At 41.5% G+C, this 57,671-nt stretch carries 50 protein-coding genes, 2 pseudogenes and 1 riboswitch (1 of these 53 cut by a window edge); of the genes and pseudogenes, 13 read left to right on the forward strand and 39 right to left on the reverse strand.

Annotated elements, in window-relative coordinates:
* The 8 genes and pseudogenes from ACGTNH_RS18005 to ACGTNH_RS18040 form a co-directional block, all read right to left on the reverse strand.
* On the reverse strand, positions 1-147 hold the start of the coding sequence (locus ACGTNH_RS18005) for a carbon-nitrogen hydrolase family protein (protein ID WP_394588536.1). Its footprint begins 738 nt before the window's first position; only the first 147 of its 885 coding nucleotides appear in the window; the start codon lies at positions 145-147; its stop codon lies off the left edge, out of view.
* 132 nt (positions 148-279) lie between these two features.
* Positions 280-1,137: pseudogene (locus tag ACGTNH_RS18010) on the reverse strand (nitrilase-related carbon-nitrogen hydrolase); the annotation flags it as partial.
* Positions 1,138-1,170: 33 nt separating this feature from the next.
* Positions 1,171-2,469, reverse strand: coding sequence for a (Fe-S)-binding protein (locus ACGTNH_RS18015; protein ID WP_394588317.1), 1,299 nt, complete (start codon positions 2,467-2,469; stop codon positions 1,171-1,173).
* Positions 2,462-3,853: an FAD-binding oxidoreductase gene (locus tag ACGTNH_RS18020; RefSeq protein ID WP_394588538.1), complete on the reverse strand. Its 1,392-nt coding sequence runs from the start codon at positions 3,851-3,853 to the stop codon at positions 2,462-2,464. The genes ACGTNH_RS18015 and ACGTNH_RS18020 overlap by 8 nt, the downstream gene beginning before the upstream one ends.
* Before the next feature lie 35 nt (positions 3,854-3,888).
* On the reverse strand, positions 3,889-4,788 hold the full coding sequence (locus ACGTNH_RS18025) for a DUF6282 family protein (protein WP_394588318.1): 900 nt from the start codon (positions 4,786-4,788) through the stop codon (positions 3,889-3,891).
* Positions 4,772-5,671 (reverse strand): alpha/beta hydrolase, encoded by a 900-nt coding sequence (locus tag ACGTNH_RS18030; protein ID WP_394588319.1) that lies wholly within the window; start codon positions 5,669-5,671, stop codon positions 4,772-4,774. The genes ACGTNH_RS18025 and ACGTNH_RS18030 overlap by 17 nt, the downstream gene beginning before the upstream one ends.
* Before the next feature lie 21 nt (positions 5,672-5,692).
* The gene (locus ACGTNH_RS18035) at positions 5,693-6,403 is read right to left on the reverse strand and encodes a FadR/GntR family transcriptional regulator (RefSeq protein ID WP_101845325.1); all 711 of its coding nucleotides are present in this window, start codon (positions 6,401-6,403) and stop codon (positions 5,693-5,695) included.
* A gap of 20 nt (positions 6,404-6,423) precedes the next feature.
* Positions 6,424-7,785, reverse strand: a complete 1,362-nt coding sequence (locus ACGTNH_RS18040; RefSeq protein ID WP_394588320.1) for a sodium/glutamate symporter — start codon at positions 7,783-7,785, stop codon at positions 6,424-6,426.
* A 245-nt stretch (positions 7,786-8,030) separates the two neighbouring features.
* Positions 8,031-8,233, forward strand: a riboswitch (cobalamin riboswitch).
* A 162-nt stretch (positions 8,234-8,395) separates the two neighbouring features.
* Here ACGTNH_RS18040 and ACGTNH_RS18045 point away from each other — a divergent pair.
* The 4 genes from ACGTNH_RS18045 to prpB all read left to right on the forward strand — a co-directional run bounded on the left by ACGTNH_RS18045 (position 8,396) and on the right by prpB (position 12,243).
* Positions 8,396-8,614 (forward strand): hypothetical protein, encoded by a 219-nt coding sequence (locus ACGTNH_RS18045; RefSeq protein ID WP_394588321.1) that lies wholly within the window; start codon positions 8,396-8,398, stop codon positions 8,612-8,614.
* 51 nt (positions 8,615-8,665) lie between these two features.
* On the forward strand, positions 8,666-9,781 hold the full coding sequence (mmgD, locus tag ACGTNH_RS18050) for a citrate synthase (RefSeq protein WP_394588322.1): 1,116 nt from the start codon (positions 8,666-8,668) through the stop codon (positions 9,779-9,781).
* 73 nt (positions 9,782-9,854) lie between these two features.
* Positions 9,855-11,297: a bifunctional 2-methylcitrate dehydratase/aconitate hydratase gene (locus tag ACGTNH_RS18055; protein ID WP_394588324.1), complete on the forward strand. Its 1,443-nt coding sequence runs from the start codon at positions 9,855-9,857 to the stop codon at positions 11,295-11,297.
* Between the two features lie 25 nt (positions 11,298-11,322).
* Entirely contained in the window at positions 11,323-12,243 is a 921-nt protein-coding gene (gene prpB / locus ACGTNH_RS18060; protein ID WP_394588325.1) for a methylisocitrate lyase, read from the forward strand.
* A 144-nt stretch (positions 12,244-12,387) separates the two neighbouring features.
* Here prpB and betB (ACGTNH_RS18065) read toward each other — a convergent pair whose 3' ends face one another.
* The 6 genes and pseudogenes from betB (ACGTNH_RS18065) to ACGTNH_RS18090 form a co-directional block, all read right to left on the reverse strand.
* A complete protein-coding gene (gene betB / locus ACGTNH_RS18065; protein ID WP_394588539.1) occupies positions 12,388-13,857 on the reverse strand; it encodes a betaine-aldehyde dehydrogenase in 1,470 nt (489 codons plus the stop codon).
* 18 nt (positions 13,858-13,875) lie between these two features.
* On the reverse strand, positions 13,876-14,409 hold the full coding sequence (locus tag ACGTNH_RS18070) for a chromate transporter (RefSeq protein WP_394588326.1): 534 nt from the start codon (positions 14,407-14,409) through the stop codon (positions 13,876-13,878).
* A pseudogene (locus tag ACGTNH_RS18075) lies at positions 14,409-15,004 on the reverse strand (chromate transporter). Before ACGTNH_RS18075 ends, ACGTNH_RS18070 begins: the two are co-directional and overlap by 1 nt.
* Complete coding sequence (locus ACGTNH_RS18080; RefSeq protein ID WP_394588327.1) at positions 14,994-16,001, reverse strand: NAD(P)/FAD-dependent oxidoreductase; 1,008 nt, start codon at positions 15,999-16,001, stop codon at positions 14,994-14,996. Before ACGTNH_RS18080 ends, ACGTNH_RS18075 begins: the two are co-directional and overlap by 11 nt.
* Positions 16,002-16,032: 31 nt before the next feature.
* On the reverse strand, positions 16,033-16,392 hold the full coding sequence (locus ACGTNH_RS18085; protein WP_394588328.1) for a Rieske (2Fe-2S) protein: 360 nt from the start codon (positions 16,390-16,392) through the stop codon (positions 16,033-16,035).
* A complete protein-coding gene (locus ACGTNH_RS18090) occupies positions 16,346-17,461 on the reverse strand; it encodes an amidohydrolase family protein (RefSeq protein ID WP_394588329.1) in 1,116 nt (371 codons plus the stop codon). The genes ACGTNH_RS18085 and ACGTNH_RS18090 overlap by 47 nt, the downstream gene beginning before the upstream one ends.
* A gap of 443 nt (positions 17,462-17,904) precedes the next feature.
* Between ACGTNH_RS18090 and ACGTNH_RS18095 the strand changes: the two genes are divergently transcribed.
* The 6 genes from ACGTNH_RS18095 to ACGTNH_RS18120 all read left to right on the forward strand — a co-directional run bounded on the left by ACGTNH_RS18095 (position 17,905) and on the right by ACGTNH_RS18120 (position 25,210).
* The gene (locus ACGTNH_RS18095) at positions 17,905-19,419 is read left to right on the forward strand and encodes a BCCT family transporter (RefSeq protein ID WP_394588330.1); all 1,515 of its coding nucleotides are present in this window, start codon (positions 17,905-17,907) and stop codon (positions 19,417-19,419) included.
* Positions 19,420-19,657: 238 nt separating this feature from the next.
* Positions 19,658-20,818 (forward strand): sensor histidine kinase, encoded by a 1,161-nt coding sequence (locus ACGTNH_RS18100; protein WP_394588331.1) that lies wholly within the window; start codon positions 19,658-19,660, stop codon positions 20,816-20,818.
* Complete coding sequence (locus ACGTNH_RS18105; protein ID WP_394588332.1) at positions 20,796-21,431, forward strand: response regulator; 636 nt, start codon at positions 20,796-20,798, stop codon at positions 21,429-21,431. The genes ACGTNH_RS18100 and ACGTNH_RS18105 overlap by 23 nt, the downstream gene beginning before the upstream one ends.
* A 451-nt stretch (positions 21,432-21,882) precedes the next feature.
* On the forward strand, positions 21,883-22,815 hold the full coding sequence (locus ACGTNH_RS18110) for an ABC transporter ATP-binding protein (RefSeq protein ID WP_394588333.1): 933 nt from the start codon (positions 21,883-21,885) through the stop codon (positions 22,813-22,815).
* Positions 22,816-22,826: 11 nt separating this feature from the next.
* Entirely contained in the window at positions 22,827-24,104 is a 1,278-nt protein-coding gene (locus tag ACGTNH_RS18115) for an ABC transporter permease (protein ID WP_394588334.1), read from the forward strand.
* A complete protein-coding gene (locus ACGTNH_RS18120) occupies positions 24,101-25,210 on the forward strand; it encodes an ABC transporter permease (protein ID WP_394588335.1) in 1,110 nt (369 codons plus the stop codon). Before ACGTNH_RS18115 ends, ACGTNH_RS18120 begins: the two co-directional genes overlap by 4 nt.
* Positions 25,211-25,365: 155 nt before the next feature.
* Here ACGTNH_RS18120 and ACGTNH_RS18125 read toward each other — a convergent pair whose 3' ends face one another.
* From ACGTNH_RS18125 to ACGTNH_RS18135, 3 genes are all read right to left on the reverse strand, one after another.
* Complete coding sequence (locus tag ACGTNH_RS18125; protein ID WP_394588336.1) at positions 25,366-26,970, reverse strand: C40 family peptidase; 1,605 nt, start codon at positions 26,968-26,970, stop codon at positions 25,366-25,368.
* 251 nt (positions 26,971-27,221) lie between these two features.
* Positions 27,222-28,841 (reverse strand): metal ABC transporter solute-binding protein, Zn/Mn family, encoded by a 1,620-nt coding sequence (locus tag ACGTNH_RS18130; protein ID WP_394588337.1) that lies wholly within the window; start codon positions 28,839-28,841, stop codon positions 27,222-27,224.
* Between the two features lie 211 nt (positions 28,842-29,052).
* Positions 29,053-29,574 (reverse strand): YehS family protein, encoded by a 522-nt coding sequence (locus tag ACGTNH_RS18135; protein WP_394588338.1) that lies wholly within the window; start codon positions 29,572-29,574, stop codon positions 29,053-29,055.
* Positions 29,575-29,763: 189 nt separating this feature from the next.
* On the opposite strand from ACGTNH_RS18135, the gene ACGTNH_RS18140 reads away from it, so the two are divergent.
* Positions 29,764-29,961 carry a hypothetical protein gene (locus tag ACGTNH_RS18140; protein ID WP_394588340.1) on the forward strand — a complete coding sequence of 66 codons (198 nt, stop codon included), beginning with the start codon at positions 29,764-29,766 and terminating at the stop codon, positions 29,959-29,961.
* A gap of 205 nt (positions 29,962-30,166) precedes the next feature.
* Here ACGTNH_RS18140 and ACGTNH_RS18145 read toward each other — a convergent pair whose 3' ends face one another.
* The 14 genes from ACGTNH_RS18145 to ACGTNH_RS18210 all read right to left on the reverse strand — a co-directional run bounded on the left by ACGTNH_RS18145 (position 30,167) and on the right by ACGTNH_RS18210 (position 44,528).
* Complete coding sequence (locus tag ACGTNH_RS18145) at positions 30,167-30,397, reverse strand: DHHA1 domain-containing protein (RefSeq protein ID WP_394588341.1); 231 nt, start codon at positions 30,395-30,397, stop codon at positions 30,167-30,169.
* 103 nt (positions 30,398-30,500) lie between these two features.
* On the reverse strand, positions 30,501-31,346 hold the full coding sequence (locus tag ACGTNH_RS18150; RefSeq protein WP_394588342.1) for an alanyl-tRNA editing protein: 846 nt from the start codon (positions 31,344-31,346) through the stop codon (positions 30,501-30,503).
* Between the two features lie 93 nt (positions 31,347-31,439).
* Positions 31,440-33,566 carry a type IA DNA topoisomerase gene (locus tag ACGTNH_RS18155; protein ID WP_394588541.1) on the reverse strand — a complete coding sequence of 709 codons (2,127 nt, stop codon included), beginning with the start codon at positions 33,564-33,566 and terminating at the stop codon, positions 31,440-31,442.
* A 179-nt stretch (positions 33,567-33,745) separates the two neighbouring features.
* On the reverse strand, positions 33,746-34,375 hold the full coding sequence (locus tag ACGTNH_RS18160; RefSeq protein ID WP_394588543.1) for a 2OG-Fe(II) oxygenase: 630 nt from the start codon (positions 34,373-34,375) through the stop codon (positions 33,746-33,748).
* 206 nt (positions 34,376-34,581) lie between these two features.
* Entirely contained in the window at positions 34,582-35,688 is a 1,107-nt protein-coding gene (gene proB / locus ACGTNH_RS18165) for a glutamate 5-kinase (protein WP_394588343.1), read from the reverse strand.
* Positions 35,689-36,234: 546 nt separating this feature from the next.
* Complete coding sequence (dmpG, locus tag ACGTNH_RS18170; protein ID WP_394588344.1) at positions 36,235-37,254, reverse strand: 4-hydroxy-2-oxovalerate aldolase; 1,020 nt, start codon at positions 37,252-37,254, stop codon at positions 36,235-36,237.
* Positions 37,251-38,153 carry an acetaldehyde dehydrogenase (acetylating) gene (locus tag ACGTNH_RS18175; RefSeq protein WP_394588345.1) on the reverse strand — a complete coding sequence of 301 codons (903 nt, stop codon included), beginning with the start codon at positions 38,151-38,153 and terminating at the stop codon, positions 37,251-37,253. The genes dmpG and ACGTNH_RS18175 overlap by 4 nt, the downstream gene beginning before the upstream one ends.
* Positions 38,154-38,421: 268 nt before the next feature.
* Positions 38,422-38,655 (reverse strand): DUF362 domain-containing protein, encoded by a 234-nt coding sequence (locus ACGTNH_RS18180; RefSeq protein WP_394588346.1) that lies wholly within the window; start codon positions 38,653-38,655, stop codon positions 38,422-38,424.
* Positions 38,656-38,709: 54 nt separating this feature from the next.
* On the reverse strand, positions 38,710-39,765 hold the full coding sequence (locus ACGTNH_RS18185; protein ID WP_394588347.1) for an amidohydrolase family protein: 1,056 nt from the start codon (positions 39,763-39,765) through the stop codon (positions 38,710-38,712).
* Between the two features lie 64 nt (positions 39,766-39,829).
* The gene (locus tag ACGTNH_RS18190; protein WP_394588348.1) at positions 39,830-40,840 is read right to left on the reverse strand and encodes a VOC family protein; all 1,011 of its coding nucleotides are present in this window, start codon (positions 40,838-40,840) and stop codon (positions 39,830-39,832) included.
* A gap of 65 nt (positions 40,841-40,905) precedes the next feature.
* Positions 40,906-41,931: an NAD(P)/FAD-dependent oxidoreductase gene (locus tag ACGTNH_RS18195; RefSeq protein ID WP_394588349.1), complete on the reverse strand. Its 1,026-nt coding sequence runs from the start codon at positions 41,929-41,931 to the stop codon at positions 40,906-40,908.
* A 30-nt stretch (positions 41,932-41,961) separates the two neighbouring features.
* Complete coding sequence (locus ACGTNH_RS18200) at positions 41,962-42,450, reverse strand: aromatic-ring-hydroxylating dioxygenase subunit beta (protein ID WP_394588350.1); 489 nt, start codon at positions 42,448-42,450, stop codon at positions 41,962-41,964.
* Positions 42,447-43,724, reverse strand: coding sequence for an aromatic ring-hydroxylating oxygenase subunit alpha (locus tag ACGTNH_RS18205; RefSeq protein ID WP_394588351.1), 1,278 nt, complete (start codon positions 43,722-43,724; stop codon positions 42,447-42,449). Before ACGTNH_RS18205 ends, ACGTNH_RS18200 begins: the two co-directional genes overlap by 4 nt.
* 27 nt (positions 43,725-43,751) lie before the next feature.
* On the reverse strand, positions 43,752-44,528 hold the full coding sequence (locus ACGTNH_RS18210) for an SDR family NAD(P)-dependent oxidoreductase (protein ID WP_394588352.1): 777 nt from the start codon (positions 44,526-44,528) through the stop codon (positions 43,752-43,754).
* Between the two features lie 415 nt (positions 44,529-44,943).
* On the opposite strand from ACGTNH_RS18210, the gene ACGTNH_RS18215 reads away from it, so the two are divergent.
* Complete coding sequence (locus tag ACGTNH_RS18215; RefSeq protein ID WP_394588353.1) at positions 44,944-45,828, forward strand: LysR family transcriptional regulator; 885 nt, start codon at positions 44,944-44,946, stop codon at positions 45,826-45,828.
* A gap of 366 nt (positions 45,829-46,194) precedes the next feature.
* On the opposite strand, the gene ACGTNH_RS18220 is transcribed toward ACGTNH_RS18215, so the two are convergent.
* Genes ACGTNH_RS18220 through ACGTNH_RS18235 form a run of 4 tightly spaced genes read right to left on the reverse strand, consistent with a single transcriptional unit; the run spans position 46,195 to position 49,475 of the window.
* Positions 46,195-46,386: a 4-oxalocrotonate tautomerase gene (locus ACGTNH_RS18220; protein ID WP_394588354.1), complete on the reverse strand. Its 192-nt coding sequence runs from the start codon at positions 46,384-46,386 to the stop codon at positions 46,195-46,197.
* 27 nt (positions 46,387-46,413) lie between these two features.
* Positions 46,414-47,202 (reverse strand): 2-keto-4-pentenoate hydratase, encoded by a 789-nt coding sequence (locus ACGTNH_RS18225; protein ID WP_394588355.1) that lies wholly within the window; start codon positions 47,200-47,202, stop codon positions 46,414-46,416.
* 13 nt (positions 47,203-47,215) lie between these two features.
* The gene (locus ACGTNH_RS18230) at positions 47,216-48,010 is read right to left on the reverse strand and encodes a 2-keto-4-pentenoate hydratase (protein ID WP_394588356.1); all 795 of its coding nucleotides are present in this window, start codon (positions 48,008-48,010) and stop codon (positions 47,216-47,218) included.
* A 10-nt stretch (positions 48,011-48,020) separates the two neighbouring features.
* Positions 48,021-49,475: an aldehyde dehydrogenase gene (locus ACGTNH_RS18235; protein WP_394588357.1), complete on the reverse strand. Its 1,455-nt coding sequence runs from the start codon at positions 49,473-49,475 to the stop codon at positions 48,021-48,023.
* A 291-nt stretch (positions 49,476-49,766) separates the two neighbouring features.
* Between ACGTNH_RS18235 and ACGTNH_RS18240 the strand changes: the two genes are divergently transcribed.
* Positions 49,767-50,561 carry an IclR family transcriptional regulator gene (locus ACGTNH_RS18240; RefSeq protein ID WP_394588358.1) on the forward strand — a complete coding sequence of 265 codons (795 nt, stop codon included), beginning with the start codon at positions 49,767-49,769 and terminating at the stop codon, positions 50,559-50,561.
* 97 nt (positions 50,562-50,658) lie between these two features.
* Here ACGTNH_RS18240 and betA read toward each other — a convergent pair whose 3' ends face one another.
* The 4 genes from betA to ACGTNH_RS18260 all read right to left on the reverse strand — a co-directional run bounded on the left by betA (position 50,659) and on the right by ACGTNH_RS18260 (position 57,088).
* The gene (betA, locus tag ACGTNH_RS18245) at positions 50,659-52,341 is read right to left on the reverse strand and encodes a choline dehydrogenase (RefSeq protein ID WP_394588359.1); all 1,683 of its coding nucleotides are present in this window, start codon (positions 52,339-52,341) and stop codon (positions 50,659-50,661) included.
* Between the two features lie 102 nt (positions 52,342-52,443).
* Complete coding sequence (betB, locus tag ACGTNH_RS18250; protein ID WP_394588361.1) at positions 52,444-53,922, reverse strand: betaine-aldehyde dehydrogenase; 1,479 nt, start codon at positions 53,920-53,922, stop codon at positions 52,444-52,446.
* A 266-nt stretch (positions 53,923-54,188) separates the two neighbouring features.
* Positions 54,189-55,592, reverse strand: coding sequence for a CDP-glycerol glycerophosphotransferase family protein (locus tag ACGTNH_RS18255; RefSeq protein ID WP_394588362.1), 1,404 nt, complete (start codon positions 55,590-55,592; stop codon positions 54,189-54,191).
* A gap of 47 nt (positions 55,593-55,639) precedes the next feature.
* Positions 55,640-57,088 (reverse strand): CDP-glycerol glycerophosphotransferase family protein, encoded by a 1,449-nt coding sequence (locus tag ACGTNH_RS18260; RefSeq protein WP_394588363.1) that lies wholly within the window; start codon positions 57,086-57,088, stop codon positions 55,640-55,642.
* Between the last annotated feature and the right edge of the window lie 583 nt (positions 57,089-57,671).

Raw genomic sequence — 57,671 nt, forward strand, 5'->3', positions numbered from 1 at the left:
ATCTGTGACTGGTCCGGTGAAAGAAAGCTCTGGGAGTACGATCAAATCCGTTTCCTTAGAAGTTGAAACCTCTTCTTCTATAAGCTTAGAAACTTTCTTTTGGTTTGTTTTTTTATCACTCAGCTTTGGAGAGTACTGCAAAGCCATAGCCTTCACTTTTTTAGATTCAGTAGTTGCTCTACTGTCCCATGGTTGAATATATTGGCTTAGCTCTTTATATAACTCAGGACGTCTTTCCTTTAGCAGTTCTTTATTTTCATTTTGATAGTGTTCAGGGTCTACCTCGTCATAAATAACTTTTGTTTCGTCAATGTCGTTATCCTCATCAGGCGAATAAGGGGCCTCAGCTAACTTTTCCCCGTGGGGCGACCAAATGGCACTTCCCCCTGCCATATGAAATCCTTCTTCAGTATTTGAACGATTCGAGCTCACAACGTATAAACCATTTTGCTGAGCTCTTGCAGGCAAAGCGGAAATGGTCTGGGCGGACGAGTTCGTTGGAAAGGCTAATATATCCGCTCCTTTAACGGCCGATATCCTGGCTGTTTCATAGTATGCGGAATCCATGCATATATTCATAGCCACTTTTCCCAATTCTGTATCGTAGACGGGCACCTCTGAATCACCGCGAGCAGCCCAGTAAGCGTCGGTTTCCCACAAATGCATTTTTCGATACTTCCCTATTAAACCTTCAGGTCCGATCAGAACAGATGAATTATAATAGAGATCGGTACCTGGATCTACTTCAGGCATCCCAAAAACGATGTAACTGTTATATTCAGAGGCTCACTCACTGAATATTTCTGTAGTTGGACCGGGGATCTGTTCAACAAAAGGAGCAATGTCTTCACGACTTTCGAACATATACCCGGTCGTTGCCATTTCTGGAGCTACCACTAACTTTGCCCCATTCTTAAAAGCTTTTTCGGTTTCTTTGTATAATTCTTTTATGTTCTTCTCAGGCTTTTTTAATTCAGGATTAAATTGGATCGAAGCCGCTTTAAACGGTTCGCTCAACTTTTTCTCTTGCTTATGGGCCCTTTTATCTGAAGGTTTATCAGTGACGGCTTCTGTCTGAAAGGGAGCCAAAACGAATGAAAAAAGAAATAAAACGACAAATAGGGCTTTATAGTTCAACCTACCACCTCAAAATATGATTTTCAAAAAGCCTTACTTTTGCTGAGGGTCTGCTTCCAATAATAGATCCACAAGATGCTCAGCACCCATCGTGTGATTTACTCCTTCTCGCTCTATCCCGAGCTTCATTTGCAATAGACATCCGGGGTTAGTCGTTACCACCGTTTCTGAACCTGCATTACACACGTCTCTCATTTTTACATCTAATATATCCATAGAATCCTCATAATTGATAATATTGTAGATTCCAGCTGAACCGCAGCAGAAATCCGGACGGTCTAATTCTTTCAGCGTAAGTCCGGGAACTTTCTTCATTAATTCAAGCGGCGGGGATACTACCTTTTGGACATTAGTCATATGACATGAGGGTTGATAGGTTACCGTTTTATCAATTGACTTTTTAAAAAAGACATGATCAACCTCTACAAGAACCTCCGATATATCTTTCATTTTGGAAACAAACTGTTCAGCCCGCTGATGCCAGGATGTCCCTTTTTCAAATAAGTGGTGATACTCAACCATACGAGCACCACAGCCCCCGGCGTTGTTGATAATGTAATCTACTTCTTCTTCCTCAAAAGCCTCAATGTTTCGTTTGGCAAGGTGTATTGAGTCATGGACCTTCCCCGAATGCGCGTGCAGTGCCCCACAACAAGTTTGTTCTTCCGGGAGGACAACTTCAAACCCCCAGCGTAAAAGTAACTCGATGGTATTCTGATTCGTTTGAAAGAATACACTGTCCATTACGCAACCTGTAAAGAAAGCTACTTTCGCTCGTGCAGGTCTTGTCCGTATATATCGCTTCGTTCGTTTGGCACGCTCTTTAGGGGAAGGCTGCTTTGGGATTACTTGTTCAAATTTATCTAAATGAAGCGGAGCGGCCATTGTTAAACGCAGCAGATTGGCAAAGGTTTGAAGGCCGGATTTTTGATAAAACCAGGTTAAGTTCCCCAGTGCGTCCATCCATTTTGCAGAAGGAAAAAAGGAACCGAACAGAAAGTCTTCCATTTTCTTTCGGGAGGCCGATTTTACCTGGTGGTCTTCAATCACTTCCTTAGCACCTTCTAATATTTGTCCATACTGAACATTAGTAGGACAAACAGTAGTGCACGCCATGCACCCCAGACACTTTTCAATTGGTTTTTGCAAATCATCAATAGATGCCTTTCCTTCCGCCACCATCTTGACTAGATTAATGCGTCCCCTTGGAGAATGAGTTTCCTTCTCCATCGTTTCATAGGTGGGGCAGGCAGGCAGACAATAACCACATTGCACACAATCAAAGGTCTTGTCATAGTTGATTTTCTGTTGCAGCGCTTGAAGCTTACTCATTTCGCAACACCAGCTTTTGCCCTTTTTCCGGAAATATTTTGCCTGGGTTCATTATTCGTTTCGGATCCCAGCTATCCTTGATTCGTTTCATCATCTCTAAACCGACAGCCCCTAGTTCTTGTTCCATAAAAGGAGCTTTCATCGTGCCGATCCCATGCTCGCCTGATAGCGTGCCCCCTAGGTCGATAGCCGCCCGAAATATTTCTTCCACTGCTTTTTCGACGCGGATCATTTCTTCTTGATCCCGCTTATCACACAAAATGTTAGGGTGTAAATTACCATCCCCGGCGTGACCGAACACAACTACTTCCACCTGATATTTTTCTTTAATTTCATTCAAACGGTCCACCATATCAGGAATTTTACTTCTCGGTACGGTTGCATCCTCCGATACCTTTGTCGGCTTGATTTTAGCGATGGCAGGAGATACCTGTTTCCTCGCATGCCATATCTTGGCAGCTTCTTCGCTTGTTGCAGGAACACTGACATTTGAGGCACCAATTTCATCCATAATGTTTTCGACCAGCACTGTTTCCAGCTTGAGCGTTTCTGGGTGTCCATCTAACTCAATGATTACAATGGCTTCTGCATCAACAGGCAGGCCAGATGGTTGAAAATTTTCAACAGCTTGTATACATGCTTTATCCATAAACTCCATTTTTGAAGGTAGTATCCCGGAAGTTAACGTACGTGATATCGCTTCTCCAGCCGTTCTGACATTTTCAAACTCGACCATAACGGTTTGTACTGCAGGAGGCTTAGGGATAAGCTTCAGTGTAGCTTCGGTGATCACGCCAAGCGTTCCCTCTGAGCCTACGATCAGCTTAGTAAGGTCAAACCCTGTCACATTTTTAATGGTTTGTCCGCCTGTCCGTATCACTTCTCCTTCAGGGGTCACAAGCTCCAGTCCTAATACGAAGTCTTTCGTCACGCCATATTTCAGACCCCGAGGCCCCCCTGAATTTTCAGCAAGATTTCCCCCTATGGTAGCTACATGGGCACTGCTTGGATCAGGCGCATACATGAGGCCGTGCTTTTCTGCTTCTTCATTTATACGAGCAGTTAGCACACCAGGGGATACTTTAACGGTCAAATCGTCAGCATTCAGTTCGATTTCTTCAGGCCATTGTGAAAGGTCCAGTACAATTCCGCCATGAACTGGGAGAGGCCCCCCGCTTAAACACGTTCCTTGCCCTCGAGGATAAATAGGGATATTGAATTGGTTGGCAACTTTCACGATATGGACGACTTCCTGCTTATTTTTAGCTTGAACAGCTGCGTCAGGAAGATATTCACCAAAAGAAGCATCAAAACTATAACTATATCGATCTGCTATTTCAGTCATTATTTGACGGCCTGGTATTACTTCTCTGAGATCTTCCATCCAATTACTCACACTTTACGCTCCTTTTCAGCACACTAAAATAATAGCGATTCAGGATTGGCTGCTATCATTTCTTTTACCATGTCTTCACTTATTCCTTCTTTCAATAACTCAGTAACAAATTCACTCAGCCCCTGGACAGGCGGGAGATTATGAGGCTGTCCGTAGTCTGTGACGAGAATACAAGACTTTGAGTCCAGTGTTTGAATAGATTCAGCCATTTGACGAATTGTAATATTATTAAAATCTTCCCCGCAAGCTAAATAACATTTTTCAATATAGCATCCTTGAGACGACAGTTTCTTCTGTAAATCCATCGGAATTTGGGCAATGCCTAAGTCAGCATGCTGAATCAATATCCGCCTCACCCCGATGTCTAAAGCTTCTTCTACTAAAAGATCAACTTCATGGGGAGAAAGGTGTCCTGTTGCAAGAACGGCATCGTAAGAAGCAATTAAATACAGAATTCTCTTGACTTCATCCTTCACTTCATTACTTTCATTTAGAATCGTTAAGCAAGAATCAGAATCGCCAAGAGGATTTTCACTATTGAAAAATCGTTCCTGACGATATTCTGCAAAATACTTGGCATGCTGTTCCGCTGATATGGTTGGCATCCAGATGATTTTTGCCCCCATACGCAATGCCATATCTACTGCATGAGAAGACAATCCGCCTGTAAAAAGATTACAAACTAAACCTCCATAGACTTTCATGTCTGGCATTTGGGAGCGAATAAGGGTGGCTCGATCATAACTGACTCCTTCATGCGCTTTTATTACCAATCCCTTCATGCCTGCTTTCCTTGCTTCTTCTACGAGTTCCCAATCGGTCTGGATCCTTGGAAAAGCACTAGGAGAGCTATGAACATGAAGTTCATAAGCTCCCTTTAATAATGGATGATATGTGTTTTGAGCCTTACTTGGAATATTCATAGCTTAACGCCTCTTCAAAAAACAGATGAAGTTCTTCGACTAATGCAGTAAACTCAGGATGATCACTGTACATAAAATCGTTATGCATCCCATTTATTTCATAATATTTCTTCGGACAAGAAGCCCTATTGTACAGGGATAAAGATTCTTCGACCGGATGGAGCACATTATCTTTACCGTGGGCTACAAACAGCGAAGTATCTTCCATGTTTTCAGCCGCTGCCTCCGCATCCAACTCAAGAATCGAATCTGTGAATTGAATACGAGTCTCTCCCCCGAACCCTTTCTTAGAAGCCAGCTCTTTTTGCACGTATTCGCGCGTAGGAGGGTCTAAAGGATAGTGTAAAAATGGATCTGCAGGTTGTGATTCTCCAGTCGTTACACGTCTTATTCGATCTTCATATACGACTTCCAAAACTTTAAGCCAATTTTCATAAGAATGGATAGTTTTCAGCCAGCGCTCTCCATTATAAAAACCATTCAGAGCGGCAACTGCTGCCACATCTTCTTTCTCTGCTGCACGAACAACATTCGATCCCCCCATGCCCCATCCAATCAAGCCTATTCGTTCATGATCAACTTCACTTTGAGCGCGCAAAAAGGTCAAGGCATTCCGAATATCAGCCACCTGTTCCTCAAGGATGACACGAGCAGGGTCCCCCTCGCTGTCAGCGAATCCTCGATAATCAAAGCCGAAACAAATATATCCTTTTTCCGTCAAAGCCTGGGCAAACATTTTTGGATAGAATTCATTTACTCCTTGATATCCTGAATTAGCAATAATCCCCGGATGGTTTCCTTTACTCTCATAATTGTCGGGCAAGTAAATGGTCCCCTGTAACTTGTAGCCTTCACTGTAAAATTGTACGGATTTTTCGATCATCATTCTCTCTCCCTTTATAAATTAAGAATTCAATGCCTGGTCAAATGAATGCTTGAATTTTTGACATGCATTACTTAAGTGTTGGTACATTTCCTCCCTGGCTTGTTCTCCATTGCCCAATCGAATGGCTGTATAAATGCGTTCATGCTCACTGAGTACTTGAGCCCGCTTTTCGGAAATTCCCATATTTTTCTTAAGGGAAAAACGAATTGCTTTGTCATAGAGAGTAGTAAGGTTCTCGACACTGTGAACAAGAATCGGGTTATGGGAAGCTTGTGCAATAGCATTATGAAAGGCAATATCCTCTTTATCTCCCACACGATTATCATGCTGTGAACTGCGAAGCTCCTCCAGTTTTTTCTTAATGATTAACTTATCATCAGCCGTGCCACGTTCAGCGGCCAGGCGAGCAGCTTCGGTTTCTAGAATGATCCTTGTTTCCAGTAAGTTTAATATTTCCTCCGAATCTACGAATTCAAATTGTATTTCTTCTATTAAATTAGTTAAAGAAGCTGCCTGTATAATACTGCCTCCACCTTGCTTCGAAACGGTTAATCCGCTTGCTTCGAGTACGCTTAACGCTTCTCTGACTGGAGTACGGCTGACCCCAAACATCTCGGAAAGCTGCTTTTCGGTAGGTAACCGATCACCAGGCTGCATATTCTCCTTATGGATGTATTCTTTGATACGATCAAAAACCTGCATCGACACTTTTTTTCGTTCTATTTTCATAAAAGAGGATCATCCTTTCTTTATGAAACATTAGAATCTCTGCTAATATTTCTTGTCTCCTGAATTGAAGTCAGCCAGCCTGACTTAGCGGCAATGATAATAAGCACCGCACTCGCTCCCAATAAAATGAGAGAGAATAAACCACCAGTCCCGGCCATCATCATGATAGGACCAAAAGTAATAATTAAAATCTCGACTGGTACCATGCCGATATATCCTAAAGCGTAGTCGTCCAGGGTACTGCTTTTAGTTTTGGGATCTACGATTCTCAATAAGGCAATTCCCATGGCGACGGTTCCTGTACTCCATCCCCATCCAAAAATGGCATTTTCAAACCAGTGACGGTGGAAGACACGAGGTGCAATAAACCTGAAAATACAGTAGGCCCATATCACTCCAAAAATAAAGAGAGCTATAAGAGGCCAGGCATAAGCTGCTACCACAGCTAGATTAATAGATGTAATCCCAAACGCAACAATCAAGTCTGTTGCCGTTCCACTTATGCGGTCAATTACACGTTTGTCCACATATTCATTAGCTTTGGTTGTATTTAAGAACAATTGAATCAGTAAGCCGACCACGAATGAAAGGCTTAGTAACGGGATGCTGACTTGCGGGAATATCGCTTGTATTCCTTCCTGTAAGAAGTAACTAAACATTACAACAACAGCAAGTAAGGCAATGTGGAAAAATAATGGGTCCACCGAATTGCTGGAAACAGTATCACTACCCGATGATTGACGAAGATTAGCAGGAACTAACCCCGTTCGTAATTCATTTGGTAAATCCTCAAAGTCTGAAATGAAGTTGGTTTGATTATTCCGTGCGTTCATTTTAATTAGCAGCAGACCACCGAGAATAGCACAAATCAAACCAATGGTAGCTGAAGTATAACCAAGAGCTGTGGCTTCTTCCCATCCAAGCCCGCTAAAAGCTTCACCTACGGCTGCGGCCGTTCCGTGGCCACCGAGAAAACCAGCACCAAGAATCAACCCAAACCCGCTCGGAATATCCCAAAGGTTAGCTAAAAGTATGTAAGCAATCATCGCTCCCCCGCCCCACATAAGCATGGTCAGGAGCATCGAGTATATCCACATATTTCTTACTCGTCCAAACGTTTGCTTCCAATTTACTTTAGCCGCTCCTATTGGAATCGCACCAAAAATAACAGCAATCAATACGGTTGGATAATTACTCACGAGACTTGAAAAAGGGAGCAGATCAAATCCATTAGGTCCCAAAGTCAACCCCGCCACTCCCGCTATGATACTAGCTGGAATAAATAACTTTTGTACAATTTTAAGCTTTGCCCGTAATATAACCCCAACTAACAATAAAACTGAAATCAATCCTACATCAATGGCTAAATCCCATATGGACAATTTCTTACCTCCTTAACGCTCAAAAAAAGAAAGCGCTATCATAATTTGTATGATAAATATACAACATGATAATCGACCGTGTAAATATAAAATATTAATAAATTTCAAAAAATTTTAATGCAACCCATTTGTAACCTCTCATATACACTTGCTAAAAGGAACGATGAGATTTGCACCAATTTTAACGCTCTTTAGAAATATTTGTTTATTTTCAAAATTTTTGTTATATTGAAAAAGTCAAAACTAAATAAGATTTTGATTAAGGTGCGGCTAAGCGCTATTCGTGTTTAACTGCTTAAAAGGGAAATCGGTGATAATCCGATGCTGTCCCGCAACTGTATTTGGGAGCGAACTGGAAGGCCACTGTTCTCGTTATAAAACGAGGATGGGAAGGATCCAGGGAGTGTTGATCATAAGCCAGGAGACCTGCCTGTTTCAACGAACATCAATACCTACGAGGATAGGGGGTGTTAAGTGCGAGTGGAAAGAGTATGGCAAGGTATGTCTCCTTATGATACTTTCTCCGGATAACTGTGATCTCAACTTAACAACTTCTCTTGGAAGTTGTTTTTTTAATGGCTTTATTTCTATTTGACTAGAGGTGTATATTTTGAGCGCTTCCATTGAGTTTTACGTAAATGAGTTCAAATCACGTATTATGAACTACATGGTTTCTTCTGTTCCCCGTACCTTAGAGACGGTTTATGAACAAATTAAAGAAGAGCTTATTCAACAGGACGACGGTCATCAAGAACTTAAATATCTCGAGCAAGCCTATGTGTTTGTCCATAAAGAAATAGTAGGTAAGCAGTTGGTATTAAAAGATTGATATTTCCCTTTTTGAAAGCGTTTACTATTTTGAGCAATTAGGAGGATTCTAATGCCAGAGCAAACAGCCTATAAACCCGGCTTAGACGGGGTAATTGCAACAGAAACAAAGCTTTCTTATTTAGATGTTGATGCTGAAGAAATTGTCCTTCGAGGATATGATCTGATTGAGCTTACTCAAAACAAACAATACCTTGATATCGTTCATCTATTATTAGACGGTGAATTGCCGGAGAAATCAGAGCGTTCCTCTCTTGAGCAGGAATTAAGAGCAGAATATAAACTCCCGGATCGTTTTTTCTCTTTGTTCAGCAAGCTTCCAAAAGAAACTCACCCGATGGATGCCCTGCGAACAGGAATTTCCGCGCTTTCAGGATATGAGAAGAATTTAGATGAACGCAGAGAATATGAAATCAATCGAACCGCTCTCCGCCTTCTGGCAAAAATCCCTAACATTACAGCTAACAGCTACCACATTCTTCACGACGAAGCAATTGTAGAACCAAAACTGGAACTTCCTTACAGTGCTAACTTCTTATATATGATTACTGGAAAAGAACCAACCCCGGATGAAGCTAAATATTTTGATCAATCTTTAATGGTGTACAGTGAGCATGAAATGCCAAATTCAACATTCACAGCCCGCGTGATTGCTTCCACAAATGCTGACATTTATGGAGCTCTAACCGGGGCAGTAGCTTCTTTGAAAGGAAACCTTCACGGTGGTGCAAATGAGGCCGTCATGCACATGCTCTTAGAAGGAAGAACGACAGATGGATTCCGCAGTCTTCTCTACGAAAAAATAAAAAACAAAGAAAAAGTGATGGGTTTTGGTCATCGTGTTTATATGAAGAAAATGGATCCAAGAGCGGCGCTGATGAAGGAAGCACTACGTGAACTTGCCGCCGAGCGAAAACGCGATGATCTTTTTGGGATGTGTGAAGCAGGAGAACAGCTGATGAAAGAAGAAAAAGGTCTGTATCCGAATTTAGATTATTATGCGGCGCCTGTTTACTATTTGTTAGGCATCCCGATAGATTTGTACACCCCGATCTTCTTTGCGGCACGAACCCTGGGGATCTGCGCCCACGTGGCTGAACAGTATTCCAACAACAAATTGTTTAGACCAAGGGTTATCTATACCGGTCCGCGCGGCCTGCATCCTTAATAGTAAAACGTCCGGGCTTGCCCGGCCGTTTTCATCAATATTCATTACATAGATTTGAAAGGTGGAGATGAAGATGTCAGAAGTAAAAGCAGCTGCACCCCAAACAGCAGACCAGGTGTTGGAGCGTATCGCCGAATATGCTGTTTATGGAGAAATAAACAGCGAGGAAGCTTTAGAAACGGCACAATATGTATTAATGGATACGTTAGGTTGTGGTTTTTTAGCCCTGCGCTATCCCGAATGCACGAAGCACTTAGGACCAATTGTACCGGGAACAGTCGTACCGAATGGCGTACGCGTTCCAGGAACGTCTTACGAACTTGATCCCGTCCACGCAGCCTTTAACATAGGCTGTATGATCCGCTGGCTGGATTACAATGATACATGGCTGGCTGCAGAATGGGGTCACCCTTCTGACAACTTAGGCGGAATTTTAGCGATTTCTGATTATATCAGCCGCAGACGTATAGCTGAAGGAAAGAAACCACTGAAAATGGATTCGGTTCTTGAAAATATCGTTAAAGCCCATGAAATTCAAGGGATTCTGGCCCTGGAAAACAGCCTCAACCGTGAGGGACTGGACCATGTGCTCTACGTAAAAGTTGCAACCACGGCTGTTGTAACTGCTATGTTAGGGGGAAGCAAAGAAGACGTGACCAATGCCGTTTCACAAGCGTGGATCGATAACTCCAGTCTGCGGACTTACCGTCATGCACCGAACACCGGATCTCGGAAATCGTGGGCAGCCGGAGATGCCACAAGCCGCGGGGTACGACTGGCCTTGATGACGATGAAGGGAGAAATGGGATATAAGACAGCTTTATCTGCTCCTGAATGGGGATTCCAGGATGTTCTTTTCGGCGGCAAAGAGTTGAACCTTGCCCGCCCTTTTGGCTCGTACGTGATGGAGAACATACTTTTCAAAATATCATACCCCGCTGAATTCCATGCACAGACTGCAGCTGAAGCAGCGATCGAATTGCATGAGCAAATTAAAGGTAGAATCCAGGACATTGAACAAGTAACGATTACGACCCATGAATCGGCGATTAGAATCATTGATAAAGAAGGACCGCTTTATAATCCGGCAGACCGTGACCATTGTTTACAATACATTACTGCCATCGGCCTGCTTTATGGAACGTTAAATGCGGATCATTATGAAGATGAAGTAGCCCGCAACCCTGAAATCGACCGTTTGAGAAACGTAATGAAAACCATAGAAAACGAACAATTCAGCAAAGATTATCTAGATCCTGATAAACGGTCGATAGCCAACGCTGTTCAAGTATTCTTTAATGACGGGTCCCACACTGAACAAGTAAGTATAGAATATCCAATTGGTCACCGACGACGCCGTGACGAAGGCCTGCCGCTGCTTTTAAATAAATTCCGGGAAAACCTGAAGACACGCTTCCCCTTCCGTCAAGTCAATCGCATTCTAAATGTATGTGAGGATTATGAAGAATTAAGAAACACACCTGTTGATCAATTTATGGAGCAGTTCCGAATATAACTCAACTATGTAAGGAGGACTAAAGATGTCATGGATTGTTGAAGAAAAATCAACTCAGCCAGAACGAGCAGAAGCCTTTAAACGATTAATCGAACAAGAAGAATTATTAAAAATCCCCGGCGCCCACGATGGAATGTCTGCTAAAATCGCAAAAGATGTCGGTTTTAAAGCTATCTATTTATCTGGAGCCGCCTATACAGCCAGCCGGGCGCTCCCTGATCTCGGTCTCATTTATTCCAACGAAATGGCTGAAAGAGCACAAGAATTGATCCGAGCTTCAGACCTCCCTCTCCTCGTCGATATTGATACGGGATATGGCGGAGTCATTAATGTAGCACGTGCTGCGAAAGAAATGGTGGAAGCAGGAGTGGCTGCAGTGCAGATTGAAGATCAGCTGCTGCCAAAAAAATGCGGTCATTTAAACGGAAAAAAACTGATTGAACCTGAAGAAATGATGCAGAAAATCCGTACAATTAAAGAAGTTGCTCCAACGCTTGTCATCGTAGCACGGACAGACGCAAAGTCAGTCGAAGGTATGACAAAAGCCATCGAGCGTGCTAATCAGTATGAGACAGCCGGTGCCGATGCCATATTTCCAGAAGCCCTGACAAGTGAAGAAGACTTTCGACATGCTTCATCCGCTATCAATGCTCCCTTGCTGGCAAACATGACGGAGTTCGGAAAGACTCCCTATTTTACAGGAGAAGACTTTCAATCCTTTGGCATGAACATGGTCATTTATCCAGTTACTTCCCTCCGTGTGGCAGCTAAAGCCTATGAACGAATTTTCACAGAGATTTTAAAGAACGATACGCAGCAAGAAAAGCTTGATGATATGCAATCGCGTGAAGAATTGTATGAAACTATTAAATATTATGATTATGAAGCGTTAGATGAAAAAGTAGCAAAGACAGTACTGCCGGAGATTGGCAAAGAAAATAAATAAGTAAGTTGTTTAAACCTAATTAAGGAATGAGCGACTAGACGTGCCCCTGATGAAAATAGAGTTTTATCAGGGGTATTCACTACTATAGTAATGAAGAAATCAATCTTGTCTGCACTCATTCTCTTACTAGCTTTAACTTCCGAGCTAAGTGAACCAGTGAAGAGGCTGCGGATTTGTATTTTCATACACATGTTTCACTTCGGTATATTCTTCTAATCCTTGTTTGCCAAGCTCACGACCGATACCGGAGGACTTATAGCCTCCCCATGGAGCTTGCGCGAAATAAGGGTGGAAATCATTTATCCATACTGTTCCCATCCGAAGTTCCCCTGCCACTCTCTCAGCCTTGCTTATATCATTTGTCCATACTGCTCCGGCTAATCCGTACTTAGAGTCATTCGCTAAGCTTACCGCTTGTTCTTCGGTACTAAACGTTTCTATGGTCAAGATCGGGCCAAAGGTTTCTTCCTGTACAATTCTCATCGAAGAAGTACAATTTGTAAAAATCGTCGGCTCAAAGAAGAATCCGTTCTCAAGCACCTTGGATTCTGGACGTTTTCCACCGACCATAAGAGCAGCACCTTCCTGAATCCCTAGTTCTACATAGCTCTCCACTTTTTCACGGTGTTCTTTTGAGATCAGCGGTCCTGATTGCGTAACATCATCAAATCCATTTCCCAGCTTAATTTCCTTCGTTCGTTCAACCAATGCTTTCACGAATCCATCGTGAATCGTATCCTGTACGAGCAATCGTGCTCCGGCTGAACAAACCTGGCCGGCATGAAAGAAAACAGCATTCATTGCTTGGTCCACAGCCGTCTCAAAATCAGCATCACTGAATACAATATTCGGATTTTTACCCCCCAGCTCCAGGGCGATTTTCTTAAAGTTTCCAGATGCAGCCGTCATGATTTTACGGCCGGTCTCCACTCCGCCGGTGAACGAGATCAGATCTACATCATGACTTTCTGCTAGCAGCCGGCCCGTTTTGCCTCCTTCTCCTAACACCAGGTTGGCTACTCCCTTTGGGACACCTGCTTCTTCGATAAGTTCTACTACTTTGATCGTCGTTAGCGGCGTAATTTCACTCGGTTTGATTACTAGCGTGTTACCTGCTGCAAGCGCCGGGGCTAATTTCCACGAAGCTTGTAACAGCGGGTAGTTCCATGGAGTGATCTGACCGCAGACCCCGACAGGTTCGCGGACAACCTTACTTTTGGAATCGGGTAATGGAGCCTCAATGACTTCTCCTCCATCCTTATCAGCCAATCCGCCGTAATAACGGAACACTTCTGCAATATCACTCATATCATCTATGCTTTCTGTCAATGTTTTACCCGAATCCAATGTTTCAAGTTCAGCCAGTTCCTGCTGATCACGATCGATTAATTCTGCAACTTTTAATACGATTTTCCCTCGTTCGGCTGCCGGGGTATGTCTCCATTCTCCATTTTCAAAAGCTTCTTTGGCAGAAGTGATTGCGGCCTGTGTATCTATTTCATTTCCCTCTGGAACTTCCGCAATGATCTCTTGATTGAATGGATTAATGATGTTTCTCGACTGTCCGTTTACAGCCGGCACCCATTCACCATTAATGTACATGTTTTTCTTAATCATTCCTCTATTCCTCCTTTAAAAACCGTATATCAAAACACCTAGAACTCCTGAAAGCCCGATTACCCAAGCGGGTGACACTTTTTTGTATAGCAGAATCATCGCTAACCCCATAATCATATATTGGGTAAAATCTGCGGTTGTTGAAAAAATTCCATTCTGAAGGCCCATTCGAATGCCTGCATAAAGAATCAGGGCAGTAATGACTGGATGAATGCCTTTTAAACTTCTACTCAACCAATGGGTTTGAGAATGATGTGAGAGGAACTTGATGAGCAACAGAATGAGGAGTAAGGCGGGCAGTAAATTACCTCCTGCCGCGACGATCGCTCCTTTAATTCCTGATGTTTGGTAACCAATTACTAAGGCTGAATTTGTGGCAATCGGCCCAGGAGCTGATCCGGCAATGGCAATAATATCAGTAAATTGTTCTTGGGAGAGCCACCTGTGTTTATAAACAGCCTGTTCCATTAGCGGAATCATCGCATAGCCCCCGCCAAACCCAAATAATCCAATAATAAAGAACTCGATAAAAAGATGAAGCAAGAGCATCAATATGAACTCCTTAGTTTTAGCAAAGCATGATAGAAACAGCCCGTTAAAGCTCCCCCGATCATCAGAAAAACAGGAGAGATAGAATAACTAAAAAGCAGAGCAATGGCCAATAAAAATAATAGCAGCGTGAAGCGATCACTAATTGCTCTACTGCCAATTTTAAAGGCAGCAAATATAATAAGTCCGATAATGGCTGGCCGGATTCCTTTAAAGGCGTCCTGTACAACGGATAAATCCTGATAAGTTAAAAAAAGATACATGAGTAAGATAATGATCAGGGCTGAAGGAATCAGCATACCGATCATCGCAGCCAGAGCCCCGCCAAGCCCTCGCACCATGTATCCGATATAGATCGCTGAATTAACAGCAATGGACCCTGGGGCAGATTGGGCGATCGCAATAACTGTAGGTACATCTTCAGTTTTAAACCTTTTTTATGAACAATTTCGCTTTCGATGTGAGGAATAATGGCAACCCCTCCTCCAAACGTTACAGGGCTGATCTTTAAAAAGGTTAAAAACAAGTCTAATAGAACCTTTGGAGAGCCTCTTGAGTACGAGTGACCTGAAACTACAAAGGGATTATTCTCCACCTAACACTCTCGTGCTGTGAGGAGGCTGAACCCTTGCCGCAGGGTCAATATAGTGCTTCGCTTGACTAATCGCTGTAGGTGCTTCACCAAAACCTGTAGCAATCAGCTTAACTTTCCCGTCATATGTCGTAATATCTCCCGCTGCGAATATGCCTGGAATATTTGTCTCCATTTTCTGATTCACTACAATTGAATTCTTTTCAATATCAAGTCCCCACTCTTTAATCGCTCCAAGACTAGATAGGAATCCATGGTTGACAATTAAAGAATCAATTTCAAGGTTCTCTGATTTTTCCCCTTTCGTTTCTTTTAAAACGACAGATTTAATTTGGTCCTCAGTTCCCACCAGTTGTTCGATTGCCATCGGAGTTTTTATTTGTACATTCGTTTCTTTCAGTTGATTAATGCTGTGTTCATGTGCTCTAAATTGATTACGACGGTGCACGAGCGTGGTTTGTTCTGCGATTCCTGAAAGCATAAGTGCCCAATCAACTGCTGAGTCTCCTCCTCCTGAGATGCACACCCTTTGACCTTTGTGGGCCTCTAGGTCCGTAATGGAGTAAAAAAGGTTTTTCCCTTCATATTTATCGGCTGACTCATGTTTTAGCCGGCGGGGTTGAAAGGCTCCCGCACCACTTGTTATCAATACGGTTTTCGCATAATGGACCGCTTTAGTGGTTGTGATTTTAAAAAGCTGCTCCTCTAACTTTTCTACGTGTTGTACATTTTCTTCAAGGCACATCTCAGGATCAAACTGGTACGCTTGTTCCTTTAATTGATGAACGAGATCTTTGGCTTGTATTTTCGGAGCTCCAGCCACATCGTAAATGTATTTTTCTGGATACAAGGCCATCAATTGGCCTCCTGGCTCCGGTAAACTATCGACCACTTTGACTGACATTTCTCTCATACCTCCATAAAAAGCAGCAAATAAGCCAGTCGGACCTCCGCCAATTATTATGACGTCAGATATATTTTCAGATTGTGTTATATCCATATCGATCACCTGCTTCTAAAATTGATTTTGTTTATTTATAAATAATGACGTCTCCGTTTTCAACCCGCACATTAAAGTTTGGAAGCTTTTTGTCAGGGTTGGCCAGCATTCTTCCTTCATTTTTTATATCAAATTCTCTTCCATGCCATGGACAGCGAAGGATCTCTCCCTTATGGCAGTAATGGTATTCTCCTGGTTTACTCTGATCTGTAGTGGCTCCACAGATCATCCCTTTATGGAGTGGAGCTCCCTGGTGGTTGCACTGATTCATAAAGGCATAGAACTCTCCATCTGGCGTACGGCAGATTAAGATGTTCTGTTTTCCGAAAAAGGATTCCATCATTTCACCCGGCTTGATGTCCGCTGTTTGACACACGACTTGTTCCTTCATCATACCCCTCCCTTGTATCTGGAATTTTAGGATAAAAGTTTTTCGCGTTTTCAGAATAAATTTTCTCTTTAAGTCCTGCATCTAAATTCGGTAAAGCCCGGTGAGGGGAGTCGTAATCCCAGTGCGGGTAATCCGTAGCGAAACAAATCATTTCCTCTGTTCCCATTTGTTCAATAAGTGACATGAAATCTTTTTTATTCAATTCTTCGGATGGCTGGGTACAGAAGCGAACATGCTCTTTCATAATGTCACTCGGCTTTCTTTTCAGCCAGGGGACTTCATGACGCAGATCTCTGTATTGCTGATCCATCTTCCACATCATGTGCGGGATGAACGTGAACCCTCCTTCAATCATCATCAACCCGAGTTTAGGAAACTTCTCGAACACACCGTTGAAAATCATATTAGTGACCTGTTTCATATGAGCTGTCGGTATCAAAGTATGCCACTCAATAAAATACCTCGGCCATCTGCCATAATAAACAGGAGGTTCATTGTGGTGCATGCCAATCATCAGACTGTGCTTTTCAGCTGCTTCAAAGATAGGGTGATAATAAGGGTCCCCCCACATGATGTCATCAATGGGAAGTAAAACTTGCACCATCTTTGGATGATCACCTACTCTTTCAATCTCTTTAACAGCTTCGTCACGGTCTTGGGCTGCTACATGGACTGATCCATATAAGCGCTCATCTTTATCGAGCCATTTATCAATCTGCCAATTATTATAGGCTGACGCTAAAGCTGCTGCCATCTCATGCCATCCATGCATGGAGGATGGAGAGGGATCTAACGCACCTGTTAAGATACCGAATTCGTGCCCGACATCATCGAGCAGTTGTTCCTGCATGAAGGATAAATCGGATCCAGCCGGCCGGCCGTCCGGTATGACGGCATCTGCACGATCAACCCCTGCAATGGAAGGCTGTGTGTATGGCATGTGTTTCTCCTGAATCCAGTGACAATTTTGAATGTAATGTTTGAACGGTTCATCAAGATACTCAAGAAGTTCTTCATATTCGACCCGTTCATGAATATCTGTATCGACTAATGGGATTTTTTTAGGCAAAGTTTATTCCTCCTTGTTGACTGTTGCGCATAAGAAAAACTTATCAGTCTTCTCTAAAGTCTCCAAACCCACTGAGAGCTAGTGAGTACCACTCAGTGACCTCAGTTCTTCTCAGTGAAGCTCAGTAACGCTCAGTGACCTTTTTTCATTTTTTAAATGATTTAATGGGCATTCCATCCGTTCTCAATTTAGAGAGCATCAAGGGTTCATGTTTTGCTCTATTTTCAAATTTTTTGAGAAGTCCTTATAAGAATTTTGTGCAAAGCCTTTGGGAATAGGACGTCAGCCGGACTTCAACATGTTTGATATGAGACAAACAAAGGGCTCCATCAGGAAAAAGCAATTTGCAAAGAACAAGAATGGTATGTAACATATAACAATGTTGTTAATCTCTTTACTAAAAACAAGGTTTTTCGACAAAATTTTCTAGAGGGGGAATATAGGTGAAAAATGTTTCATATGTTTTTTGGTATGGTCTTGCAGTATGCGGGGTTGTGGTTTTATGGGGAATTGTGACTCCTGAACACTTAAAATCAACTACCTCTAATGCAACCGCTTTCATTTCGGCCAGGTTTGGATGGTATTATTTGTTGATCATCATGCTTATGCTTGCTTTTTGCGTCTACTTAATTTTCTCTCGCTTTAACCATATTAAGCTGGGTAAAGAAGATGAGAAGCCAGAATTCAGTTTAGTTTCATGGTTTGCGATGCTGTTTAGCGCTGGTATGGGAATGGGACTCGTCTTTTGGACTACGGCTGAACCAATATCTCATGCTTTTATCAGCAGCCCGGTTTCAGAGGAAGGCAGTAGTCAAGCCATTAAAGAATCTCTGCAGTTTTCCTTTTTCCACTGGGGGATTCATGCGTGGGCAGTTTACGCCCTAGTAGCATTAGTCCTTGCCTACTTTAAATTCCATAAAGGTTACCCAGGATTAATCAGTGCCACACTCACTCCTATATTCGGAAGAAAACTGATGGAAGGAATGGCTGGGAAAATTATCGATACATTAGCTGTAGTTGCTACCGTTGTTGGGGTGGCTGCAACCCTTGGGTTTGGTTCCGCTCAAATTAATGAAGGACTTGCCTTTCTATTTCAAACCCCTACAAATTACGGCGTGCAATTAACCATCTTAATTGTCTCCACTCTTTTATTTATCTTCTCAGCATGGTCAGGCGTCAGCAAAGGAATTAAATATTTAAGTAACATAAATATGCTGCTCGGGTTCCTGCTGATGTTAATGCTCTTAATCGTCGGCCCTACGTTGTATATTCTAAATATGTTCACAGACTCCCTTGGCAGCTATATTACGAACTTTTTCAATATGAGTTTCCGAATTGCACCATTGGATGAGGATGGCCGTACGTGGATTGACGGCTGGACGATTTTCTACTGGGCATGGTGGATCTCCTGGTCGCCTTTTGTTGGTATTTTCATTGCAAGAATCTCACGCGGCCGCACGATCAAAGAGTTTATGCTTGGCGTTTTATTTGTTCCATCCATTGTATGTTTTATCTTTTTTGCGGTATTTGGAGTATCAGCTCTCGACCTTGAACAGCAAGGGATTGCAGCCATCTCCGAGTACTCTATGGAAACAGCGACCTTTGCCATGCTGGAACAATATCCACTTGGTGTTGTGATGTCCTTTGTCACGCTATTTGTTATCGCTATATTCTTTATTACATCCGCGGATTCAGCTACTTTCGTATTAGGTATGTTATCAACAGAAGGTTCCCTAAATCCTTCGGGCGCGGTTAAGATTATATGGGGCGTAGGATTGTCCGCTATGGCAGCTATTATCGTATATTTTGGAGGCACTCAAGGATTGCAGAACGTATTAATTATTGCAGCCTTCCCATTCTCGGTCATCGTTCTTCTGATGGGGTACTCATTTTATAAATCTGCAAATGAAGAAGTCATGAGTAAAAGGCAAAAAAAGAAAATGAAACAAGTTAGTTAAAGGTTTTGCAATTGAATAAGAAGACTTAATTGAAACAGCTGCCTTTTCGTCATTGAACGAAACGGCGGCTGTTTTTGTTACTTATGGCTAAATACAGCTGATTCTTACTTTTACTCAATAATTCCAGTGGGATGGAATGTGATAATATACGAATTATAGATAATAAAGCTGTTACTTAATCAGGAGATAGATTAATGGTGACACTGAGGATCCTATATATGGAAATAAGGTGATATGATTGAAATCATTTTTAATATGGTTAACATTACACATAGTGGTTTGGGGGACTCTAACCTACCCTTTATTTAAAGATATTGATCAGCATTTATGGCGGTTAGCCGGAGTTGCGGTTTATTTTTCCTTCTTTTTTCTAACCCCACTTTTCAACAAAAGACCGATTAATTTAACCTTTATATTTAGTTTGAATGCTGTCCTGGTCACATTCATTTTTTTCCCGAATGACACATATCCCTTTAATCTACAAGTATTATTCATCTACATGCTTCTTATAGCCGAAGCAGCTGAGCGGTTACCAGGCAGACATTTGATTGTCCCTTCCCTCCTCAGTCTACTGTCTGTGATTACTTTATTGGCAGTCGAAAAAGTTTCGATTATGTCCGTATTATTTACAGGATTGTTTGTTGTGTTGGTCGTATCAGGAATCATTTATTATAAAATAAAAACCAATCAACATCAGAAGCTGTCCTCTCAGTATGAGCAGCTGCACAGTGAAAATCGCATGCTCAAAAGACGGGTAGCACAGGACGAAGCAAGTGCCAGACAGGAAGAAAGGCAGATGATCGGTAAAGAAATTCATGATTCCGTAGGACATAAATTAACTTCTCTCATCATGCAGTTAGAGGCTTACAGAATCCAATCCGAAAGAAAAAATCACCCTCAAGTGGATCGATTAAAAAAAATAGCTGACGAAAGCCTGGAAGAAACTCGCCGCGCGGTAAAAACATTTAAACAGGAAGAGATCGGCGGCTTACACGGGGTTATGCGGCTGATCCGCAAGCTGGAGATTGAAAGCTTCATCCGTATACATTTCTCTGTTCATCATGGAGCTTTTGCAGCGCCGCTGACTGGTGAACAATCCTTTGCCATATATCGTGCTGTCCAGGAGGGACTAACCAATATTATGAAACACAGCCATGCAAGAGAAGCACAAATAACATTTGATGCTCCCGGAAAGAGTATTTTCAGATTTGAAATTATCAATCCCGTGGAACAAGCTCCAGCCTTCAAAGAAGATTACGGGCTCATGTCTATGCGCGAACGATTGGAGAAGCTGGGGGGAGGTTTAGAAGTGCAGAGTAATGATAAACATTTTATTTTACGAGGCTGGGTGAAATTAAAAGGAGGGAGGGATCTTAATGATTCGGGTACTCTTAGCTGAAGACCAAATTATGGTCCGACAAGGGTTAAAAGTGATGATTGAATCTGATCCAGAAATAAAAATAACCGGCGAAGCAGACGAAGGAAAATCTGCAATAAACCTTTGCGAACAACAGGCATTTGATCTTGCCATTCTAGATATTCGCATGCCTGTTATGGATGGAATTGAAACAGCAAAAATTATGCGGGAACGGTGGCCAGCTTTAAAAATATTGATGCTGACCACCTTTGACGACGACCAATACGTCATGGATTCCCTCAAAATCGGTGTTAACGGCTATTTGTTGAAGAACGGGGATACAGAATCTCTCATTCGCTCAATTAAGAGTACATTATCAGGCGGGTTATCCATAGAAGATCAGGTCGCAGCTAAAGTTATGCCGGCATTGTTAAAACAACATTCCTCTCCTAAGGAACCAGATGAAAGCTTAACACCGCGGGAAAGAGCCATTTTGAAATATATAGGCGAAGGGCTGAACAATCAAGAAATCTCTACTCGTCTCGGCCTCTCTGTCGGAACGATTAAAAATAATACGAGTCACATTCTTGATAAGCTTGAGTTACGAGACCGCACGCAGTTAGCCATCTATGCGATACGCCACCACCTTGTGTAACTAAAAAAATGACGGAAGTCACGGTTTTAAGAAAGGAAATGACTAGAGTCAGTAGCGGCTCTAGTTTTTTTCATTTACATTATAAATGACTACCGTGATTAATATCAGTCCCCGTTTATTAAATAATGAATAGACACGGTTCCTTATTTATACGAGACGAATGGGGGATGGGAAACCACTCGCTTTCCGCGGGGAAGACGGCAAGCCTCCTCGGGCTTTGAAAGCCCTCCGGGGTCTTGCCAGTCTATCCTTTCCCGCAGGAGTCTCGAGGTTTCCCTCCCCCATTACACTAATTAATTTTACGGTACCACACCTAAAAATCCCGCTTCCCTCTTGCACAACCATTACAAAATTGAGTTTCTATGTAACAGTCAATTTATTTTAATAAGACTTTCATGCAAAATTAGCGGTTAACACAGCTTTAAAAATAAAAAAGCCAGGAGGTTCGGCCATGATTGAGACTATACAGTTAAGTAAAGCTTTCAAAGGTAAAACGGTGGTGGAAGATGTAGACCTGTATTTAGATAAAGGAGAATCTGTAGGTTTACTCGGTCCAAACGGAGCAGGTAAATCAACAACAATATCGATGATTTCATCCTTATTGAAGCCTACATCCGGTGACGTTAAATTAGATGGAAAAAGCGTGATCAGCGATCCGGGCAATTTGAGGAAAGTGCTCGGTGTTGTTCCGCAAGAAATTGCTTTATATCAAGAACTTACGGCACATGAAAATTTAAAATTTTTCGGCCGCATTTACCGTGTTCCAAAAGATCAATTGGAATCACGCATCCAAGAAACCCTGGAACTTGTAGGGCTTAAAGACCGCCAGAAAGATCTGATTAAAACGTTCTCTGGCGGGATGAAACGCCGGATTAACATTGCCTCAGCCATGCTGCATCACCCGAAAATTCTAATTCTCGATGAACCAACGGTAGGGATTGATCCGCAGTCCCGTAATTACATTTTGGAAATGATTCGTCAATTAAATGAGAAAAGACAAACAACCGTTCTATACACCAGTCATTATATGGAAGAAGTTGAACAACTTTGTAACCGAGTCTACATTATGGATCACGGAAAAGTGATTGCTTCTGGAAGTCACTCAGAGCTATTAAGCATTCTTTCCAATGAAGACACAATGAAAGTGCAGCTAAATCAGATGAACGAGGATTTTATAAATGCAATAGAAGACTTAGATGTCGTCAGGCAAGTTGAAGAAACAGGAGATGGCATTAAAATCATAGCCAAAAAGTCAGCGAATATCATTAGTTCTCTCGTTAAAATCGCCGACCAGCAAAACATTCAGATCCTCAATTTCCAGATGGAGAATCCAAGTCTTGAGGATGTTTTTCTTCATTTAACCGGCCGGACTTTGAGAGATTAGGAGGTGCCTGAATGCTGACATTTTTAATCAAAGATTTACTATTATTTTGGCGTGACCGCAAAGAAGTAGTAACCGTTATCCTCTTACCGCTCTTATTAGTTGTGGTTCTCAGTGTCTCAATGTCCGGGCTGTTTGATGAAGATCAAAGCGAGAATTTCGATCTGTCATTAGGATTGGTGATTGAAGATAATCAAGATGAAGCGATGGAAGAATTTGAAGAGTCGGTTACTGAATCAGAACAGATCCAAGATGAAATGAAACCGGAATTGATAGGAAGCACTCAAGAAGCACCACCTGTAGAATTGATAACGGAATATCTAACGAGTCCCGAATTAGAGCATTGGCTTACTGTTCAAACCATGTCAAGAAGTGAAGCTGAGCAGGGTATTGAAAGTGGTAATCTTGATGCCGGACTCATCATTCCGGAAAATTACACAGCACAATTTCTTAAGTCCATTCATTTTGATGAAGAAAATAAAACCGAATTAAGTTTTATTGCCGAGAAGACGGATTTTGAAGTAGATATGGTTTATGATGTCATTCAAGGTTTCCTGGAGCAGATGAACCTGCAGTATGCCCTTTCTACGTCAGACAGTGAAATAAATGCTTCTGAAATTCAGCGTCCTGAAGGCGCAACAGAAATGATGGCAGACGATTCCTCCTTCACCATTTCAATTGACCAATATTTCACGATATCTATGGGGGCATTGTTTGTTTTATTTATGGCTAGTACAGTGGCAGCCCGTACCGGAATTGAAAAACGAGAGCATACCTTTAATCGAATTGCACTAACGAATACGCCTGCTTTTCACTTCTTATTTGGTAAAACAGTTGCAACCTTTATCCTTTCCTGGATGCAGATCGTATTGATATTTATAGGCTCCCATGCAATATTGGGTGTTTTTTCTGGAAGATCGTTAACCTTTTGGATGGGATTAATCTTCATGGCGTCGATCTATTCCTTTGCGATTGCAGGGTTATCCTCTATTTTGACATCGATTTCCTTAAGGTTAAAAAATCCAGATACAGCGAACGGTATTTTCATGGCTATTATTATGTTTTGCGGCACCATCGGAGGAAACTTCATTCCCATCTATATATTGCCGAACTGGCTTCAGGAAATCGGTGAATGGACGCCGAATGGTTTGACGCTGGCTGTGTTAATGGAATGGTTCCAATTCGAGGACCTATCCGTTCTTTGGATGCCGGCTCTTTCTTTACTCAGCCTCACCCTGATTGCTTTTATAGTAAGTGTATTGTTGTACCCTAAAAGGGGGGAAATTTCATGATATCAGTATTTTTGGCGCAATTGGCGAAAGAACGCCGCAACCCGCTTTTGATTATTATTTTTATTGCAGCTAGTGTTGGAGTAACACTCATTTTTACAGGGGGGACTCAATCGCCTGAAAGCATCTCTATTTTTAGTGAAGAAGATCATGCACAGGCGATTGAAGAAAAGTGGGAACGTCTCTTAAATGAAGGAGATGAAAACAACCTTCATTTCGTTACCACTACGCCGGAAGAAGCAAAAGAGGACGTACAACAAGGGCGTTCAGATCTAGCTGTCAGGCTGTTTGAAAATGATTACCAACTGATTAAATCATCCAATATACCGACCGTTCCCTACGTTGATCAACACGTAAGAAAAGTATTTGAAAAGGAAGCATTTATCAGCGCAGCAGTTGAACAGTCGGAAAACCCCGAGGATTTAAGAGCAGAAATTACTACAAAGCTGGACGTTCCACCAATGGAAATGGATGCTGCCTCCCTTGCTGGTGATGAACTTTCTAATTATGATATGGGCACCCAGTTAATGTTTGCTTTTACTCTGTTAGTTGCCATGTTTCTAATAGGCTTTCGAGTTAACAATATAATGAAGGATAAAGTGTATGGTTTATGGGATCGGATGATTTTATCACCTGTTTCAAAAACAGGCATGTATACCGCGTACATTACTTACGCTTGCTTTATCGGTTTTGTTCAAACGATGTCAGCCATCCTTATTTTCAAATATGTATTAAACTATGACGTCGGTGAACGACTGGGTCTTTTAATTATTATTATTGCGTTCTTCACCTTCAGCATGGTGAGTATCGCAACATTATTTACAGGGTTAGTTAAAAATCCAGAGCAGTTTTACGCTATTTACCCATCAGTTATTCCAATTATCCCATTAATCAGCGGGGCTTATATGATGCCGGGAACGCTCAGCAACCCTGTGCTGACGTTTATCGGAGACCTATTTCCTGTTTCCCATGCTATGGATGCCATCATTAACGTTGTTATATATGATGCCAACTGGCAGGAAATTATACAGCCTCTAGTATTAATGACTCTTATTGGAGTAGTGGCTATGGGAATAGGTGTTAACCTTGTCGAACGCCGGACGAACTGACCTTACCTGTCGCGTATCCAATAACTGAATATAACTATTTTAAACCCACCGCCCCTTGAAAAATTTTCAATTGAGGTGGTGGGTTATTCTCTCCTGTCTTATATAAATCATCATAAGAAAATCTTCTACAAGTGAAGATGTGCCTTCACAGTGTTCTAATCACTTTCCGTATCATATGTTCTTGCACCGATGTAACGGGATGGCCAATAATCACTAATGGTTAAATCTATAACTGAAATACCAGAAGATTTAGTCGCGACTATCATTTGATTGTTTCCAACATAGATGGCCGGAATAATACTAGAGCCTTGAAAAAAGAAAATGTCACCCGGCTCCGCCTCCTCTCTGGATACTTTAGTTCCCTCTTTCCATTGCTGACTTCCATACCTCGGTAATTTGTGCTGCAGAGCTACGTCATACACATATTGAACGAACCCGCCCGTGTCGAACCCTTCTTCAGGCGATACGCCTCCTTGATTATACTTTGTCCCTACCAGCTGGCGTGCTTCATAAACTGCTTCATTTTCATATTGAATGGCAATATCATCGAAGTTTTTAGCACCGGTATAGTGATCACGCCAATACTCGCTCATATAAGAAATGGTCGTCTCCCCTTCCTCGCCGGTAGCATGTACAATGTAATCATTACCAAGATAAATCGCTGAGTGTGAAATCCCTTCCTGCCATGTTCCTGAGAAAAACAAGACATCTCCAGGAGTAAACTGATTGTTGCCAAGCTCATATTCATCAATATTCAAATCTTCGCCTACTTTCCACTGTTTATAAGTAATACGGGGCAAATAGATATCCATAGCATCCCGAAATACCATTTGTACGAGAAAAGAACAATCAAAAGCTTCCAACGTGCTGCCTGTTAATAAATATGGAGTACCTAAATAATTCATCGCTTCTTTTACGGCCGGGTCTTCATGGTCCGAATACGTGTCGGGATTTGATTTTTCCAGGATTTCTTCAGTAAAACGAGAAGCACCTATATAACGATCGGCATAATAGCTGTGATATCTCAAATCCCTTTCCTGGACACCAGATGAAGTGGCGATGATAAACTGGTCATCCCCTGAATATATACCTGAAATAGGTTCCTGCTCGTCATTTTCAAAAAAGACAAGATCCCCTGTCTCCAGTTCGTCTTTTTCAACGTCCATGCCGGCTTCAAGTAGTGAAGATGGACGTTTCGAAAGCCAGCTTCCGGTTGCTTCTTTAAAGACATAGTAAACGAAACCGCCTGTATTAAACCCTTCGGCGGGGCTGGACCCATTTCGTTTGTAAGGAGTCCCAAGTAAGTCTTTTGCCTGCGCTACAATCTCATTGTTTGAGGAAGGGGGAGAAAGATCCTCCGAATACCGTTTGGCCCCTTGATAGGCGTCCGACCAATATTCACTGGTCTCCAAATTTCTTTCGGAGACCCCCTCGCTCGTAACGATCACAAAGCGTCCGTCGTTTATGTAAATCCCGGACATTAAATATGTCCCTTGAAAAAATACGACGTCTCCAGCCTGAAGGTTATCAACGTTTTCTCCCTCAACCCATTGGTCAGCAGCACTCCGCGGGAGAGAAATTGACTTTGATTCTTGATACACATGCTGGACCAGCTCAGACGTAATATACCCTTGCTCATTTTCACCGACCAAATCCAGTGCAAATTCAGCGGCGGGATCAAGGTCCTCTGCTTTGGCGGTATTTGTGAAGAATAGAAAAAAAGAACTCAACAAAAATATAGAAAATAAAAATCGCTTCATACAAATCATGCCTCCATAGTTTTTAATGAATATTGAAAGTATTACCATCATAGAGAGGACGTAATCCCCTCCACTATTACTAGCATACAAGGTGAACGCCTTGAGGTTCTATGGGTCTTTTCAGTCAAAAGATAAACTACGACTGATTATATCTAAAACCCTGCTCCACGCTTTCTTCCTTTCTAACGTACAAAAAAGCAGAAGCACCATTGATCGGGCTCCTGCTTTTTTAAGGTTAACTTGAATTGTAACTAGTGTGCCATCATTTCATGAGCAATGTCATGACCATCCATATCTGACGGATAGTATGTCGGCCAGTGAGTCACTTCATCTAATAATTCTTCTCGATCATCACCCCAATAAAGGTGGTAGTGATCGGCTTTCGTTGGGTAGATACTATGATCACTAAACTGAATATATTCCGGAAGTCCTTCCGCTTCTTCCTTTAGTTTGAAAATGTATCTTACTCCTCGATTACCTGCATCGTACGTCAGAATTTCATAACCATCAGAGACATATTCCCCAGACCGCTCTTCTCCGTTTTCATAGAAAGTGACCGTTTCTCCATCTATGACAATACGGTCAACATCTGTCACATACCCTGCTTCATAATACTCCTTGTATTCTTCAGCTGTCTTGTCTCCTTCATTCTCAGCTTTATGTTCATACACCTCATCCAAAGTTCCATCTTCGTGATATGGATATACGGACTGCCAGTCTCCTTCCCAGTCAGATAGTTCTCGTTCCTCCACTTGACTGTCTTCAAAATACCCCTCATAAATCTTTTCTGTTTCTTCATCATGAGCATGATTGTGATCATGATCATCGCTGGACTCTCCTGAAGAGGAGGGCTCAGATAATGCTGTAGATAAGACTTCTAAGTTTCTCTCCATGAGTGTAAAGTAATCTTCATTATTTTCAATATCTTCTTCTGTTAAAACTGATAAATTGTGGATGCGCAAAGTTTCAGCATCAATTTCCTTTCGAACAACGTCTGCTACTCTAGGTGTAATGTTCTGTTCAAAAAGCACATAATTTAACCCATGGGCTTCAGCGGTTTCTACAATATTCTGAACTTCTTTTTGAGAAGGTTCATTTTCAGGGCTTAATCCAGAAACAGCGATCTGCTCAATCCCATAGTTTTTCTCCCAGTATCCGTAGGCCTCATGAGAAACAATAATCTCATTTCCAGGTAAGCTTTCAATCTGTGTATGGAAATCTTCGTCTAAGTTCTGAAGATTTTCTTTCAGCTTTTCAAAGTTTTCATTAAATGACTCCTCCTGCTCAGGATTTAATTCAACCAGGGTATCTTTTATATTTTCTGCCATTTCAATAGAACGAACTGGATCAAGCCAGACATGCGGGTCCTCATCCCCGTGGTTATGTCCTTCTTGTTCCTCCTCATGAATATCTTCATCGTGGGCATGGTCATCTTCGTGACTCTCCCCTTCTTCATGGTCATGTTCGTCTTCATGATTATGAGCATGTGCTTCCAGGTCAATTCCTTGTGATGCCTCAAGAATTTGAACATCTTCTGACTCAATAGATTCAGAGATATTATCTGCATAAGGTTCTAAACCTGCACCATTGTAAATAAAAGCATCCGCTTCAGCGAATTCGATCATTTCCTTTGTAGTTGGTTCGTAAGTATGCGGGTCTGTTCCCGGCGGCAGAATAGACTCTACCGAAGCTGCATCTCCGGCAATTTGTTCAGTAAAGAACTGGAGGGGGTAAACCGTTGTGAATACCTTTAACTCTTCCTCCTGGGATTCTTCTTCGCTTCCACTTCCACCTGTCTCTTCCCCACTGCAGGCAGACAGTGAAATGATGACGATAAATAAACTAAGTATACCTGTTAGATTCTTAAACAATTGATCTCCTCCTTTTAATCTACGAATAATATATCGTAATGATTACTCTTTGTAAATAGTAATTATTACGATTAATTAAAGAAAGAATAGATTTACACCCTTTCAAACTATGGTTTTCATAACCCTATGTTCTCTTTTTCAGAGATAAAAAAAGACAAGCGGAGCATTCGAAATGCACTGCTTGTCTTACTTATAATTGACCTGATTTCATTCAGCCTCTATATTTAATGGCTAACCCTTTCAAGAAATTACGCGCGTATTGATCGCCGAATACTTTATAATTCTTGTGACCTTCTTTTCTTAATAACGCGCTTACTTCTCCTTTTGTTATCGTGACTCCTGCTTCATCTAAAATCTCAATAATATCTTCACTCGTTAACTTCAGCGCGATTTTTACCTTTTTCAGCATGACGTTATTGACACTTGAAGCATTTTTTATCGACCGATCAGGCTTATTTGCCTGGCCGGGCTTCGGTTCCTGCGGCCCTCTTTTGAAAGTGATGAATCCATTTAAAAAAGACTCGAACATACTATTTGTACACCTGATATGCTCATCATTTTCAGATGGCTCATCTTCATAGTCATCTTCATAATTGTCATCTGATTTTGTAAGTACTTTTAACACTTCTTCCTTTGTTAATTCAACGCCGCCAAGTTTAAATATTTCAACCATATCTTGATCTTTTATGTCCAGGGCATATCTTAATCTAATTAATAGATCGTTATTATCCATTGATAAACCTCCTATTCCCAAAAAACTTTAAGGCCTTAATCATAACACGAAGTTAGTCTAACCTAATATAAAAAGTTCTAAGCAAAACGTTAAATGAATCGTCAAGAATGAGTTTCAGTTCAAGGCCCTCAGGGTACAAATTTTCTGACGGAAATCTACAGCGTTAAAAGAAACATAAGGAGGATAAATATGATTGTTTCAGGAAAAATCCATTACAAGCATCACCAGATAGACTTTGACGTGCGAATGAACCATGAGGATATAAAAGAAGGTGAAATTGCCTCAGAAGAAGCAAAGCATGAGCTCATTCATGCCATCAATCGTAAATTCCGGGTTAAATACCCTCTTTCCAGTACAGTTGACCCCGTCTATGTAAGGAAGTTTTAAGAAACGTTACCTAATAAGAATTGCCTGGACTTGCTGAGTTAGACTGAGACTACTGAATCTAAAAGAACTGTTAAATTTGTGGATGCTTGCCGCCTGCCCGGCCTCAGCTTACTTGGTAAAGAAGCTCAAAGTGCTTCTCTAAAGAAATTCCACCTTCAGTTTATCAGTTGTCTCGTTAAACTGCGCCGGTAACCAGGCACTGCATTTATAAAAAGTTTTTGACTTCCTCAGCAAAAGCTTCCCCATCTATGGTCTTTTTCCCGCCCCCCTGGACGAAATCCGGTTTGCCCCCGCCTTTTCCTTCAATAAGAGGAAGGATTTGTTTGACGATCTCATTCATGTTTTGATCAATACTATCTCCGTGTGCCAGCACGAACTGAAGCTGATATTGCTGTTCACTGATTAGAATAAGGTAAGCATTAGGAGCTTCTTTCACAATCATTTTTCCTATCATCAGGGTGAGCAAGGAGAAAGACAAGCAAATCGCTGAGCTTGAAGAACAACTGCTGCAGCATGAGGCGCGTGAAATTATTTCAGCTTCAAAGGGAGATAAGGTGATTCACCGTTTGTTCAAAGACCGGCCGATCAAGACACTTCAGTCTTCCGACTTCCTCTACAAGCTGATGCTCAGGTTTCGGTACGATCCGCTTCATTTCGGTTACGACCTGATGCTTCTGTCCGAGCTTATCCAGCACCCGCTGGCCGCAGACAAACTCCAGACGCACTTGTTTCTTGTTTTTTGTCCATCCGAGGATCTTAACAGCCATCACTTCCCCCGTAAAGTTCGGGTGTGTTCCACCGCAACCGTTGTAATCAATGCCGGAAATAATTACAAGCCGTACTTCCCCATCAACGGCGACCGACTTGCGAAGTGGATATTCCTCAGCCTCTTTAACCGACATCCATTTCGATTGAACAGGAACGTTATCACAGATGACCTCGTTCACCTGTCCCTCTGCGTTTTGTAAGAGATCATTTGATAAATGTTCTGTATCAAGGTCAATCGTGGACGTGTCTTTTCCTAAATGGAAACTCGTCGTCGGAATATCAAACTGGTCATGGAAAATCGCTGAAATCATGTGCTGACCGCAGTGTTGCTGCATATGATCGGTCCGCCGCTCTTGATCGATTATCCCAAGCACCGTTCCTGTCCCGGACGGGAGTTTTTCTTTTGTGTAATGCCGTATCTCATCTTCTACCTCTTCGACATCAATGACTTCTATTTCATTCAGCGTTCCTTTATCGCACGGCTGTCCACCGCCTGTTGGATAAAATGCGGTTTCTTCGAGCACAACATAAAACCCATGGTCATCTTGGTCAATTTTTGTTACCTTTGATTCAAATTCCATTTGGTATGGATCTATGTAGTACAGCTTTTTTGTCATTGTTCGTTCCTCCTATGTTTTCTTAGGGGTATCGTAACATGTTTTTCAATACTAATGCCGGATCCCCGCTGCAACGGGATCCGGCATCACAATTCAAGCTTTCTTTTTAAAATCAAACAAAATTTTATAGTTTTCATCCAGAGTTAATGCGGTACTAAACGTTTTCTTTCCTTTAAATCCTTTGAGCACCCTCGTCCGCTTCTTCTCGCATAACGTTTTTATCATATGATTCGTTAACGTTTTTCCTGCTAACCTCTTAGGAAACGTCACTTTACATCCTTCTTTGTAGTTAGAGCAGGCATAAAATTTATACCGATCCATGATCGAGCCGGAAGCACAGGCAGGACATTTCGCAATCGGCTCATTCCATTTCTTTTTCTCTCCTGCCTCTCGAACGTTCACCTGCTGAATCGAGTCGGGGGTTTCTTGAATTAATTTTTCAATAAATTGACCGGTCTGCTTGAGAAATACTTGTTTTGAGCCTTCCCCGCTTCCAATTTTCTTCAAGTAGGACTCCCACTTTGCTGTAAGAGAAGGACTGGATAACAGCGTTCCTTCAATCGCTTCACAAAGCATAATTCCTTTATCTGTCACATAGACGTTGTTCTTTTTCACTTCAATATATTTCTGGGCCTTAATCGTCTCAATAATACTGGAGCGGGTCGCTTCCGTTCCCAGGCCTTCCACTTCCTTAAGGATCTCCACGTCTTCTTCATCCTCAACGAGCTTTCCGCATGTTTTCATCATATTGATGAGCTGCCCTTCGGTATAAGGTTTCGGCGGCTGCGTCATGCTTTCTTTAATATGGAGACGCGCACGTACCTCTTCCCCTTTCTGGGCATTTGGAAGTAAAGCTTCCTTCTCCTGTTTGGATGACGAACGCTTAGGAAACAGCTCCTTCCATCCCTGCTTTACTTCTCTTCTCCCCGTCGATTTAAAAGGCAGTTCGTGAACATGAGTGAAAATCACTGTCTCTTCATATACGTAGTCCGAGTGGAACATAGCAAGCGTTGTTGCCAGTACTTCGTTATAAATATTGCGTTCCTCACGGCTTAGTCCATTCAGCTTCTTCTCTGTAGGTACGGACTTCGTCGGAATAATCGCATAGTGTTCCTGGACTTTACTTGAGTTGACAAACCGTTTATTTGGTCTTAAGGACACAGGTGTAAAAGAGACATTTAACGCTTTCTGATAGGCATTCACATTGTTCACTACATAGCTGAATTCACTTTCCGTTATAAAATTACAGTCTGTCCGCGGATAGGAAACCAGCCGTTTCTCATAAAGCTTCTGCATCGTCTTTAAGACCTGGGACGGCGTATACTTCCACCGTCGGTTCGCAACGCTTTGAAGAGTAGACAGAGAATGGAGCTTTGGCGACTTTTGATGTTTCGTCTTTTTATCAATTTTCTGGATGATTCCCGTTAAGTCTTCCTTTTCCCTAAGCCCGTACTTATCCATAAGCTCCTGCACCTTGGCCTTATCCTTTTCCTTAATGTCAGCCAGGCCTTTATAGGCACCTGCTTCGGCTTGAAAAAGTCCCTCAATCTGATAAAAAGGCTCGGAGACAAAATTTTCGATTTCCTTGTGCCGTTGATAGATTAAATACACGGTTGGAGACTGGACGCGTCCAATCGAAAGATAACTTGCAAAACCTTTTTTCTGCAAGAGCAAGGTAAACAGGCGGCTCGCATTAATCCCCACCATCCAATCGCTGATTTGGCGGGCTTTTGCTTCATCAAATAAACGCAAGTCCTTCTCGTTGGATTGTAAGTTCTTAAATCCTTTACGAACTTCATCCTTCTCAAGAGAATTGATCCACAAACGCTGAATCGGCTTTCCCTTTACCCCGGTTAAACGGAGAATGCTGTAAAAGATATTCGAACCTTCCCGGTCAACATCGGCTGCATTCACGAGCACGTCTGCCTGCTGGAACAGCTTCTTAACCACTTGAAACTGCTCCCATTTCCCTTTCGATACTTTTTCTAAAAAACGATCAGGGACAATCGGCAGCTGCTCAATCTTCCACTTCTTCCACTCTGGTTTATAATCATGAGGTTCTTTTAATTCAACCAGATGACCGACTCCCCACGTGATCGTGGCACCATTCGGGAATGTCTCATCCGGCTTTAATTGTATATGGGTTTTGGTTTTTTCCTGTATCGTAAAAGCCTCTGCATAAGCTTTTGCCTGAGAGGGTTTTTCGGCTAAGATGACCATTCGTGTCACGGTCTCTCCACTCCCTTCAATGAACTTCAAGATTACTATGGGAAGAAAAGGAAAGCAAGAGATGTGAGGGGAATCTATTAAAGAATTAAAAATAAAAAAAGAGATCATCCAAACAAGTGGAATTGATCTCTTTTACTATTACGTGATGCTAGTTAGTTAGGAACTCTAGCTTAGCGATACTGTTTTCTCCGCACCCACATCGTAGCCGCCCATTTCTCACCAGTCGTAACGGGAGATCCACCGTGGAATGTTCGTTCATTCAATACAGGATCTGAATAAAAATATTCAAAATAGACGCCCATCCCTCTATGAGGAGAGACCGATAGATTCATATGAGGAAAGTAGGTTTCTCCTCCCTCTTCTACATCGTTTAAGTAAAGAACAAGCGTGCTGATCCTTGGGTTGTTCACTGCTCTGACTTTTGATTTGAAATAATCGTAATGGGCTTTATATTCCTGGCCTGGTTTATAATTCAGAATATGAAGTCCTTCTCCATGTTCAACGGGTACGTTCATAATCTGAGCGATTCGATTTTCGATTCTGTTCGTGACATTATCTTCCGCCAAGAACGTGCTGCTGCTCGTCCGAATATCGCTCACCTCGTGGGTTGCGCCGATTTTCGATCGGCTCACACGATCTTTCGAAAGACGGATGAGCTCCTCGCACTCTGCCTCACTTACCACGTTTCCAAGGATAGCGATTTTTGGATCTTCCATTTTTGCAATAATCGCTATCTCACGGTCTTCGGTCATAATCTTGTTTCCCGTGTGGTCAAAAATTGAAGCTTCTTTTACTTGCATTGTCACTTTTTCATCAACCTTTTCTGATTTAATAAAACGCTTATAAACAGACAAAGATACCATGAACAAACTACAGAATACAAATTTATACTACCACATTTTTACTATAATTTCTTTATTTTTCACAAAAATCAAAAATATTCTATTCAAAAAAATAACTACTCCCTTTCATGAATAGTCATTTTATCTCTTATTAAATACACATTCTAGCTCGAACTTACCCAATAATCCCGATGAATTACCACCTTTTGATTACTATTGGCTTTGATCATAGCCTCCGCGCTTGATAATCCCTTAATTTCTAACAATTGATGAGAAGAAAAATTCACGCTGCCCTTCCCTATTAGCTGCCCTTTTAAGTTCACAACTTCAACGACATCATTCACTCTAAAGTTACCGATAATATTTGTTACACCAGCAGGTAAGAGACTTTTCCCATTTCTTACGATAGCCGCTTCAGCGCCATGATCCACCTCAATCTTTCCACTAGGAATGGAATGCAGTGCCAGCCACTGTTTAGATTGATTCATGCTGGTCTGTGAACTGCCGCCGATATAAGTCCCATCCCCTTTTCCAACTAAAATCTCAACAAGCTTATCCTCACCGGTCCCTGAACCAATAAACACTTTCACCCCTAAACGTAATGCTGTACGGGCTGCTTCTATTTTTGATTTCATCCCGCCCGTACCCACTTTTGAACCAGCTCCAGAAGCACGATTTAATAAATCATCATCAATTTCATGAAGGTTGTTATACTTTTTTGCATTTGGATGAGTTCGTGGATTTTGATCATATATCCCATTGATATCCGTTAGGATCATTAATAAGTCTGCATGCACAAGACCGCTGACGAGCGCAGATAACATATCATTATCGCCAAAGGTTAACTCATCAACTGACACGGAATCATTTTCATTAATAATTGGTGTGACATCACGCTTTAAAAGTTCAGATAAGGTGGCATGAGCATTTTGATATTGTGCTTTGTACAAGAAATTTTGTCTCGTTAATAATAACTGTGCTGCCACCACGCCATGTCTTTTAAACTCTTCTGTATACCCTCTTAATAATTGGCCCTGCCCTACGGCTGCGGCTGCCTGTTTCCTGGCAATCGTGACAGGACGTGAGGAATAGCCAATGTCAGTAAAACCCGCTGCCACGGCACCGGATGATATTAATATAACTTCATGCCCCAGTTTCTTTAAACGTGCAAGCGCATCGACATGCTCACGCAGCTTTTCAGTACTTAGTCCGCCCTTTGCATTAGTTAAAGAGCTGCTGCCTATTTTGACTACGATCCGTTTCTTGGTCATTTTTCATTCACCATCCAATTTTAGGTAAAAAATGCCCTTCCATCCTTATACAAAGGACGGAAGAGCATTATCTCCGCGGTACCACCTTCATTGATATTAGATTCCGCTAATATCCACTTTAGCCTATCTCTTTAACGCAGGAAAACCGGCCAGTAAGCAGCCTGACAGTTCAAGGGACAGGTTCAACAGCATTGCAGGTTGGAACATCTTTCAGCCGCTGGATGTTACTCTCTTTCACCTGAGGGCCTATCTAATAGTTCCCTATCATTACTTTCATTTTATAATTGATCGAAAATTTTTAATATTAATCAATTATTATGATATATATTTAGTTAGGAGTCAATGGAAAAAATAAATCTTTACATAAAAGAAAGTCTTTCGGGATTATTGATTATTATGCAGGAGCCTCCCAAAACATCTCTTATTTCAACACTCACCACTGAAGGTAATTAATATTGAAGAACATTTATTTCGGTAGTAGTTATATACCTTACTTAAACCAAAAAAAGTCCAGGCAAGATGTTAGCTCCTAGCCTGGACTTTCCTCTACACATATGCTTTTTCTTTTGCCAACTCCTGTGCCACACCGATAATCCAGTCCTCCTGGCCGCCGACAGCACCCATTTCACTTATTTTCGTTAAGATATCACGTGGATCAACGTCATACTCTTTCCCAGCTCTTTCTGCGAATAATAGAAAGCTGGAGTAGACCCCTGTGTAGCCCAGCGTCAGGCTAAGGCGGTCGATTTGGACAGGACGGTTCATCAAAGGCTTCATGACGTTTTCAGCTGCATCCATTGTCTTATACAAATCTACCGAATGAGGGATATTCATTTTATTCATGACGGCAACAAGCTGTTCCGTAGCGGTGTTTCCTGCTCCTGCACCCATGCCAGCCAGGCTCGTATCAATTCGGTCCGTTCCTTCTTCCAGGGCAGCAATTGAATTCGCGACGCCTAATGATAGATTATTATGGGCATGGAACCCAATCTCCGTGCTTAAGTTTTCTTTGAATAGAGCAATTCTTCTCCGGGTATCATCCATCGTCAAGGCTCCAGCGGAATCTACTACATAAATTGTTCCTGCTCCATAAGACTCCATTTTTTTAGCTTCCTCAAGTAAATCTTCTGGAGTAGAACGATGGGACATCATCAAGAAGCCTACAGTGTCCATCTCCATTTCTACGGCTTTTTTAATATGTTGTTCGGAAACGTCAGCTTCACTGCAATGCGTAGCAACCCTCACGACTGAAGCTCCCCATTCTCTTGCCCGCTTCAAATGGTCGATGGTTCCGATTCCTGGAAGGAGCAGCACCCCTATTTTGGCACGCTTTGTATTTTTTACTGCTGTCGTAATAATGTCTTCCTCAGATTCTTTTGAAAAACCATACTGGATTGAGCTTCCGCCTAATCCGTCTCCATGGGTGGCTTCTATGATTTCAACTCCAGACTCATCAATCAGTCTTGTCAGTTCAGCAATTTGTTCAGTGGAATATTGGTGCGAGATTGCATGCATCCCATCACGTAAGGTCACATCATTAAAAACTACTTTTCTATCGTTGCTCATTGTGCCGTTTCCTCCTTCGTCATATGTGCTGCCATCACTTCTCCAGTCTTCATAGCCGCTGAAGTAATGATATCGAGATTGCCCGCATACTTAGGAAGAAAATCTCCATTCCCTTCTACTTCTACCGAGACAGTGACCACATCCTCTTTGATAACCGGGTCGGCCTTGAAACGATAACCTTTCACATACCCCTGCACCGTCTGTAAAATAGCATCTAAAGAAGCTAAAATGTCTTCTCGGTTCGTCTCCGCAGATTCTACGGTTTGAACGTGGATCGTGTTCCTCATTAAGATCGGCGGCTCTGCCGGATTCAACGTAATGATCGCCTTAGATTCATCTGCCCCTCCGACTTCACGCAACGCTTTTGCCGTCGTCACCGTAAATTCATCGATGTTCTGGCGCGTGCCAGGACCGGCACTTTTGCTGGATATGGAAGCAACAATTTCTGCATAATTCACTTTTACAACGTCAGAAATTGCTTTAACAATAGGGATGGTGGCTTGACCGCCGCACGTAACCATATTAACATTATCCAGTTCAACTATATTTTTTTCCTTTAAATTTACCGAAGGCACTAAAAATGGCCCCACTGCTGCCGGAGTCAAATCAATAGCTTTCATTCCGAGGTCTTTTAAAACCGGAGCATTGTACGCATGCGCTTTAGCAGAAGTAGCTTCATAGACAATATCGGCCAATTCGGGTTCCTCTGCCAAACCGTCAATTCCGTTGTAGATCGGTTTTACACCATACTCTTTAGCCAGCGCCAGCCCTTTTGATTCCCTGTCGATACCAATCATCGCAGTAAGCTCAAGCTGATCACTCCTAAGTAATTTGTACATAAGGTCGGTGCCGATATTACCTGATCCGATAATGGCACATTTAATTGTCTGATTGGACATGTTCATCTCTCCCTATATTTGATGTTTCTCTCTGTCAGGCACATCTTGTAAGTTAACTACTTCTCTACTTCTTCCAGATTGCTAAGCTGACGTGAATTGAAAGTTAACCATTAAAAAAATGAAGGCTGTCCCATAAGTCTGCAATAGACTAATAGGACAGCTTCTCTTTTATTGACTTTCGACATCTGAGATTCAAAATAAAAAATTCTCTTAAACCTAAGGTAATAAACAACTTTTTCAATTGCTTAAGCGGCACACTCTAATCTCTCTATCCGAAAAAGTTTTCAGCCTTTTCCAATTGTTCCTCTTGATCGTCTGGTAAATCATGCTCGTCAACGATTGCATCAACCGGGCAGGCAGCCACGCAGGCTCCGCAGTCTATACAAACATTTGGATCAATAAAATATTGATCTTTCCCTTCCTGAATACAATCGACTGGACAGATACCAACACATTCTGCTGCTTTTTCATAACGGCACGAATCTGTTATTACAAAGGCCAAGATGATCCTCTCCTTCTCTGTATAGTTATGTTGAATCAGTACAATCTGTCTTAATCACCTTTTCTCATTTCTCACCAATTCTTTACGGGCTGTCTTAGCATACTGTTCGTCGTTCAAATTTAAAAACTTCTGAGCGTTCAAGCCGTGAATTTTTTCTTTTTCTTCTTCACTTAATGATGGTACCCGGTCGACAATGGCTCCAGAAGGTGCTTCTCGAAGTAAAAAAGGATAGTCTGAACCGGCAATAACCTGATCTGCTCCAAAACTATCGATCATAAATTGTAAATTATGTTCATCATAAACGAGCGAATCAAAATACAACATCCTTGCGTAGTGGCTTGGTGGTTTCTCGGTTTTTCTGATATGAGGCCATACTTTCCAGCCTTTGTCCATTCTTGGTAATAAATAAGGCAATGAACCACCCCCGTGAGCAAAACATAATTTCAAGTTCGGATATTTATCCAGTAATCCACTCATAATGATACTTCCTGCAGCCAATGCTGTTTCAGATGGCATTCCGACCATATACATGAAGTTATGTCGCGGCATTCGTTCTCTGCCTAATGTTTCCCATGGATGAACAAATAATGGAACATTGCGTTCATCTGCCGCGTGGAAGAATCTTTCCAATGACTCATCATCTAAATTCAGGCCATTCACATTACTTCCTATTTGAATACCTTTTAACCCTAATTCATTGACCGCCCGATCCATTTCCTGGATCGCTAAATCAACTTCCTGTAAGGGTACTGTAGCTAAACCGATAAACCTTTCTGGATATTCCTGTGTGGTCGATGCAATAAAATCATTTTGAAACCTTGCCATTTCTAATCCTTTTTCAGGGTCTGCCCAATAGCTGAACGTAACTGGTATTGGAGATAATACCTGAATATCAATGCCTTCCTCGTCCATATCTTTCATGCGCCGTTCTGCATCCCAGGCCTGACTGGTGATCTCCCTAAATTTCTTTCCCTTAATCATAATATTGGCGCCGCAGTCACAAGTTTTCTCTAAGGTCGCCCAGCGGTCATCCCCATATTTCTCTGCTAGGTCCAGAAACTCTTCTGAAATAATATGTGTATGAAAATCAATTTTAAGGTGTTGTTTCACAAATGGACTCTCCCAATATTCATAGTTTAGTAATGAAGACCTGAAATACTCATTTCTCTTCCATTTATTCTCCGATCTTAGTTCCGTATGTGAGGTAGGTTTCCGGCGGTGTGCTTCCCCACATTTCTAAACCAAGCTGTCCCACCTCAGAAGACCATTCAATCGGTTCCCAATCAGGTGAGAAAATGAGGAATCCACCTGTCCAGATCTCAACACGATGGCCTGACGGTTCGATCACATAGATGAACTGAGCCCCGCTTGTCCCGTGCTTACCAGGTCCCCATTCGATCTTAATATCGTTTTCTGCCATAAGGTTGGACGCACGAATAAGTTCATCTGGAGAATCCAGATAATAGGCTAAGTGGTGGAATGCTGCTCCATCTTGGTTGGAATTTCTCATTAGTGCCATTTCATGTGCAATATTTGTTCGACTTAACCAGGAACCCAGGCGGACGTCTTCTTTGTTCTGAATATAGTAACGATGATGAATTCCTAACAGATCAGTCCACCACTGTTGCTCTTTTTTAACATCGTTTACCATGAGATTGACATGATCAAATCGACGGGGCGAGACGCCTTTTCCTGTATATTTACTCGGATGACTTGGGAGGTTTGACTTTAACATAGGATCATCTGTTACGAAGAGTTCTTTTTCCCAATATAATTCAATCGGTAATCCAGATGGCGATTTGAAGTGAAGCGCATCACCCAGAGCTTTCTTACGTCCTCCCTCTACCCACTGATAATCAATATTCATTTCGTTTAACTGATTTTCAAATAATTCAAGTGATTCCTTAGAGCTGACACGCCACCCCATACGGTTGACTTCTGAAGTATTGGATGCTTTCAAAACCAAGGTGTGGTGGTCAAAGTCCTGCCATGCTCTTAAATAAGCACGGTCCCCCTCTGACTCAGTTAATACAAGTCCCATGACTTCGGTAAAAAACCAAAGGCTTTTTTCAAAATTTGTCACACTAATTTCTACATGTCCGATATGAGCAACTGTACGTAAATATATTTCCAGCTTCTCCTGAGCTGCATCTTTACTTTTGATTTCTTCTTTCAACTTAGACATGGGTGATATCCTCCTCATTTAATTGTTCCTTTTTTAAAAAATTTACTAACTGCTGCGCCTTACGTTTATTGGGTGACGACTTGTTCCTTTTTATTACCCGTTCTACTCATAATGGAAGTACTATGAGCCGTGTTTAAGGATTCTTCCGGATTGATGTAAACCTTTGCATTACTCACCGCGATTGGTGCTTCTCCAAAACCAGTGGCCATTAACTTAACTTTTCCGGGGTAAGTTGATATATCTCCGACAGCATAAATTCCCGGGATGTTTGTTTCAGCTCTTGAGTTTACTTGAATCCATTTTTTCTCTATATTCAGCCCCCAGTCATTAATAGGGCCCAGATTAGAGACAAAGCCGTAATTGATCAGATACTCATCTGCCTGTAAATCTATAGTTTCCTTACTTTTAACATGGTTCAGCCTTACCGTTTCTATATTTTTCTCCCCTACTAATTCAGCAGGTGTATATGGAGTATAGATGTTAACGGATGAGTCTTTCAGTAGATTGACGCTATGCTCGTGAGCTCTAAACCGGTCTCTTCGATGAACGATGTTCACAGAAGAAGCCATATTCTCTAACATTAGAGCCCAATCCACTGCAGAATCACCGCCTCCAAACACGACAACATCCTTATTTTTAAAATAATTCAAATCTTCGATACGATAATGAAGGTTCTTACCAGCGAATTGTGCTTCATTTCCCAAATTCATGTTCCTTGGTTTGAAGGCACCGTTTCCAGCCGTAATTATAATCGTTTTTGAGTAATGAACTTGTTCGTTTGTATTAATTGTAAAAATGTCATTTTCCTTCGTAACTTCTTTTACTTCTTCACCGAGGTGGACCTCATTCTCAAACTGGTTCATTTGTTCTTTCAATTGATCAACTAGATCATTAGCTTTCACTTTAGGAAATCCGGCTACATCATAAACATGTTTATCCGGGTATAATGCAGACAGCTGTCCACCCAGCTGAGGTAAACTTTCAATTATTTTCACTTTTGCCTGACGCATGCCGGCATAGAAAGCAGTAAATAAACCTACCGGGCCTCCACCTACAATAGTGATGTCAAATACGTCGCTTTCCTTACCCATGTCACTCACCACCTATCATTTAAATCTCTTCTATAGAATCAAACTTATTTTCCCATGGGGCCTTAAACTATCAAGATGCAGGATAACCTTTTTGCTTTTAATTGCCAGTTCATTATTCTCCTGAACAATTTCATAAATGTGTCTTCCAATAAAAGTATCCATTACCTCTCGTTTGGTCCGGTGCGTTGTAAAATTGCATTCCACGTTAATCACTTCGGATTCCAAATCGTCAATCATGATATTGTGATAGTTTCGAAGCGTAGTAGAGTGCGGGTACTCGACATGTGCTTCTTTCTTTAGCAGCCTCTCCGCCCTTTCCTGGAGTCTCGAACGATTATCATGGGCAAAAAATAGATATTCTGTTGCGTCGCTTTCTGGATGCCCGATCGGCGGGATGTTATAGCTCGCATCATCCGTAAATAAATCTGCCCATTCTGTTAATTTCCATTCGTCCAATAACCTGGCTTCCGAATAAAGAAAATCAATGACATCTTGACGCGTAACTGTTGCTACAGTCATGACTGCACAGCCTCCTTATTCAACGATTCTTCAATTCTGACTTTATACTGTCTCCAGAAACTCCTCATCTGAATTTCATCGGTAGCCAATGAATTGCCTTCACCTCTTACCATCCCTTTGGAAATATCGTTCCACTGGACTTCCTGGTTATTGTTGTAAGCTTCCTGGCATAACTCCAATGCTTCATTATCATCAGGTGTGGCGAATCCTCCCGGTCCTAAGAATTCCAGAAAGTTATCATTCCTTGCCATCCGGTGAGCCTCATCTTCACCTTTAGGAGCAAATGCGTATCCTGAAACTTCGATATATCCAGGGGAGGTAGGATAAAACGTCCTAGCGGTAATAGCCATAATGTCATTGATGACCAAGTTAGGAAAAATCACAATATTCCTATTGTAATTAGCGATACGGTCTGCGCGATCCTCTCCAAATCTTTCCACCAGTCCCGCTTTAATTTTTTCCATATCCTGCTTCAGTTCTTCATCCCAAATAGGCGTCCACTGTGCTATAGGCCTTCCCCAGGGAGCTACGTATTCCATAACAGCATGGCCATTTCCAAGGTCTACTCCTTTTCCTTCTAATTTCACTTTTTTCAAGTCAGGGTCCTGGCCTTGTTTTATATCAAAGTACGTTTTATGAGTAGGCATGCCGTGATATAAGTCCACACTATTCTCAGCGAGCAGTTTCCAATTTGCTCTGACACTATACTCCTGCACTCCACCCAGAGCTTCCAATCCAGCTTCGGATTGATCGGCCACCAGATCAATATATTCCTTCGCATTCCCTAAGTATTCATCCAGGGAAATGGCGTGGTCGTCAAAGTTAACGAACATAAATCCACGGTAGCTTTCCAGTCTATTAACCGCTTTCATATTTTTGGTACCGTCACAGTTGAAATCATCCGGGAAACCATCTTTTCCCGGCATGCCAGCTAGCTGCCCGTCATTGGTAAAGCTCCAGGCATGGTAGAAACAACGAAAGACTCGGGAATTCCCTGAGTTCTCCCTGCAAACAAGCGCTCCACGGTGCGGACATGTATTGTATAACGCTCTAATCTCACCATCCTGGCTGTGCGCAAGAAGCAAATTGCGGCCACCGACTTTTTTTCGTTTATAATCTCCTTTTTCAGGAATTTCCGAGTCATGACCAATAAACAACCAACATTTATTAAAGATTTCTGCTCTTTCTCTAGCTAATATTTCTTTGTTAGTAAATACGCTTCGATGAACAAGAAACTCACATTCTTCCGTATTGTCTCGTACTATTTCCTTCATTATTTTCACCCCTTCAAGATAAATAACCTAAAGCATATTACTTCCACCATTGACACTTATCACCTGGCCTGTAATGAAACTTGCTCCATCAGTCGATAAATACCAAACTGCATCTGCTACCTCTTTTTCACTTGCAGCTCTTCCCTTAGGAATAATATCAATATACTTATCAACCAATTCTGAATCTCTGTCTCTTATCCTGTCTAAAGCTTCACAGTCAACCGCGGGAGGCGCTATAGTGTTCACTGTAATATCACCTTCTGCGAATTCCCTCGCCAAACCAGTTGTCATGGCGTGTACTCCGCCTTTTGCTGCATTATAAGCTGCATGCTCCCATAAACCATTTCTAACTGAATCTGCCCCTATATTTATAATTCTTCCTTTACCGGCCTCAACCATATAAGGCAAGGTCTTGTAACAAGACCAAACAGCCGTCCATAGATTCCTATCAATCGTTGTCTTCAGGGTATCAGGGGTTTGTTCGAGGAATGGAAGAATGACACCTCCGCCTGCGTTATTTACTAAAATGTCAATCTTCCCCCAATTATCTATGGTGTAATTCACCATTTCCTGAACAGATTCTTCTTTAGAAAGATCTCCGGCAAAATATTTAATTTCAGAATTTGTTAGCGCTTGCATTTCTTCGCAGGCTTTTTGTGTTCGTTCTTTACTGGTTCCGCTGATTAACACTTTGGCACCGGAATCAGCCAGCTTTAATGCTATCGCACGGCCAATCCCCCGCGCAGAACCAGTAACAATGGCAACTTTACCTTCTAATGATTCACTCAATCTTATATCCTGCAAACTAAAGCCCTTCCTTTCTCTAATTAACTTTCTAAAAACTTTCTATATTTTGTGTAACCCCTCCTTATACTTGCTGATTAGTATCGTTATTTTAAAATGCTATATTCTTTGCTTACTTCCAAGTATAGTAGTCAGAATATTTAGATACCAATTGAATATTTATTCGTTTTAAGCTGATTTCTTAAAAAAAATTAATACACTATTACGACAAAACTAAATGTTCTGTAAATTAAGTTGACAAGCTCTATCTGGTGTAAATATAATCAGAGTAGTCTTGTATAAAGCTTTATTTTCAGGGATTCTATTCCTTCTTACTACATGTTTCACATCAGCTCATTACTTCTTATCCACTTCATGCATCAATATCGCCAAATTTGAAAACGCTTTCTTACGGATTAAGTTTAGGAGGAATTAGATGAATGAATGTCAGTTACATACATTTCTTACCATAGCCAAATATAAAAGTTATTCAAAAGCCGCCGCAGTTCTCAATGTTACACAACCCACTGTTACCTCACGAATAAAAGCTTTAGAAGAAATATTACAATGTCAACTTTTTAAAAGAATCGGCCACGATATTTTTCTAACCGAAGAAGGTAACCTTTTCATCGACTATGCCAACAACATCTTGATTTATATTAATCAAGCAAAAGAAATTACAAACATGTTGAAAGATCCGGTCATAAAAGTCGGGTTCTCTCCTGGATATTCACACTCATTCATTGTTGAACTACTAAAAACAATTAAGTCAATAGGTAATATCGACATCCAGGTGATTGAAGGATTTGACTCAGTCAGTTTAAATGAAAAAGCTATGGCAGGAGAGGTCGACTTAATCTTTACCAGGCACGCTCTCTCAAATAATCCAGAAATTATTTCAGAGTATTTGTTTGACAATAACTTAGTAAGCGTTCTGCCAAAGGAACATCCACTGTGTGATAAAGAGTCACTGTATGTTGAGGATTTAAACGAGGAAACTATAATAAGTTATAGAAGAAACTCGTCATTATGGCAGTTAATTGATAAGCAGCTCATGGGGGCACAAAATATTACCCGGATGGACGTTGATAATAACGAAATGCTGTTAAATGCAGTGGCTAATGATATAGGGATCGGGATTATACCTAAACTAGGGATTGATAAAAGATATGAAACAGAGGTAGAAATCCGGGAAATCTATGAGGTGTATAATATCCCTAATCAGGTCTATGTCCAATACCGTAACAATCCTCGAATAGAAAGTTTAGCTAAAAAGATTATTTACTCAGTCATCAACCATAAGTATACTGAAATCTATTAAGACAGGGCCTATTAGAAAGAAAAAAAGGAGTGAGACATAAGTAACGCAGTAATGTCAAAAAACGAAGATTTATATAAACTCAGATGATTAGCGTAGTAAAATCGTAACAGTGGAGCAACTCTATTGCAGCGAGGGTCCATAAAGGTACCAGGTACCGAAAATCTGTAAAACAGCTAAGTGCCAAGTGTGAATTTCGGTACCTGGTACCTAGTGAGAGGAAGCTGAGGCCGTGCCCACGGAAAGCGAAGCGTATTGACGGAGCGATGGTTTCTCTTTAACATAAATAATCCGAACTGATTTCTACAAAATCATTCGGATTATTTTATGTTTATTCAGTTTTGTCCCTGCCTCATTAGGGAAAAGCTGCTATTTCCCTAGTTTCTCAGCGCTTGTCCCACCAATAGACCAATGTGTCTTTGGTACTTCATTAACAAGTACACGTATATTTTCTTTGGGGGCTCCCAGTGACTCACTGACGGCGTCAGTAACATTTTTCATTAAGGTGTTAATTTTATCGGGATCTCTTCCCTCCATTATTTGTACATTGATAATCGGCAAGTCTTCACCTCCTCCAAAGAATTCGTATTATTCTCTAACAAAGAATGAAACCTCTCCTAATCCACCGTAGACTGCCTGGACATAATCACCCGGCGATAGACGAACTGCTGCTGTAACTCCGCCGGTTAATATTGGTTGTCCCGCCCGGACTTTTTCACCTTTTTTACTTAACATATTGGCAAGTCTAGCGACTGAATTTGCTGGATTCCCAAGAACAGCAGCCCCGGCACCCAATGACTGAATTTCTCCATTGATGGATAAGGTCACACCGACCACATCAAGCTCCAGCTCTTGAGGCTTTCTGAAATAGGTCCCAAACACAGCACCTGCTGCAGAAGTATTATCCGCAATAACGTCGGGCAGCGTAAAATTAAAATTCTCATATCGACTGTCTATAATTTCGATCGCTGGAAACACATAATCAGTAGCGCGCAGTACATCAAGAGCAGTCGTATCAGGGCCTTCTAAGTCTCTTGATAAAATGAATCCAACCTCAGGCTCTACTTTAGGATGAATATAATCAGAAATGGAAATTGATTCTCCCTCATCGACAACCATATTGTCAAAAACATATCCATAGATTGGATCATCCACATCCATTTGTTTCATTTTTGCCTCACTTGTTATTCCCATTTTTGGTCCGATGACTCTGCAGCCTTCTTCAGATTTTTTTCGTATCAATTTTTCTTGGATGAGGTACGCCTCACTAATAGAAAGATCCGGATATAAGTCGGCCGTAATTTTTGTTATTTCTTTTTTTTCTTTTTCGGCATAGTGCACATACTCAGCAAGCTCTACGATTTGATTTTTTTCCATTTATACCCCTCCTTTACTCTGTGAATGAAACATGTACTTCTCCCAACTCAGCAAATTTTGCGCAAAAATGATCTCCAGGTTCAGCAGCCATAGCAGCAGACAACGCTCCGGATAGAATGATCTCACCCGCTTTTAAAGTAATCCCATAGCCCGCAAGTTTATTGGCCAGCCAAGCCACACATTTAACCGGGTCTCCTAAAGCTGCTGCACCTACTCCTGTATTTAGTAGTTCATTATTTTTGTAGAGGGCCATCCCCATTTGCTTCAGGTTTACATCTTCAATTTTTTTAGGTCTTCCACCAAGGATGTACATTCCAGAGGAGGCGTTATCAGCCACTGTATCAGCTAACGTAATGTTCCAATCTTTAATACGGCTGTCTACAATTTCGAGTGCAGGTACAACGGCATCCGTCGCCTTTAATACGTCTAATGTCGTTACATGAGGACCGGAAAGATCATCTTTTAAGATAAAAGCGACTTCTCCTTCTACTCTTGGCTGTAAGACCTGTTGGAAAGAAATCTCCCCCCTGTTCTCACACTCCATCTGATCTAACAGGTGCCCATAGTCTGGTTCGCTGACACCTAGCGAATCCTGCATAGCCTTAGAGGTCAATCCGATTTTCTTTCCTGTGATTTTCTGCCCTTTTTCCACCTTTTGTTCAATTGTGTGTAATTGAACCTGATACGCTTCCTCAATAGAGAGCTTAGGGTCCAGAGCTGTAATTGGCTGAACCCCTTCTCCAGTGCTCCAGGCTTCCGCTAAGTGGCTTGCGTAGGTTTCCTTTTTTGTTGAATATTCCGTTTTCATTGATATCCCCCTACATTTTCAACGTGATATTTGTTAATTCAGAGTAGAAATCAAAGCTGTGAGCTCCTCCTTCACGTCCGATACCGCTATGTTTCATTCCCCCAAATGGGGTGCGGAGATCGCGCAGAAACCACGTGTTTACCCACACCATACCAGCTTCGATTTGTGCACTAAACCGAGTAGCCCGTTTAATATTTCCAGTCCACAGACTGGCACTTAGACCATAGTGTGTATCATTAACTTGTTTGAGCACTTCCTCTTCGGTATCGAAAGGAACAATAGTAACAACTGGACCGAATATTTCTTCGCGTACACACCTTGAATCACTTCCCAGCCCAGTAATGATAGTCGGCTCCACGAAGAACCCTCTATCAAGTCCTTCCGCAGCTTTCCCGCCTGTCAAGAACGTACCGCCTTCCTCTCTGGCAATATCAAGATAGCTGAGCACTTTGTTATAGTGTTCTTCACTTACCAAAGCTCCAACATTTGTATTTGAATCAAAAGGATCGCCGACTTTAAGTTCTTTTGTCCTCGCTGCAAACCGGTCAAGGAACTCATCATATGCTGAACGCTCAACGTAAATTCTCGAGCCGCACAAACAAACTTCTCCCTGGTTGATGAAGCTGGATTTAATTGTAGTTTCAATTACATCCTCCATATCCGCATCTGCAAAGATTATATTCGGATTTTTACCACCAAGTTCAAAAGACAGCTTTTTTAAGGTTGGGGCTGCAGCCTTCATAATCGTAGAACCAGTAATCGTTTCACCAGTAAACGCAATTGCATCCACGTCCTCATGAGAAGAGAGAGCAGCTCCCGTTTCTCCAAAACCATGGACCATATTGACTACCCCGTCAGGCACACCGGCATCCTTACAAATTTGAGCCAGCACGGTTGCCGTCATTGGAGTTACTTCAGACGGTTTCATGACAGCTGTATTCCCCGCTGCCAGAGCAGGTGCCAACTTCCAGGTCATAAGGAATAAAGGCAGATTCCATGGATTAATAAGACCTACCACTCCCACGGGACGGCGGACAGCATAATGAATAGCTATATCATCTTGTTGATAAGCTTCGGTGCCAACCGAAGTCATATAGTCAGCAAAGAAATAGAAATTATTCGCTGCACGATCAATATCCACTTTATTTGATAGCCATAATGGTTTACCCGTATCCAAGGATTCTAGCTCCGCCAGTTCTTCTTTTCTCTCTAGGATCAAGTCTCCAATTTTTCGTATAATATTAGATCGTGTTCTCAAAGGCATGCTTCCCCATTCACCTGTAAGAGCCTTTCTAGCTGCTCTTACCGCTTGATCAACCTCTTCTTTTCCTCCTTCAGCAACTGACCCTAATACTTCTTCCGTTGCAGGATTGACATTATTGAACGCTTTTCCATTGTTGGACTTCACGTAGCCACCATCGATGTAATGGACACAATCAATAGCTTGTGTTTTAGTTGTTTGCATATAGAAATCCTCCTTATTTTTTCGGAAAATCTTACATAGTTTCCGAGCTTGTAACAGCAAATAACTCTTATTTTCTGAAACCCCTTTCAATACATCTTCATTATAGTGGCGTTAAAAATTTTTAAAAAGGTTGCCGTTCCTCTATATGCAACAAAATAAAAGAAAATAAAAATTAAATTAATCTCTATTTAGAAATCAGCCACAAAACCATATAATTAACGTATAATATCTATTAACTACCATTTTCATTAGTTCCTTTATACAGAACAAAAATTTCAAAGAGGTGAAATGATGCCAAAAAAGAAAAATCAGCCACAAACCCTTTCCTCAGTCAGAAACGCATTACTTATCCTAAAAAGCTTTTCAACATTTGAACCGACTAAAAAAGTAAGTGAACTGGCCGAATCCTTAGGCCTGGCGAAAAGTACAGTAAGTCGATTGCTATCCACCCTTGCTAGTGAGGGATTTGTTATTAAAGACCCTAAAACTAACGCCTACCGGTTGGGATTACCGGTACTTACGCTTGGAGGAATTGTTACCAACAACCTGGAAATCCATAAAGAATCTGCACCAGTTCTATCTAAGCTGGTTAATGATACAGGGGAAACGGCACATGTAGCGATCATGGATGGACTTGATACAATTTATATTCATAAAGAAGAATGTCATCACCCTGTCCGTATCTTAACGCATGTCGGGAGAAGAAACCCCTCCTACTGTACAAGTTCAGGTAAAGTACTGCTTGCTTTTAGTGAGAAACACATAGTGGAAGAAGTCATTAACAAAGGGTTAGTCTCCTATACAGAGAACAGCATTACGGATCCTGACCAACTTCGTCAGGAGCTGCATATGATACGTGAAAAAGGATACGCAATCAGTACTGAGGAATTAACAGAAGGGACAAAATCCGTTGCTGCACCAATACGGGATTATAAAGGAAAAGTGGTCAGCGCGATTACCGTGGTTGGCCCTGTTCAGCGCTTGAAAAATAATAAAATACCGGATGTAGCTAAAAAGGTAATTGAAGCTGGTAAAGAAGCATCTGAGCGCATGGGGTATGATGAGAGATACTTTAAGCGTTTGTAGAAAGAGGCTTGTATTCAGTAAAAAAAGAAGGCCCTCGATCAATAATGCATGCTTTAGAAGCAAATACATTTAGAAAGAGACCTTCTTCATCTTAATGTTATTCAGTTACTGTACCCGCATCAGCTGGATGTACTCCATGACGATAGAATTCAGCGTCAATTGGATCTAATGGTTTACGTCCTAGAATAAGGTCGGCTGCTTTCTCCGCCAACATTAATACAGGGGCATGAATGTTGCCGTTAGTCACGTAAGGCATGGCAGATGCGTCAACTACGCGTACATTATCAAGTCCGTGAACCTTCATTGTATTAGGATCTACGACAGACATTGGATCTGAAGCAGGTCCCATTTTGGCTGTACAAGACGGGTGAAGCGCAGTCTCAGCGTCTTCTTTCACCCAATCCAGGATTTCTTCGTCGGTTTGAACGGTAGGACCAGGTGAGATTTCCCCTGCGTTGTACGTTTTCATCGCAGGCTGTGACATAATTTCACGAGTAATTCTGATCGCTTCTACCCACTCACGTTTGTCTTGTTCCGTAGAAAGGTAGTTATAGACCATGCTCGGATGCTCTTTCGGATCCTTCGAACGAATCTTCAATGATCCACGGGCATCAGAATACATAGGTCCAATGTGTACCTGGAACCCGTGATCCGTCGGTGCTTTCTGTCCATCGTAACGCACCGCTACCGGAAGGAAGTGGAACATTAAGTTTGGATAGTCAACTTCCTCATTCGAACGAACGAAACCTCCACCTTCGAAGTGGTTCGTTGCTGCTGGTCCTGTGCGACCAAGCATCCATTGCAACCCGATCCACGGCATACGCGCTTTATTCAAGTTCGGCTGTTCGGAAACAGGGAGTGGACAAGCGTGCTGCACGTAAACTTCAAGGTGATCCTGAAGGTTTTCTCCAACACCGGGAAGGTCTACAACTGGTTCGATCCCAAGAGAGCGAAGGTGTTTCGCGTCTCCTACACCTGACAATTGAAGCAGCTGCGGTGTGTTAATAGCCCCACCGGCAAGGACGACTTCACCTGCTTCAACTTGATGCGTTTTTCCGTTTCGCTGATAGGTCAGCCCTTTCGCGCGGGTACCATCGAAGTCAATGCTTGAAACAAATGCACGAGTCTTCACTGTCAGATTCTCCCGGTCCATTACTGGGTGCAAATAGGCGCGTGAAGCCGACATTCGCTGGCCTTTGTACACATGCTTATCAAAAGGTCCGAATCCTTCCTGACGAAAGCCGTTCACATCAGGTGTTCGTGAATAACCGGCCTCAGCTCCTGCGTTAAAGAAGGCCTGGAATAAAGGATTTTTAGCTGGTCCGCGTTCCAGTTTAATTGGACCGTCATGGCCGCGAAGATCATCATCTGGTGATGCTAAAGCATTTTCCAGACGTTTAAAATATGGAAGACAGTGAGCCCAATTCCATGATTCCATACCTGAATCAGCGCCCCAGCGCTCATAGTCCATTGGGTTTCCGCGCTGATAAATCATACCGTTGATGGAACTAGAACCTCCAAGCACTTTACCTCGGGCATGCTTGATACGACGTCCATTCATATAAGGCTCAGGGTCAGATTCATATTTCCAGTCGTAGAGGCTTTTCCCTGCAGGGAACGGAAGAGCTGCCGGCATTTGGATCAACAGGTCCCATGAATAGTCACTGCGTCCTGCCTCTAAAACAAGAACACTTTTTTTCCCATCTTCACTTAGACGGTTGCCAAGTACAGACCCCGCACTACCGCCGCCAATGATTACAATATCGTAAAATTCACTCATATTTCAGTTCCTCCTTGATGTTAAAGAAGGGTTGGAACATGCCGTAACCCTTCTATTTAAATTCAATTCGCGTTTTATATAGAAAAGAAATAGACCGCCTGCTTAGAACCAGTTGAACGTTTCAGGCTTCAGGTTTTGGAAAATATGCTTCGTTTCTGTATATTCTTCAAAGCCCAGTCGTCCTAGTTCGCGTCCAATACCAGACTGCTTAAATCCACCCCACGGGGCGTGTGGGAAGTACAGGTTGAATTCATTAATCCAAACGGTACCCATGCGCATCTTCGCCGCACAGCGTTCAGCTTTTGCAATATCGTTTGTGAATACGCCGCCAGCCAGTCCGTAGATGGAGTCATTCGCAAGCTTAACTGCCTCTTCTTCAGCACTAAATTTTTCAACCGTGATCACCGGTCCAAAACCTTCCTCTTGAACTACGGTCATGTCTGTTGTGCAGTCTGTTAAAATCGTAGGCAAATAGAAAAAGCCATTTTGCAATTCCGGATCTTCCGGACGCTTGCCGCCAACGGCTAAGACCGCACCCTCTTTAATCCCTGCTTCTACATATTTTTCTACTTTTTCAAGATGGTCAGCTGAAATAAGCGGCCCCATTTGAGTATCCTCTTCAAATCCGCTTCCAAGCTTGAATTTTTTCACTCGCTCCACAAGCGCGTTTACGAAATCATCGTGAATGCTTTCTTCCACAATCAGTCTTGTACCAGCGGAACAAATTTGGCCGGCGTGGAAAAATACACCGTTCAATGCTTGATCGACCGCAATATCAAAATCAGCATCCGCAAAGATCACGTTCGGATTTTTCCCGCCAAGCTCAAGCGCAAGCTTCTTCACATTTGAGCTGGCCGCCTGCATAATTTTCTTACCTGTCACAATGCCGCCTGTAAAAGAGATAAGGTCTACATCTGTGTTACTAGACAGCTCTGCGCCAACTTTATCACCCGCACCAAGCACTAAATTGGCAACTCCAGCAGGTACGCCCGCTTCTTCCATCAGTTCAAATACTTTTATATGAGTAAGCGGCGTGATTTCACTCGGCTTGATAATTAACGTGTTTCCAGTTGCAAGCGCTGGCGCCAATTTCCATGACGCTTGGAGTAAAGGATAATTCCAAGGAGTAATCTGCCCACAAACCCCAACAGGTTCATGAACCACTTTACTAATCGAGTTTGGAACGGGAGAATCAATGAGCTCGCCGCCATCTTTATCTGCAATCTCTGCATAATAACGAAACACACCAGCGATATCATCCATGTCTCCACAGCTTTCTTCTACTGTTTTACCAGTGTCTAGTGACTCTAGATAAGCAAGTTCTTCTTTGTCTCTTTCAATTAATTCAGCAATTCTTCTTACAACAGCCCCGCGCTCAGTGGCCGGTGTAGTAGGCCATTCTCCGTTATCAAATGCTTCTCTTGCTGCAGCAATGGCTTCTTTTGTATCCGCTTCGTCCCCTTCTGGAACAACGGCGATAATCTCCTGATTAAATGGATTAATAATTTCGCGTGTATTCTCTGAGTTTGCGTCCACCCATTTACCGTTAATGTATTGTTTTAATTTGAGGTTCAGGTTCATTTTAATCAACTCCAATTCTGAAGTAAGTAAAGTTTGTTAAGAATTTATTTAACATTTTTAACACTAACATGAGTTTTTCATGCTGTCAAAGTAATTTCAAGAAATGCTTATCCCCTTTTCATTCTCGCTTTAGCTGAGTCCGGCAGGTTCTTTCATATGAAAATTATTGAAATTATTGAAATTACCCAAAACAAAAAAGAGACGATTTCTTGTAAATAAATTCGTCTCTTTTTGTTTGGCATCTTTTTGACAAATAAGCAAAATTATTAAGTTGTAAGGGAGTGTATTAAAGCTTTCAAGTTATTAATAGACTTCCCAGTTAGAGGGGAATACTTATAAGCCAGGAAAATTTTTTTATTTTTTCCCCATTTATCCATATCCCCTTTACCTTCTAAGGTTTTTGTTAAATTTTTGACAAGTGTACGAGGATCGTTACAGATATAGTCTTTTAACCGCCCATAATAATTCGTAGAACTTGGAACCAAACTTTTTAACCTCCAGATAAAAACTGGTTTATCCGCTAACAAAGCTTCTAACACGATCGTTGATTCATAACTTACGACTGAATCTACATTATGAAGTATATCGTATAAATCAGTCTCCTCTGCAAAACGGACATCAGGGAAGGCCTTCTGAAGTAAAGCGGTTTTTTCCGATGCACTTTGTTTACCGTTTCGTGGTTTGACAATAATATTGACTTTATCTTGTTTCCTCAGCTGAGCAATAATTGCATGAGGTATCTCTGTTTCTTCGTGATGTATAACCATAAGTACAGTTTTTCTTTCTGGATCTAATTTAAAATGAGAATGAAAAGCCTTTTTATCCATTAATTTATTATTGGAAAGTTCGTCAAACCTGGGATGCCCTATGACTTTTAACTTGGTCAGGGGGATGCCTTTTTTAGCATACCATTCTATATCATACTTCCCATATACGCCTAAGTATGTTGCCACCTTAGGGAGATATCCAAATTCAAGCATTGGAACTCCATGCTGCAAACAGATCGTCGGAATTCCTCTTAAAGCTGCTGCTAATGCCAGAACTCTTGTATCACTACTATTTGTCGTACCCAATACTAAGCAGGAGACAGGTGTCACCTCAAAAAAATTAACAGCTGCAGAGATCTGTCTCATAATTTTGGGAATAAGATTAATTAGTCTCTTCCTAAACTTTTCGTCACGATATATCGGATGAAACTTTGCTTTATTTAAACATTTAATTGTTTTTTCCTGAAATGCTTCAATCACTTTCGTATCAACATTTGAGAATTGTAATAAAGGCACAGCGGGGAGAGAATGAGCATTTTCATCTGTAGTGGTGTTTTGTAAAAGGATCATAGTTTCCGTTGGTGAAAAATTCTCCTTCAGCATATGGTCAGGGATTCTTAGCGCGGTATCGTATAATACTATTTTTCCTTTTTGCTTATTTATTTTCTTCTTATAAGGGGAAAGGCGTTTGTCAAAATGGGATTGAATACCTTTCTCCTGTTTTATATTTGTGCTTACAAATTTGTTGAAAGATTTGCTCTTCAATTTATTAATAGCATTCTCATGAATAAGCACATAATAGGGGCTGACTAAAGGAATTGAAATACCTAAATACGTTAACGAGCCAAACTTATCAATAAAATCACAGTATGATGACCAGTAATTACGTTCAAAATTATTCATTACTATTTATGACCTCCAATAAATTCATACTTATCAGCACTAAACACCTATTTCCCATTAGCAAACCGGTTAATTAAATTTTTGAGTCTTTGACCAGAAGGTTTAACAGCTGGATATGCTTGGGCTAAAAATCGCTTTCTTCTCTTATTTACTAGTTTTCTCATATTATGGTCGGTGAAATATTTATTGATTAATTTAGAGAATTTTACAGGGTCTGTTTGCGTCAATTCACCCAGAGAACCGTAGTAACCAGTGTAATTTGGAAAAGGAGTCGATAAGATAAATACTGGTTTTCCAGCTATCATAGCCTCCAGCCCTACAGTCGATAAATAAGTAACCACTAAATCACTGTGATGAATCAAATCATATAATTGGATATCTTTTGATGGGTAAAGATAAGGGTAGTTTATAGTCAACGGGTGCGGGGTTAAGCGTGGATAATCTCTAACCACAATATTATAATCTTTCTTATTACCTAGAGATTTAATAAATTTACGCCATTTCTGAATTTGCTGATCGTTCCTGACTATCATTACTATCACTTTCTTACCGGGTTTTAAGCCTAACTGTTTCTCTAACGCCCTTTTTGATACAGCGGGCTTTTTATGAATGGTATCGAATCTAGGGTGGCCGATAACTTCTATAGATTTTTTCGAGACACCTAATTGCTTAAACCACCCAGCTTCAAAGTCACCATATACCGCCTCTACGTCTGCTATTTGAGGAATATATCCAATCTCATTAGCAATAATCCCATGCTGCATACAGATGGTTGGGATTCCTACTTCTGCTGCTACCATGGCGATTGTTCGGCTCTGATAATAGTGAGTAGAAGAAAAAACAACACAAGAAACAGGGTTTCTGCTGAAATATCTACCAGCTTCCTCTATACGATGAACAATCCCCTCTATCTGCTTATCAAAATATGCCTTGAATTTTTTATGGTTAAACATCGGGTGATTACTGAAGGTGGAAATAATTTCTGCTGCTTTCCTCTTTAATATTTGGATATTTGAATTTACATTCGCCCTGTACTGATTTAAATAATGCTTAGGAACTCCTTCTATTGGAATACCTTTAATCACTTTGCGTTTTTTGTTTTTCGGCTTGAAATCATACAATGCAATGGTTTCTGATGGTTTGAAGTATTGGTTTATAGTATATTTCGGAAATCGAAGCAACTTCGCTGCATCATACAAAACAACCTTTTTTTCAGGATGGTTTGATTTTTTAGGTAATTTGCTTTTACTTTTATTCACATGCGTTCGTTTATACGCATTAAAGAGCTCTTGAAAAGACTTTTTATCTTTTACTTCATGAGTTAAAGATTTTATGAAATCTTCGGATGACAGGTTATTGTAAACATTATTATTATTCCTAATAAGACTACGAAAATGGCACAAGTAGGGAATAGAAAAACCTTTATATTTTAAAACTTTGAAAGTCTCTAAAAACTCATAGTATAAGGACCAAATATTACGCTCAAAAATATTCATCTTTTTTCCTCCCGTCGTTAATCCTTAAAAACCTTATACCTATATATATTCTTCATTACTAGATTTGTTTAGCAAGTCACCTAGTTCTACTATTACTTTATTCATTGATGCTGCCTCAGTTGGTAAATTATTGTGTATACATTACCTATTAAATGTCACCATGAACTCCAAGAAAGAATTTTACCATCACTCCGTCAAAATCCTCCTGCAGGATCTTCGACTCGTGCTGCTCCCACAGGAGTCTGCGTATTTTGACTACACTAATGATCTGCGTTTATACGAATGGGTGGTTTTTGACATCACTGTTTTACTTATGATCCAACCCCATCTTTCCAGACTGTCAAGAAAGTTCTCGACCGCTTTAATTTTTGGCATTTTCACTTAAATTTTTATCTATCCTGCACTAACGAAGGGGAATTTATTGTCGCTCGCCCGGATAGGAAAATATTTTCGCACAAGTGTGGATGACAGCTGCCTGCCAGAACACGAAGAAGATTGTTCATGAACTATCCAAGATGAGCCAGGCGAAGGAGAGTTTTTTTCTGTATTAGAAGAAATTACAAGGAGCGGGACCCCTTCCACT

It is taken from the genome of Halobacillus sp. B23F22_1 (assembly GCF_043497005.1).
Lineage (GTDB): Bacteria > Bacillota > Bacilli > Bacillales > Halobacillaceae > Halobacillus_A.

Bases quoted from the DNA above. Each gene is read 5' to 3' on its own strand.
- ACGTNH_RS18015 (WP_394588317.1), bottom strand. From the start codon at position 2,469: ATGAGTAAGCTTCAAGCGCTGCAACAGAAAATCAACTATGACAAGACC.
- ACGTNH_RS18020 (WP_394588538.1), bottom strand. From the start codon at position 3,853: ATGGAAGATCTCAGAGAAGTAATACCAGGCCGTCAAATAATGACTGAA.
- ACGTNH_RS18025 (WP_394588318.1), bottom strand. From the start codon at position 4,788: ATGAATATTCCAAGTAAGGCTCAAAACACATATCATCCATTATTAAAG.
- ACGTNH_RS18030 (WP_394588319.1), bottom strand. From the start codon at position 5,671: ATGATCGAAAAATCCGTACAATTTTACAGTGAAGGCTACAAGTTACAG.
- ACGTNH_RS18035 (WP_101845325.1), bottom strand. From the start codon at position 6,403: ATGAAAATAGAACGAAAAAAAGTGTCGATGCAGGTTTTTGATCGTATC.
- mmgD (WP_394588322.1), top strand. From the start codon at position 8,666: ATGCCAGAGCAAACAGCCTATAAACCCGGCTTAGACGGGGTAATTGCA.
- ACGTNH_RS18055 (WP_394588324.1), top strand. From the start codon at position 9,855: ATGTCAGAAGTAAAAGCAGCTGCACCCCAAACAGCAGACCAGGTGTTG.
- prpB (WP_394588325.1), top strand. From the start codon at position 11,323: ATGTCATGGATTGTTGAAGAAAAATCAACTCAGCCAGAACGAGCAGAA.
- ACGTNH_RS18070 (WP_394588326.1), bottom strand. From the start codon at position 14,409: ATGCTCTTGCTTCATCTTTTTATCGAGTTCTTTATTATTGGATTATTT.
- ACGTNH_RS18080 (WP_394588327.1), bottom strand. From the start codon at position 16,001: ATGGATATAACACAATCTGAAAATATATCTGACGTCATAATAATTGGC.
- ACGTNH_RS18085 (WP_394588328.1), bottom strand. From the start codon at position 16,392: ATGAAGGAACAAGTCGTGTGTCAAACAGCGGACATCAAGCCGGGTGAA.
- ACGTNH_RS18105 (WP_394588332.1), top strand. From the start codon at position 20,796: ATGATTCGGGTACTCTTAGCTGAAGACCAAATTATGGTCCGACAAGGG.
- ACGTNH_RS18110 (WP_394588333.1), top strand. From the start codon at position 21,883: ATGATTGAGACTATACAGTTAAGTAAAGCTTTCAAAGGTAAAACGGTG.
- ACGTNH_RS18115 (WP_394588334.1), top strand. From the start codon at position 22,827: ATGCTGACATTTTTAATCAAAGATTTACTATTATTTTGGCGTGACCGC.
- ACGTNH_RS18120 (WP_394588335.1), top strand. From the start codon at position 24,101: ATGATATCAGTATTTTTGGCGCAATTGGCGAAAGAACGCCGCAACCCG.
- ACGTNH_RS18125 (WP_394588336.1), bottom strand. From the start codon at position 26,970: ATGAAGCGATTTTTATTTTCTATATTTTTGTTGAGTTCTTTTTTTCTA.
- ACGTNH_RS18135 (WP_394588338.1), bottom strand. From the start codon at position 29,574: ATGGATAATAACGATCTATTAATTAGATTAAGATATGCCCTGGACATA.
- ACGTNH_RS18140 (WP_394588340.1), top strand. From the start codon at position 29,764: ATGATTGTTTCAGGAAAAATCCATTACAAGCATCACCAGATAGACTTT.
- ACGTNH_RS18150 (WP_394588342.1), bottom strand. From the start codon at position 31,346: ATGACAAAAAAGCTGTACTACATAGATCCATACCAAATGGAATTTGAA.
- ACGTNH_RS18155 (WP_394588541.1), bottom strand. From the start codon at position 33,566: ATGGTCATCTTAGCCGAAAAACCCTCTCAGGCAAAAGCTTATGCAGAG.
- ACGTNH_RS18160 (WP_394588543.1), bottom strand. From the start codon at position 34,375: ATGCAAGTAAAAGAAGCTTCAATTTTTGACCACACGGGAAACAAGATT.
- proB (WP_394588343.1), bottom strand. From the start codon at position 35,688: ATGACCAAGAAACGGATCGTAGTCAAAATAGGCAGCAGCTCTTTAACT.
- dmpG (WP_394588344.1), bottom strand. From the start codon at position 37,254: ATGAGCAACGATAGAAAAGTAGTTTTTAATGATGTGACCTTACGTGAT.
- ACGTNH_RS18175 (WP_394588345.1), bottom strand. From the start codon at position 38,153: ATGTCCAATCAGACAATTAAATGTGCCATTATCGGATCAGGTAATATC.
- ACGTNH_RS18190 (WP_394588348.1), bottom strand. From the start codon at position 40,840: ATGTCTAAGTTGAAAGAAGAAATCAAAAGTAAAGATGCAGCTCAGGAG.
- ACGTNH_RS18195 (WP_394588349.1), bottom strand. From the start codon at position 41,931: ATGGGTAAGGAAAGCGACGTATTTGACATCACTATTGTAGGTGGAGGC.
- ACGTNH_RS18200 (WP_394588350.1), bottom strand. From the start codon at position 42,450: ATGACTGTAGCAACAGTTACGCGTCAAGATGTCATTGATTTTCTTTAT.
- ACGTNH_RS18205 (WP_394588351.1), bottom strand. From the start codon at position 43,724: ATGAAGGAAATAGTACGAGACAATACGGAAGAATGTGAGTTTCTTGTT.
- ACGTNH_RS18215 (WP_394588353.1), top strand. From the start codon at position 44,944: ATGAATGAATGTCAGTTACATACATTTCTTACCATAGCCAAATATAAA.
- ACGTNH_RS18225 (WP_394588355.1), bottom strand. From the start codon at position 47,202: ATGGAAAAAAATCAAATCGTAGAGCTTGCTGAGTATGTGCACTATGCC.
- ACGTNH_RS18230 (WP_394588356.1), bottom strand. From the start codon at position 48,010: ATGAAAACGGAATATTCAACAAAAAAGGAAACCTACGCAAGCCACTTA.
- ACGTNH_RS18235 (WP_394588357.1), bottom strand. From the start codon at position 49,475: ATGCAAACAACTAAAACACAAGCTATTGATTGTGTCCATTACATCGAT.
- ACGTNH_RS18240 (WP_394588358.1), top strand. From the start codon at position 49,767: ATGCCAAAAAAGAAAAATCAGCCACAAACCCTTTCCTCAGTCAGAAAC.
- betA (WP_394588359.1), bottom strand. From the start codon at position 52,341: ATGAGTGAATTTTACGATATTGTAATCATTGGCGGCGGTAGTGCGGGG.
- betB (WP_394588361.1), bottom strand. From the start codon at position 53,922: ATGAACCTGAACCTCAAATTAAAACAATACATTAACGGTAAATGGGTG.
- ACGTNH_RS18255 (WP_394588362.1), bottom strand. From the start codon at position 55,592: ATGAATAATTTTGAACGTAATTACTGGTCATCATACTGTGATTTTATT.
- ACGTNH_RS18260 (WP_394588363.1), bottom strand. From the start codon at position 57,088: ATGAATATTTTTGAGCGTAATATTTGGTCCTTATACTATGAGTTTTTA.